Consider the following 55,796-nt stretch of genomic DNA (forward strand, 5'->3'; position numbering starts at 1 on the left):
GCGGCGATCGGGGTGAAGGCGGCCGACGTTCCGGCGCTGCCCGGCAACGCCCGCGCCAGCGAGGACGAGATCAAGATCGCCGTGCAACTCAAGGGCTCGGTGCTGCTCACCGAGGGCGAACTCGTCGATTATCTCGCCGAGCGGCTGCCGCGCTATATGGTGCCGCGCTTCGTCGAGTTCGTCGAGGAACTGCCGCGTACGCCGACGGGCAAGATCCGCAAGGCGGGGCTGCGCGAGGCGCCGGTCAACGACGCGACGTGGGACCGGCTCAGCCGATCCGTTCCCGCCGCAACCTGATCCCCGCCGCCTCGCGGTCCCAGGTGTCGTCGGTCACCCCGTCGTCGCGCAGCGCATATTTCTGAATCTTCTGCGTCGGGGTGCGTGGCAGGTCGGGCATCAGACGGAAATAGCGCGGCACCATATAGTGCGGCAGGCGGGTGGCGAGGAAATCGGTCAGCGCCTTGAGGTCGATCTCGGCGCCGTCCGAGGGCATGATGCACGCCATCACCTCATCCTCGGTCTTGTCGCTCGCGACCCCGATCACGGCCGCTTCCTTGACCCCGTCGAAGGCGCGGATTTCCTGTTCGACCTCATAGGCCGAGATATTCTCGCCGCGCCGGCGGATCGCGTCCTTGCGGCGGTCGACGAAGAAATAATCGCCGTCGGCATCGCGGCGCAGCAGGTCGCCGGTGTGCAGCCAGCCGTTGCGCCAGGTTTCGGCGGTCGCCTCGGGATTCTTGTAATATTCGGTGAACATCGTCCAGGGCTGGTCGCAGCGCAGGATCGCCTCGCCCACCGCGCCCTCGGGCACCTCGATGTCATGCTCGTCGACCAGCCGGATATGCTGCCCGGCGCGCAGCCGGCCGGCGACGCCAATCTTGTCGGGATTGAGTGGACTTTGCACCGGATTGGCGAGTTCGGTCATGCTGTAGGCCGCGAAGGCGCCGACCCCGAAGCGCGCGGTGAAGGCCTTGACGTCGGCGGTGTAGGGCACCGCGCTCACCGATTTCAGGCTGTGGTCGCGGTCATCGTCCGAGGGCGGCGCGCTGAGCAGGAAGGGGATCATCGCGCCGAGCAGCGTCGTGGTGTTCGCGCCATGCTCGCGGACGATCTGCCAGAACTGGTCGGTCTTGAACGATTCGACGAGCACGACCGATCCGGCGTTCGAGAGCTGGCCATAAAGGCAGCCGAAGCCGCCCGAGTGGAAGATCGGCAGATGCGCGAGATGACGGTACTCGCGGCCGATCATCGCCGGCATCGCGGCGTGATAGAAGGTCCACATATGCGCATAGGAGCACATCACCGCCTTCGACGGGCCGGTGGTGCCCGACGTGAAGATGATCGTCATATTGTCCCAGGGCGCGAGCGGCCTCGCGAGGTCGCCCGCACGTCCGGGCTCGTCGAGCATCGCCTCGCCGTGGAGGGTGAGGCCGTCGATCGGCTCCGCTTCGCCGCCGACGACGATGACCTTCTCGAGCATGCTGCGCTCGACCTCGGCGAGACGGGGCATGAGGTCGCGGTGGACCAGCCCGACCCTGGCATCGGCGAGCCACAGCACATGCCGGAGCAGGCTGCCGCGATAGGCAAGGTTCGCGGGCACGAACACCGCACCGAGCATATGCGTGCCGAGCCAGGCGCGCACCGCCGCCTTGCCGTTGGGTAACCAGTTGAAGACATGGTCGCCCTGTTCGACGCCCAGCTTCTTCAGGGCGGCCGCGGCGCGGTGCCCCTGTTCGAGCGCCTCGGCAAAGCTCCATTCACTGCCGTCCTGAAAGCGCATGTAGAGATCGTCCGGATGCTCGCGCGCCTGCCGTTCGAGCAGATGGCGCGTGATCGCCTGATCGGCAGTGGGGAAGGGCATGTCGGACATCGGCGTCATTCCTGCTGTGCACGGGTGAAGGGAAAAAGCGCGGCATCCTCGCGGCGGAGACCGGCGCGCGCGTTGGCGAGGCGGAGCGAGGTGGCGTAGCGTTCGGGCTGCGAGCCGAAGCAGGTTGCGGGCAACGGGCCCGACAGCGCGCCGTCGCGGCCATAATATTGGGTGATGTCCATGCGCTGGCCGCGCCCGACGAAGGTGCCGCGCTGGATCAGGAACAGGCGTTCGAATTCCTCCGCCGACAGCCGCTCGGCGGCCCAGCGCGCGAAGCCGTTCAGCAGGGGCGCCCCGGCATAGGCGGCGGGCGCGGTGATGCGGAAATCGGCGTCGATCGTGATTTCCAGCACAAGCGCGCCGTCCTGAAGGAGCTGCACCGGCTGTTTGTCGGCGTCGGCGTCTGGCAGGATGACGTCATGCCGCCGAGCGTCACGGTCCTGTGCGATATGCACCGCCGCGAGGCGCAGCGTGTCGAACATATGCGTGCAGTGCAGCGCCGGCTCGGCCTGCAACCAGCGGGTGCGGAGGTCGCCGATCAACGGCAGGCCCGCGAGACCAGCGAGCGCGCCGCCGGCGTCCGCGCAGCTCGTCAACGGATGGCGCTCCCAGCGGCCTTGGACGGCGGTCAGCATGCGGTCGTCGTGGCGGATCCGCAGCGCGAGCGCGTGGAACGGATCCTCCAGCACCGCTTCGATCCGGTCGGGAGCGAGGCGGCGGAAGCGTGTCGTCCGGACGAAATAGCCGTCGCCATAAGCGGGATTAGCGGGCCTTGGGTGCCCCGGATCGTCGGTCATCGCTCGATCGGGCCTCCCATGCTCTGTCGCGATTCCTGCGGCTATTTAATCGATTGATTAAATATCTGTGTCAGCTTGGGGAAGGGGCGTCAAGCCGCCTCTGGGGGCCTCAGCGGATTTCGCTGCCCGCGAGCAGGGGCTGGACGATGAAACGCCGGATAAAGCGGCGCTTTTCGGCGTCGTCGATCTGCGGCGAAGCGACCTGCAGCATCAGCATCGCTTGCGCCCGCGCGAGCCAGTAGATGCATTCGTCGATTTCGAGGTCGGTTGCGATGTCGCCGCGCGCGCGCGCCTGTTCGAACATGTTCGCCCACCAGGTGCGCTGCAATTGCTGCATCAGGCTGCTCGGCGAGATCACCGATTCCTGAAACTCGATGCTTTCGACCATGCGGCGAATATAGATATTCTCGTTCGCCAGCCGGATGACGAGCAGCAGCGTGTCGGACAGGAAATCGGCAAAATCGTCCGATCGGACCAGCCGCCGCCGGACCTCGCTGTTGACCCGCCACGTCTCACGCACCGAAATCTCGTCGAGGATCGCATCCTTGCTGGGATAATATTTATAGACGGTCGGACGCGACACCTTGGCACGGCTCGCGATATTCTCGATCGTCGTCTTGCCGATCCCATATTGCTCGAAACAATCATAGGCGGCGCGCAGGATGCGTTCCTCCGTCGAATTATCGTCCGTCCGGGCTGCCACCGGGCCGCTGTCCATCACCTGATCTCCTGCCCCGCGACGGGGAATGCTGCATCGCGACGTCGTTAGCAAGGCTGGCAGTGCGAACAAGTCGCAAATTCGTCATGCCGCCGCGGGCAGTTTCCGGATCGATACTTCCAGCCCGTCCATGATCGTCGTGCCCGAAATCGCCTCGACCGCCTGCTCGCCGACGGGGAGCAGCCAGTTGATGTTGCTGCCGCCCTGCGCATTGGCATGCTGCCAGCCGCCGTAGTGGCCCCAGCCGTGTGGATAGCTGACGGTGCCGGGACGCATATCCTCGGTGACCGCGATGCATACAGTGACCGTCGCGGCGCCGGTCGACAGGTCGACGGCCTCACCATCGGACAGATCCCGCCGCGCGGCGTCCTCGGGATGCATCAGCAATTCGGGATGCTGGCTGCGGACGAGGCGCGGGACATTGTGCAGCCAACTGTTGAGCGAGCGGATGTCGCGGTGCGTGATCAGACGCAGCGTATTGGTTTGCATGGGCGTCAGGCGCGCAAACTCGTCGGCGATCATATCGTGCCACAGCTTCGCGCGTTCGTCGGGCCAGGCGATGCGCGGCCATGGGTCATAGGGATCGGGCAGGTCCACCATCACGCCGTGCGGAACATCGCGGAGCTTGTCGAAGCTCCATCCGTCGCGCGCGCCCATCTCGTCGCCGGCGGGGCCGAGGCGAAAGGCCTGGTCGAGATCGTCCATCGGCCGACCGTGCGTCGGCTTGTCCATGCGCGCCAGCAGGCCGTTGAAAATCTCCCACTCCGATCTGGCTTCACCGACCGGCGGGATCACCGCATCGGTCACCTGTATGAAGGGGCGGATCATCGACCCCAGCCCCGCCATCGGATAATCGTCGCGTTCGAAAAAGGTCGGGACGGGCAGGATATAGTCGGCGTAGCGGTTGCTTTCGGTCTGGTAGAGGTCGAGCGCGACGATCAGGTCGAGTTGCTGCAGCGCGTCGACCAGCGCCTGCCCGCCGGGCGCCGACATCACCATATTGCCCCCGGTCAGGATCATCGCGCGCACCTGCCCCTCGCCGGGCTCCAATATGTCGGCAGGCAGCATCGCCGAGGCGAGGAACTGCGCGACGCTCGGGAAGTCGCCGACGCGGCTGCGTGTGTCGCCATAGCCGCCGGTCAGCACCTTCTGCGATCCGCCGAGGATCGTGCGGCTGAAGATCGCGCCGCCGGGGCGCCCCAGCTTGCCGCCGAGCAGGTTGAGCGCGATCAGCAGGAAATTCTCGAGCGTCGCATGCGGCCCGCGGCACACGCCGAGCCGGCCATAAGCCACGGCACGCGATGTTGCGGCGAAGCTGCGCGCGAGATCGCGGATCGTTTCGACATCGACGCCCGCACGCTCGGCACAGTCGGTGAGGTCGTGCCGGGCGACGGCGGCTGCCAAGTCGGTGAAACCCTCGGTATGCGCGGCGACATAGTCGGCATCGTAGAGCCGCTCATCGATCAGCACCCGGAGCAGCCCGAGCAGCAGCCAGACGTCGCCATTGGCGCGCACCGCGACATGCTGGTAGCGGCGCGCGGTCTCGGTGCGGCGGGGGTCGACGACAACGACGCGCCCGCGTTCGGCGATCGCATCGAGGTCGTGGCGCACGCGCGGCGACCAGACCATCGATCCGTTGGAAACCAGCGGATTGGCGCCGAACATCAGCAGCATATCGGTATGCGGCAGGTCGGGGATGTCATAGGTTACCGCCGAGCCGAAAGCGAGATAACAGGCGGTCAGCCGCGCATTGGTGTCCTGCGATCCCGCGCCATAATATTTGGTGATCCCCAGCGTCTTGAGAAAGGCTTTCAGGCTGAAAGATACGTCGATGCCGAAGGCGATCGGATTGCCCTTGTACGATGCCACCGCGTCGGGGCCGTGGGTTTCGATCACCTGGCCGAGCCGTACCGCGATATCGTCCAGCGCCTCATCCCAGCCGACCGCCGCGAACTCGCCCGGGCCGCCGACGCGCTTCATCGGGGTGAGGATGCGGTCGGGGTCGTAGGTGACATTGTGGAAGGTGATCCCCTTCAGGCAGACATGGCCCAACGAATGCGGATTTTGCTTGTCGGGCTGGACGTCGGTGATCCGTCCATCCTCGACCTTGGCGGCGAGGCCGCAATGCGCTTCGCAAAGGCGGCAGAAGGTGACATGCACCCCGTCCTCGCCGGGCTGGAGCCGCTTCGTCTGGCTCTCGGTCATCGCCTGCTCCTCATGAATCGCGTCCAATATCTAATATTATTTGATTATCGCCGCAAATGCTGCAAATCCGGGGACGAGAACCGGATTTCCGAACGAAATGGGCGAGGCTAAAATGGACTTCACCACCAACTACACGCTGACCATCGATGGCGCTACGGTCGACACTGCGGAGCGCGTCGACGTGATCAATCCCGCGACGGGCAAAGCCTTTGCTTCGGCGCCCGCGGCCGGGCAGGCCGAACTCGACCTCGCAGTCGCCGCGGCGAAGCGCGTGCTGCCCGCATGGAAGGCGCTCGGCTGGGAGGGACGGCGCGAACTGCTCGTCAAAGCGGCGAAAGCGATCGAACCGCACCTTGATCAGTTTGCCGCCTTGTTCGTCGCCGAACAGGGGCGACCGACCGCGCTTGCCAAGGGCGAGGTGCAGATGGGTGCCTGGTGGCTGAAGTCGGTCGCACGGCAGGATCTGCCCAACGAGGTGGTCGAGGACAGCGACACGCGGCAGGTGATCGTCAAGCACGAGCCGCTGGGCGTTGTCGCCGCGATCGTGCCGTGGAATTTCCCGTTCCTGCTCGCGATGTGGAAGATCGCGCCGGCGCTGCTCGCGGGCAACACGATGGTGCTGAAGCCGTCGCCCTACACCCCGCTCTGTTCGCTGAAGCTCGCCGAACTGTGGCGCGATATCCTGCCGCCGGGCGTCTACAACGTCATTTCGGGCGATGATGCGCTCGGTCCGCTGATGACCGCGCATCCGGGCTTTGCGAAGATAAGCTTCACGGGCTCGACCGCGACGGGCAAACGCGTGATGGAGGCGGCATCGCGCGACCTCAAGCGCATCACGCTCGAACTCGGCGGCAACGATGCCGCGATCGTGCTGCCCGACGTCGACGTGGCGGAGGTCGCCCCGAAGCTGTTCTTCGGCTCCTTCTACAACACCGCGCAGGTCTGCATCGCGACCAAACGCATGTATATCCACGACGATATCTATGACGAGATGCTCGGCGCCTTCCACCGGCTCGCGAAGGAAGCGGTGGTCGGCGACGGGGCGCAGCAGGGGGTGCAATATGGTCCGGTCCAGAACCGCGCCCAATATGACCGCGTCCGCAACCTGATCGACGGCGCGCGCGCCGAGGGGCTGAGCCTGCTGCAGGGCGCCGACGTGCCCGAGGGCGACGGCTATTTCATCCCGATCACGCTCGTCGACAATCCGCCCGAGGATGCGGCGGTGGTGACCGAGGAGGCGTTCGGCCCGGTGCTCCCCTTGCTGCGCTTCTCCGACATCGACGATGTCGTCGCGCGCGCGAACGACTGCGATTATGGCCTCGCGGGCGCGGTGTGGTCGAAGGATATCGATGCGGCGGTCGCGGTCGCCGACCGGATCGAGACGGGTACGGTCTGGATCAACGACAATTTCCAGAACGGTCCGCATATCCCCTTCGCGGGCGCGAAGCAGTCGGGCTTCGGGGTCGAGAATGGCGCCGATGGCCTGCGCGAATTCACCTTTCCCAAGGTGATCTTCGTACCGAAGAAACCGGTCTGACGGGCGAGGGCGCATGGGCGGTTCCGGCATGCGCGCCCGGCCTAGATCCCGGCGATCCGGGCGAGGTGCCAGTCGCTATCCGCCCACAGCACCTCGATCGCCATCGCGCGCTTCACATAATGGCCGACCGGCAGTTCGTCGGTCATGCCCATGCCGCCGTGAAGCTGGATCGCCTGCTGCCCGACAAAGCGGCAGGCGCGGGCGACATTGACCATCGCGCTCGACACCCCGCGCGCGCGTACGGGCGCCGCTTCATTGAGCGCCTCGCCCGCGAGCCACGCCGACGAGCGTGCCAGCTCGCATTCGAGATACATGTCGACCATACGGTGCTGGAGCGCCTGAAAGCCGGCGATCGGCTGGCCGAACTGGCGCCGCTGGCCGGTGTAGGCGATCGTCTGTTCGAGCAGGCTGTCGAGCAGGCCCACCGCCTCGGCTGCGAAGAGTGCAAGCGCGCGGTCGCGGGCTTCTTCGAGCAGGTCGAGCGCTCCGCCTTCGGGGCCGATCAGGGCTTCGGCGGGGAGGGCATGGTCCTCGAAAACCAGATCGGCGGCGGGGTGACGGTCGATCGTCCGATAGGGCGACAGCCGGAGGCCTTCGGTCCGGGCGGGTTCGATCCGGAAGAGCGACAGCGCGCCGGCGCCGGTGCGCGCGGCGACCAATAGGACATCGGCTTCGGCCGCCCAGCCGACGACTGCCTTGGTCCCGTCGAGGCGCCAGCAGTCGCCGTCGCGCCGCGCGTGTACCTCGATATCTGCAAAATCGTAACGCATAGCCGGCTCGGCCCAGGCGAGGGTCGCGATTGCCGTCGCGGGCAAGGCCGGGGCGTGGCAGCGATCGAGCAGCCACGCGGCCGTCGCCACGTCGGCGAAGGGCAGATGCGCGCGCGTGCGGCCGATCTCTTCGGCGATGATCGCACCCTGCCGCGTGTCGAGCAGCGCGGCGCCGATGCCGAGCCGTTCGGCAAAATCGGGCCAGCGAGGAGCTTCGTCCCTGCCCAGATACGCCCGCACTGCGTCCCGCAACATCGTCTGTTCGGTTTCGGATAGCGGCGCGTTCATCGTGCCATCCCCGCCAGCGAACGCCAGATGATATTCTTCTGCACCTCGGTCGAGCCGCCGTAGATCGTCTGGGCGCGCTCGAAGAGATAGGATTGCACCGCCACCGGGCCGAATGGCGAGGTCGCGGGTGCTGCGGCTGCCCAGTCGGCGCCGCCGCGATCGAGCATCGGCAGCCGGTTGCGGCCGGCGAGGTCGATGGCCAGCTCGGTGATCGCCTGCGCGCATTCGGTGCAGGCGATCTTGAGCGCCGCGGCGGTCGCCATCGAAATCTCGCTGCGCAGCGCGCGCAGGATCGAGGCCTCGATCGCCGCGAGCCGCGCCTCGACGCGGGCATGGGCGAGGCGGAAAGCGGGGTCGCGGTCCATCGTGCCGCCGCCGTTCGCGGGCAGCCGTCCCGCTTCTTCGAGCAGCTTGGCGAGATCGCGCTTTTTCGACCCGATATGCGCGTAGGAAAGGCGCTCGTTCTTGAGCAGGACATTGGCATAGTGCCAGGCCTGACCCTCGTCGCCGATGCGGTTGGTGACCGGCACGCGGACATTGTCGAATTCGATGCGATTGAGTTCGTCCGACCCGTCGATCAGCCGGATCGGGTGGACGCTGATCCCGGGCAGGTCCAGCGGCGCGCAGATCAGCGAAATGCCCTGCTGCTTGCGCTCCTCGCGGCTGGTGCGCGCAAGGCAGAAGATCCAGTCGGCCCACTGCGCGCCCGACGTCCAGATCTTGGTGCCGTTGAGGATATAATCGTCGCCGTCGCGCACCGCCGAAAAGCGCAACGAAGCGAGATCGGACCCGGCTTCGGGCTCCGAATAGCCCTGCGCCCAGAAACTGCGCGATTCGAGGATCGCGGGCAACCATTCGGCCTTCTGCTGGTCCGATCCGAACGCCGCGATGATCGGCCCGATATAGATCACCGCCATAGGAATGATCGCGGCGGCGTGCGCCAGTTCGAGCTCCTGATCGAAGATATAGCGTTCGGTCGGCGTCCAGCCGGTGCCGCCGACCTCGCGCGGCCAGCCGACGCCGAGCCAGCCGCGCGCGTTCAGCGCGCGCTGCGCGTCGATATGGTCCTGCTTGGTAAGCCGCTGCCCCGCCTCGTTCCTGGCGATGACGTGCGCGGGATAGTCGCGTGCGAAAAACGTCCGCGCGGCATCGCGAAATTCGGCTTCTTCGGCAGTCAGTTTGAGCACGTCGGGATCCTGTCGGCAGGGTGGGACAGCGGGTTATGGCCCCACCCTAGAACATGGTCAGGACGCGCGGAAGGTGACCGGCAGCGTTTTGAGCACCCGCGATTCCCCGACCGCGAAATCGGGCTGGAAATCGGAGCGGATCTTGAGGTCGGGCAGGCGCTCGAAGATCGAGCGGATCATCATTTCGAGCAACGCCTTGGCGAAATGCTGGCCGATACAGATATGCGCGCCGCCGCCGAAGCCCAGATGATCGTGCTCGCTGCGCACCGCACGGTCGAAGCGGACTTCGTTCGGATCGTCGAAATGGCCGGGGTCGTGGTTCGCGGCGCCGTTCATCGCCATGATATAGTCGCCGGCCTTGAGCGGGCAGCCCTCGAGCTCGGTATCGCGCGTGACGGTGCGCCGCAGGCCCTGGATCGGCGAGGCATAGCGCACGAATTCCTGCAGCGCGGTCGGGAAATCGATTTCGCCGTTTAGCAGCTTTGCGCGCTCCTCGGGATGCTCGATCAGGTACCAGAGCGACATGCCGGCGACGGCGCTGGTGGTGTCGAGCCCGCCGAACAGCACCAGCGTCGCGATGCCGACGATTTCGTCGTCGGTCAGCGCCTCATCGTTGATCCGGGCGTCGATCAGCGTCTGCATCAGGTCGTCCTCGGGCGGCGACTGGCGCCGCCGCGCGGCAAATTCATACAGATACTGGCTGAGTTCGAGGCCATATTGGCCGCAGGTTTCGGGATCCTCGACGCGCATGCGGGTGAGGAAGTCGATCTTGTGCGACAGCGTCTCCCAGTCCGCACGCGGCACGCCGAGGAAGGGCATGATCACCGTCGCGAGCGTCGGGCGGACGAGTTGTTCCTGCAATTCGGCCTCGCCGGCCGGGGCGATCGCGTCGAGCAACTCGGTGATGATCGCCTCGAAACGCGGGCGATATTTCTGGATCGCGTCGGGCAGGAAGATCGGATTGAGCAGCTTGCGCATCCGCGTCTGCTGCGGCGGGTCGAGGTCGATGGGATAAAGTGCCAGCGGCTGCTTGGGGAGAGCAGTGCCGTCGGCCGAGCTGAAGGTCCGGAAATCGTCATAGACGCGGCGCGTTGCGGCATAGTTGGTGGTGTACCAGAAGCCGCCGAGTTGTTCCGACCGGGCGACCGGACAGCCGCCGGCGCGGACCTTGTCATAGAAGTCATAGGGGCGCTGCATCAGCGTGCGGTCGTGCTGGCTGAATTCTTCCACCGCATAGTCTTTGACGTCCGCCATCGATCGATCCTCTCGCCTGTGCCACCCGCGGGCCTTTTCGCGATGCAATTTCGATCAAATGGCTAGCCGTGTCAACCAATCGATTAATTGTTTTCTGGGTGCGCTAACAGAAAAACGGCACTTTTCGGTGGTTTCATCGATCTGTGGCGACTTTACATTTCGAAGAATATGGACAGTCGGCGAAAAGGATGAGAGGTTCTAACCGATCAACTAACTGGAGCGAATCATGCGACCAGCGACGGGCGAGGACGGCGACCATATAACCTTCTGCCGCATCTGCACGGCGGTGTGCGGGCTGGTGGCGACGGTCGAGGACGGCAAGGTGGTGCGCGCGCGGCCCGACCCCGACAATCCGTCGTCGCAGGGCCATGCCTGTGTGAAAGGCATCGCCTATCATGGCGTGACCCACGATCCCGATCGCGTGACGCGGCCGATGAAGCGTGTCGCGCCGGGGCGTTTCGAGCCGGTGAGCTGGGACGAGGCGCTCAACGATATCGCCGCGCGGCTGTCGGCGATCATCGCCGAACATGGTCCCGATGCGGTGGCGAGCTATCAGGGCAATCCGCCCGCCTATGCGACCGACGGCATGACGGGGTTCCGCATGTTCCTGAAGGCGCTGGGAACGACGAAGATTTATGGCGCGGGGTCGCAGGACACCAACGCTCGCTTCACCGCGAACTGGATTCTTTACGGCAGTCCGCTGACGATCGACGTGCCCGACGTCAACAATGCCGACTTCATGCTGATCTTCGGCGCCAACCCGCTGATCTCGCACGGCTCGCTTATCTTCACCCCGCGCGTTCGGCACCAGCTCGACGCGGTCGCGGCGCGCGGCGGGGTCGTCGTCGTCGATCCGCGGCGCAGCGAGACCGCGGCGCGCTACGAACATGTCGCGATCGAGCCCAATTCGGATTGCTGGCTGATGCTGGCGATGCTCAAGACGCTCGCCGACGAGGGGCTGGCCGATGAGGCGTTCCTCGCCGAGCGTTGCGCGGGTTGGGGCGAGTTGCAGGTGGCGCTCGCGGGCATCGATTATGACGATGCCGCGCAGCGCACGGGGATCGATGTCGAAACGATCAAGACCCTCGCGCGGCGGCTGACCGCCAGCCCGAAGTCGGTGTGCTACGGCCGCGTCGGCATCTGCCGCGGGCCGCATGCGACGCTCGCGAATTTCCTGCTGTCGGCGCTCAACATGGTCGGCGGAACCTTCGGACACGAAGGGGGCAGCACGTTCGCGACGCCGGTGCTTGCGGGCAGCGACCGTGCTACCACAGGCGGCTATGACGAGGTGCGCAGCCGCGTCGGCAATTTCCCCAGCGTCACGCAATTCCTGCCCTCGGCGGTGATGCCCGACGACATCCTCGAACCCGGACCGGGCAAGGTCCGCGCCTTGCTCTCGCTCGGCGGCAATGTGCTGCTCGCGGCGCCGGGCGGTGACCGGTTGCGGCGCGGGCTCGAACAGCTCGAGCTATCGGTGTCCTTCGACCTCTATATCAACGAGGCGGGGTCTTACGCCGATTATGTGCTGCCCGGCCTGACCTTCTACGAGCGCGCCGACCTGCCGATGGTGCCGTTCATGAGCATGGTGCAACCCTTCCTGCAATATGCCGAGCCGGTGATCGCGCCGGTCGGTGAGGCGCGGAGCGAGTTCGACACCTTCTGCGATATATTGGCACGCATGGGACTGCGCATGCCGGCGTCGTCGCCGGGCGAGATTGCGGCGCAAGCTGCGGGCGGGCAGATGCGTCCGCTCGAAGTGCTCGACGGCGCGATCCGGCAGGGGCCAGCGGGTGTCCACGGCGACTGGTCGATCGACAAGTTGCGCGAGCATCCGCACGGCGTGATGCTCGATATCCCGATCCCCTGGGGCAATCAGGAGAAGATCGCGCACGCCGACGGCCGCATCCATCTGTGGGACGATATGGTCGCCGCCGAACTCGGCCGCCTGTTCGCGGCGGCGCCGGTCGAGGGGTTGAAGCTGCTGTCGCGGCGCGACATGCGTTCACACAATGGCTGGCTTCACAATGTCGACCGGCTGATCCGCTCGCAGAAGCCGACCCTGCATATCCATCCCGACGATGCCGCCGAGCGCGGCCTCGCCGACGGCGACCGCGCGACCTTGTCGAACCGCTTCGGCGCAATCGAGGTCGAGGTCGAACTCAATGACGATCACCGGCGGGGCACCGTCTCCTACCCGCATTGCTTCGGACACGACACGGGTGGCTGGCAGCGCGCGAACCGGGCCGGCGGCGCGAACGTCAACATCCTGCTCGGTCACGGCCCCGATGTCGTCGAGGCGGTGTCGGGGACGACGCTGATGGACGGGATCGCGGTCGAGGTGACCGCGCTACAGCCGGCGTGAATGCGGTGGCGTCAGGGCGCGAGGCCGCGCAGGTAGATGTCGCAGACCATCTCGGCATATTTCTGCTTGATGCCGTCGTCGAGCTTCGCGACCCCCAGCGTCGACGGCACAGAATAGCCGGCGTGGAAGATATGGTCGGCCGCGCCGACGAGGCAATAATAGAGCAGCCCGGGATCGACGTCCTTAAGCACGCCCTCGCGCACGCCCTGCGCGACGATGTCGCGATAGACCTCGATCATCGGCTCGATGAAGATTTGCGCGACGCGCTTGCTCGCCGCGGGACTGCCGGACTCGACCATATAATGGATCAGCCGGTTGATGTAGGGCGAGCGATAATAGGCGTTGATGATGCCGTTGATGTGGATCTTCAGTTTCTTTTGCGCCGGAATTTCCATTTCGCTCAGCGCCTTGAGCGCGGTCATCGCGGTTTCGGCATCGCGTTCGAGCACCGCGAGCAGCAGCCCTTCCTTGTTACCAAAATAATATTTGATCATCGCGCTGTTCACCGACGCGCGCTGCGAAATCTCGTTCAGCGACACATCGATCGTCGTCGCCTCGGACAGAAGCTGCGCGGTGGCGTTCAAAAGCGCCTCGGCCGATGCCGAACGTTCCTCGCGCCGGGCTGCCTTGATCGTCAAGCCGCTGTCTTTGTCCATGCTGATGTCCGTTATCTTCGCCCGGCCTACCGTTGGGACTCGGGAAGGAAGACTGTCAAGCCCTCCAGATCGTCAGTCATCGCGATCTGGCACGACAGGCGGCTGTTCGGGCGCGGGTCGTTGACGCAGTCGAGCATCTCGCTTTCGTCGGCGCCGGCGGGGCCGATGCGCTCCAGCCATTCGGGGGCGATATAGATGTGGCAGGTCGCACAGGCGCAGACGCCGCCGCAATCGGCCTCGATACCATCGACCATATTGTCACGCGCGCCGCGCATGACGGAATCGCCGACCTCGATCTCGATCGTCTCGACACTCCCGTCCGCTGCATGGAAATTCACGCTCGGCATATGCTTTTCCCCGTCCCGGTCATGGTGGATCAATCCACTTTCAATCGATCAATTAATATTGCATGGTGACGGTGTCAACGAAGCTGCTTATGCGGTGAGAAATTAATTAGTCGATTGATGGAGAAGTCATGTCGGGCGAGGAAGCGGACTATATCGTCGTGGGCGGAGGCAGCGCGGGTTGCGTGCTGGCGGCGCGGCTGAGCGAAAATCCGGGCGTCCGCGTCGCGCTGGTCGAGGCAGGCGGCGAATCGACCGGCCTGATGGTCCAGATGCCTGTCGGTTTCGCCAAGATGCTCGTCGACGACCGTTACGACTGGAAATATTGGCAACAGCCCGACGAATCGATCAACGGGCGGCGCTTCATCTGGTCGGGCGGGCGCATGCTCGGCGGCGGCAGCGCGATCAACGGCCAAGTCTATATCCGCGGGACGCGCGCCGACTTCGACGCGTGGGAACGGCTGGGCGCCACCGGCTGGAATTTCGACAGCGTCTTTCCCTATTTCCTGCGCAGCGAGAGCTGGAGCGGGGCGCCGAACCAGAGCCACGGATCGCAGGGGCCGTTGTCGGTGTCGCCGATGCGCGACCCGCATCCGCTATGCGATCTCTTCCTCCGCGCCTGCGAGCAATATGGGCTGGCGCGGCTCGACGATTATAACGGCGGGCAGATGGAGGGGGCTTATCTCACGCAGGCGACGCAGCGCGACGGCTGGCGCTGCAGCACCGAAAAAGCCTATCTTCGCGACGCGCGGAAGCGTCCCAATCTGATGACGATCACCCATGCGCATGTCGAAACGATCATCGTCGAAAACGGCGAGGCGGTCGGTATCCGCTACCGGCAGGGCGGCGATGCCAAGGTGCTGCGCGCGCGGCGCGAGGTGGTCGTCTCGTCGGGATCGATGGGATCGCCGGCGCTGCTGCTGCGCTCGGGGATCGGCGCGGGCGAATATCTGCAATCGCGCGGTATTGCGGTGCAGGCCGACCGTCCGGAGGTCGGCCACAACCTACAGGAACATCCGGGGATCACCCAGAACAAGTTCGTCAGCGTGCCGACGCTGAACAGCCAGGTCGGCCCGCTCGACATGATCCGCCACCTCACCAAATTCTTCTGGAACAAGACGGGGCCGATGGGCGCCCCCGCAGTGCAGGCGATGGGCCTCGCGCGGACGCGCGACGGGCTCGATGAACCCGACGTCCAGCTCCATTTCATGCCGCTCGCCTATAATGTCGAGCCCGAGACGGTGTCGTCGGCGGAGGCGGTGATGCCGAAGGAGCCATGCATCAGCATCAACGTCTCGCTGACGCGGCCCAAGTCGCGCGGCCGCGTCGAACTCGGCGACGCGCTCGAGCCGGTGATCCATCACAAATTGCTCGGCGAGCGCGCCGACGTCGACACGCTGATCGGCGCGATGAAGCTGGTCGACCGGCTGTTCGCGATGCCGGCGCTCAGCGCGATCACGCTCGGCGACCGCTCGCCCGATCCGGTGCCGACCGACGATGCCGGCTGGGAGGACTATGTCCGCGCCAAGACGATGATCACCTATCACCCCGTCGGCAGCTGCCGCATGGGATCGGACGCCGCATCGGTGGTGGATCCCGAGTGCCGTGTCCGCGGGGTCGGGCGGCTGCGCGTCGCCGACGCCTCTATCATGCCGCAGATCACCAGCGGCAACACCAATGCCGCGACGATCATGATCGGTGAAAAGGCTGCCGAACTGATCCGCACCGCCGCATGAGTACGGCGGCCGCCTATGATTTCGAGCATATCGCGGTTGAGCGGCCGGCGCCCGGCATCGTCCTGCTGACGCTGAACCGGCCCGAGCGGATGAATGCGACCAACGATGTGCTGCACAGCGAACTTGTCCGCTTGCCCGCCGCAATCGATGCCGATCCCGAAGCGCGTGCGGCCGTCGTGACCGGGGCGGGGCGCGCCTTTTGCGTCGGCGGCGACTGGGCCGACATTGCGGGCGACGGCAATGATTACGCCAACAAGATCCGGATGATGCGCGAAACGTCGCAGATCCTGACCGCGCTGATCGAGATGCGCAAACCGCTCGTCTCGGCGATCAACGGCCCTGCCGCCGGGATCGGCCTCGCGCTCGGGCTGCTCGCCGATATTTCGGTGGTCAACGAAGAGGCGAACCTCTCCGACGGCCATTTGCGCATCGGGCTCGCCGCCGGCGACCATGCTGCGATGGTCTGGCCGTTGCTCTGCTCGATGGCAAAGGCGAAGCGCTATTTGCTCACCGGCGACAAGCTCACTGGCCGCGAGGCCGAGCGCATCGGTCTCGTTTCCGATGCGGTGCCCGCGGCCGACGTGCTGCCGCTCGCGCTCCGCTATGCCGCGACGCTCGCCGAGCGCTCGCCGCTCGCGGTCGAGCTCAGCAAGCGCGCGCTCAACCACTGGTTTCGCAGCGCGATGCCGATTTTCGAAGCGTCGCTGGGTTACGAGATGGTGACCGCCTTCGACCCCGACCAGACGGCGCATGTGCCGTCCAGGAACTGAGGATATAGTGATGACCACCGAACCGACGCTGATCGTCGCGACCCCCGCGCCGGGGGTGCTGCACCTGATTTTCAACCGGCCCAACGTGCACAACGCATACGACACGCCGACCTTTACGGCCTTCGCCGACCAGCTCGACCGCGCCGCGAGCGACCCCGATATCCGCGCCATTGTGATCAGCGCGCGCGGGGGCAAGGCGTTCAGCGCCGGCTTCGATATCCACGAGATGGCCGGCTTCGATGCCGCGACGATGCGCCGCGCGTTCGAGACGCGCGATCCGGTGTTCGGGCGTGTTGCCGTGCATCCTGTGCCGATCATCGCCGCGATCGACGGCATCTGCTTCGGCGCGGGCGCGCTGCTCGCGCTCGCCTGCGACATGCGCATCGCGACGCCGGGTTTTCGCTTCAAGGTGACCGCCGTCGGCTATGGCTGCGCCAACGCAACCTGGTCGCTGCCGCGCGCGGTGGGCGCGCCGCGCGCCAAGGCGATATTAATGACCGGGCAGGTCGTCGAAGCCGAGGAGGCAGAGCGCATCGGGCTGGTCAATGCGGTCGTCGAGGCGTCCGAACTCGACGCGCACGCCATCGCGCTTGCCTCGGCCATCGCCGCGCATCCGCCGCAGGGGATCAAGGGCATCAAGACGCTCGTCGACGGCAGCCTGACGCGCTCGCCGATCGAGGGCTGGCAGGCCGAATATGACTGGATGATCGCCAGCATGGCGGGCGCCCCGGCGGGCGGCGAGACTTTCGGCAAATTCCTGTCCGAGCACGACGACCACAAACGCTGAACAGACACATCAGGAGAAGACCATGATCGGCCAAGCCCAGGCGCAGGTGGCGCATCCCGACAAATTGTTCATCGGCGGGCGCTGGATTCCCGTCGAGGGCAGCGGCCGCTTTACGGTGACCAATCCCGCGACCGAAGAGGCGTTCGGCGAGGTCGTCGCGGCGGGGGTGCCCGAGGTCGAGCGCGCGGTCGCGGCGGCACGCAAGGCGTTCGACGAGGGCCCCTGGCCGCGCATGTCCGCCGCCGAGCGCGCAACCTACATGCGCGCCTTGTCGGAGGCGCTGCAGCGCCGCGGCGCCGCGCTCGACAGCGCGTGGATATCGCAGGTCGGGGTGCCGATCTGGATGGCGCAGGGTTCGGGTGCAGGCACCGCGGGACTGCTCGATTATTATGCCGGCCTCGCCGAGGCATATCCGTTCGAGGATGTGCGCCCGTCGAACGGCATGATGTCGAAGGTTGCGGTAGTGGTGCGCGAACCCGTCGGCGTCGTCGCGGCGATCGCGCCGTGGAACGGGCCGCTCGCTTCGTTGCTGATCAAGCTGGCGCCCGCGCTCGCGACCGGATGCACCGTCATCCTGAAACCCGCGCCCGAAACCCCGCTCGAAGCGTTCATGCTCGCCGAAGCTGCCGAGGAGGCGGGTTTCCCTGAGGGGGTAATCAACCTGCTGCCCGCCGACCGCGAGGCATCGGACCTGCTCGTCCGCCATCCCGGCGTCGACAAGGTCGCCTTCACCGGTTCGACCGAGGTCGGGCTGCATATCGCGCAGGTCTGCGCTGGGCGCATGGCGCGCTTTACGATGGAACTGGGCGGCAAGTCGGCCGCGATCGTGCTCGACGATTTCGAGCCTGAGGCGATGGGGCCCGCGCTCGCTCCGATGATCACCCTGCTCTGCGGCCAGGTGTGCATCAATTTCAGCCGGGTGCTCGTCCCGCGCGCGCGCAAGGACGCCTATGTCGAAAGCCTCGCCGCGGCGATGGCGGCGACCAGCATCGGCGATCCGCTGGATGCGAACACGATGATGGGCCCGCTCGCGATGGCGCGGCATCATGCCAAGGTGTCGAGCTATTTCGACAAGGGCGTCGCCGAGGGCGCGCGCATCGCGACCGGTGGCCGCCGTCCGCCGTCGCTGAACAGCGGCTATTATGTCGAGCCCACGGTGTTCGCCGACGCGACCAACGATATGGCTATCGCGCAGGAGGAAATCTTTGGCCCCGTCACTGCGGTCATTCCCTATGACAGCGTCGAGGAAGCGATCGCGATCGCCAACGACAGTCCGTTCGGTCTGTCGGGGGGCGTCTATACGCACGACACCGATCGCGCCTATGGCGTCGCGCGGCGTATCCGCACCGGCCATTTCACCCAGAACGGGCGCGATTTCGACCTGACCAATCCCTTCGGCGGCTTCAAGAAATCGGGCGTCGGGCGCGAGGGCGGACCCGAAGGCATCGAGCCCTTCACCGAGGTCAAGACCGTGTTCCTGCCGCAAGCTCCCGGCGCGCTCGCATGAGCGCGGACTACACCGCCGGTCTGTTCGACGTCGCGGGCAAGCGCGCGCTGGTAACCGGCGCGACCTCGGGCATCGGCCGGATGATCGCGCGCGGGCTGGCGCAGGCGGGCGTGGAAGTCTGGGTAGTCGCGCGCGGCGCCGACGACATCGATGCGATTGTCGCGGAATTGGGCGGTAAGGCGCAGGGTGTCGTGGCGGATGTCGCGATCGAGGACGGCATCGCGCGGATCGCCGAGGCGCTCGGCGACCGGCCGCTGCATATCCTCGTCAACAATGCGGGGACCGATCGCCCGACCCCGCTCGACGCCGAGGGGCGCGAGGATTTCGACGCGGTGCTCGGGCTCAACCTGACTGCGCCCTTCCTGCTGACGCGTAAATTGCTGCCGCAGCTCGAAGGCGCGGCGACGCCGGGCGATCCGGCGCGGGTCATCAACATCGCGTCGATTGCTGCGCTCAATCCCGGCCATCTCGAAAACTTCGCTTATGCGTCGAGCAAGTCCGGGGTCGCCATGATGTCGCGCCATCTCGGCCGCCATCTCGCCAAGCGCAACATCAGCTGCAACGCGATCGCGCCGGGCCTGTTCCCCTCGCGCCTGACCGAGCAATTTCTTGGTATGGGGGAGGCGGACGAGGTCCCCAAGGCGTTCGTTTCGCCGCTCGGTGCACGGGCGGGCGAGATGGACGATATCGCGGGCGCGGTGATCTATCTTTCGTCGCGCGCGGGCGCCTGGGTGACCGGCGTGCTGCTCCCGGTCAGTGGCGGCATCTCGACCGTCAGTTAATCGACCCCGAAGATTGCCGAACTGATCGTCGGCGCGCCGGGTCCGCCGGCGAGCAGACAGGTCCGCGCGTTCGGCACCGGGTTCGGGCTTTCGCCGCGCAGGCAGCGCACCGCTTCGACCGCGGTGACAAAGCCGTGGACGAAGCCATGCGCGAGGTTCCCGCCCGAGGTGTTGACAGGCAGCTTGCCCGACGGCGCGATCAGATTCTCGAAGCGCACGACCTCGGCGACATTCTCATAGGTGCAGAAACCGTGATCGATCAGCGACGCGATGCCCTGCGCGCTGAAATTCTCATAAAGCTGGACGACGTCGATATCGGCAGGGGTCAGCCCGGCGGTGCCGTACAGCCGGTCGCGGATGGCGCGGAAACCCGCAGTCGGGTAGAGGTCGGTCGCGTCGTTTTCGAGCAGGTCGCCATAACCTGCTTCGGTGCCCTGCGCGACCGACAGCAATTTGACCGGCTTCTTCTTCAGGTCGCGCGCCATCTCGGTCGACACGAGCAGGATCGCCCCGGCGCCGTCGTTCTCGCGGCTGCAATCGAAGAGGTGGAAGGGTTCGGCGATGATCCGCGAGCCGCGATATTCTTGCGTGTCGAACTCTTTGCCATAGGCGACCGCTTCGGGATTGCGGCTGCCGTGGTAGTAAGAGGCGCGGACCAACTCCTCACACAGCTCGTACGGCACGCCGTGATATTCGAACATCCGCTGCGCGCGCATCGCGCAGACCTGCGCGGGCGCGAGGATGCCCGACGACACCATATGGTCGTTGAGGTGATGCGCCATGACGGCCGCCGACAGCCGCCCGCTATTGCCCTCGACCAGTGCGCGGAACACGACGACGGCGCGCGCCTGGCCGGTCAGGATCGCCGACGCAGCGATGCCGAAGGCGCCCGCGATGCCGCCGCCGCCACCGCCCCACACCTGCGCCGACCAGTTGATCGCCTTGGTGCCGAGATCGGGCATCAGCCGCACCGGCTCGTTCTTGTCGTCGCCATAGGAGACGAAGCCGTCGACGTCGGCGGGATCGAAGCCCGCATCCTCGCACGCATCGACGATCGCGCGGACGAGCACGCCGCGCTCGGGCAGGGGCGCGGTGCCGCGCTTGTACTGGCGATAGCCGACGCCGGCGGCCGCCGTCAGGCCGGACAGATTGGGGGTCATGCAAGTCTCCAGCGCAGCGCAGGGATTTCTGCGTCACCGAAGGCGGTGCGCGCGATGGTGCCGGTGACGGGGGCACCGATCTTCAGGCCCGCCTCGTCGCCTTCGAGCACGCCGACCAGGCGCACCGGCACGGCATCGAGGGTGACGACGAGCGTCGCAAAGGGTTTGGCAAAGGCTTCGGTGCCGCCGAAGGGGTGGTGGGTGCGGGTGTAGGTGAAGACCGTGCCGGTCAGCGGCTGCTTTACCCATTCATGGTCCCAGCCGCCGCACGCGCTGCAACGCCAGACCGCGGGCCAATGCCAGTATCCGCATCCCGCGCAGCGCGGCAGTTCGAGCCGCCCTTCCAGAAGCGCATCCCAATAGCGCCCTTCGGCGCCGATCGGGCCCGTTGCCGAATGATAGGTCATTCGCCCCGCATCCTTTCCCGCCGCTCTCCAGCGGCCATTGCATCATTTATCTACACTATATAGATTCGATGCCGACGTGCAATGGTGAAGTGCGCGGGACGGGATAAAGCCCCCGCGGATGGGAGAGACGATGATGCTGCGAGTGACCTTCTGCCTGAAGCGGCTGCCGGGGCTGACGCGCGCGCAATTTCAGGATTATTGGCGGAACCGCCATGCCCCGCTGGTCCGGGAACATGCGGCGGCGCTCGGCATTCGCAAATATGTCCAGTCGCACAGCCTGACCCTGCCCGGTGCCTTTCCGCTGGCCGATGTGAGGGGCTCATCGGGCCTCGATTTCGACGGCGTCGCGCAGCTCTGGTGGGACGATATGGCAAGCTTTTCTGCGGCCGGGACGACAGAGGCGGGGCGCGTTGCGGGTGCGTTGCTGCTCGCCGACGAGCAAAAGTTCATCGACCTGCCCAATTCGCCGATCTTCCTGTCGGACGATTATCACGTCATCGGCTAGACGCGACGGGGAGCCCTATTTGGGACGCCCCGTCGCGGTCACGGGTTCGCGGCTAGCCATATGCGCCTCCGCCTGTTGCCGGGTCAGTTCGGCGAGCGGCTCGAGGACGGCATTATCCTTGAGTGCGTCGATGCCCGCTGCATCGACACCCAGCCAGTCGGCGATGACCTCCGCGCTCTGCTCGCCGCTCAGCGGCGCGGGCCGCAGGGGCGGCGCGGGCAGGTCGCTGGTTCGCGCGATATAGGCATCGCCGAACACGTCTTCCTGCAACCAAGGGTGACCTTCGATCCGGTAGAAGCCGCGTTCGCGATAATAGGGAAAATCGGGAAGTTCGGAGAGGCGCAGCATCGGGGCGGCGGCGATGCCCGCCGCCTGCAGTATCTCCGCTGCCTCATATGGCGTGCGGTCGGCCAGCCATGCCTCGATCCGCTCATCGATCGCGGCGCGCGCGGCAAGCCGCTTGGCCGCCGTATCGAACACCGTTCCCTCAACATAGCCGATGGTGTCGCACAATCGCGCCCAATCGGCGCCGGACTCGACGGTGATCACGCACCATTCGTCGTCGCCCGCAGTGCGATAGGCGGCCCACGGCCAGTCGGTCGGGGCACCGCCCGCCGGCGTGCCGCGTACGACGTCGGCGGCGAAATGGCCGATCATCACCTCGGACTGCGCGACCTTGGCGACCCCGCCCAGCCCGGTGCGAAGCCGCCGGATCAATAGCGCCGCAACGCCGATCGCGCAGATGCGGCCCGCGACATGGTCGGGATAAACGGTGATCGAATCGCTGAAGCTCTGCGGGTCGTCGGGGTAGCGCCAGGCAAGCGTCAGCCCGGTCGACGCACGGACGAGCGGGCCATAGCCCATGCGCCCGCTCCACGGCCCGGTGTCGCCGAAGGCCGAGCTTTCGGAAACGACGATCCGCGGGTTGATCGCGCGCAGTTCGGCTTCGCCGAGGCCCAGCTTCTCCATCGTGCCGGGTTTGAAATTCGAGCAGACGACGTCGGCCTGTTTCACGAGGTCGAGGAACAATCTACGGCCCTCGGCGCTGCGCAGGTCGATACCCAGGCTGCGCTTGTTGCGGTGGCCGGCGGCGAAGCTGACCGACATGCCGTGCTCCAGATAGGATTGGCGGCTGCCGTCGGGAAACGCCTGACTCTCGATCTTGATCACATCGGCGCCGAAATCGCCGAGCAGACGCGCGCCTTCGGCGCCGACGACGATGACACCAAGGTCGAGGACCTTGAGGTCGCCGAAGGGGGCGAGGGGAAGAGCTGCGCTCGCCGAGGGAAATGCGACGTCTTCCGGGGCAGGGAGCGGCCCCATACGCTCGCCGTCGACCGTCAGGAATCCGTTGGGGAGCCGCGTTCCATCGCCAAGCGTCGCCACCGCCTCGCGCGCGGCGGCATGATCGCTGTCGAGAAACTCGCCGAGCGTCAGCACCGACGCGATCGGCACGCCATGCTCCTGTCCCTCGCGCTCGAGATCGACGCGATGCTTGTCGGCGAAAAAGCCTGCAATATAGGGGAGGAGGTCGGCCGACGCATAACGGTGCGACGTCCGGTCGAAATCGGGCGAGGCGAACTGCTCGGGCTCGCCCATCCAGCGGAACATGCCGCGCCACTGCCGTTTGGCGAGCAAGCAGATTCGCACATAGCCGTCGGCGCAGCGCATGATCGGATATTGGAAACCGGCACGCGGCCGGTCGCGGAGCAGCAGCCCGACCGGCTTGCCCATCGTCGCGCTGCCGTTGATCCCGAAGCCCGGATCGAGGCCCTGCACCGCGCCGTCGAGTGCCGCGAAGTCGAAATGCGCGCCTGCGCCGCCGCTTAAGCTCCGATAGAGCGCGCCGAGCAGCGCAAAAACGGCCTGCGGGGCGGCGCACTGGTAAGCAAGATCGCCGGGCGGGATCAGCGGCTCGCGGCCTCGGATGCCCGAACGTGACAGCACGGCGGACAGTGCGTGAAGGACCGGCCCGGTCGCGCGCCATTTCGCCAACGGGCCGTTTTCGCCGAAGTCGCTGACGGACATGGTGACAAGCGCGGGTCGGTCGCGGCGCAGCGCAGCGAGGTCGATGCCCGCCGAACGATCGGCGATGGCGATATGCGCTCGTTCGATGAGGGCGGAGGTCTCGGTCAGCGCTTCGGCGTGAATCCGCTTGCCTGCTTGCGCGACGATTGTTTCGGCACCGCGATCCGGATCGGGCGCGAAGCTGTCGACCTGCGCGCCGAGATCGGCAAGATAGCGTCCGATCATCGCCAGCGGACCGCGCACGCTTTCGACGATGCGAACGCCGGAAAGCGGTCGGTTGGACATGGACTTACCTTTCTGTTCGGCGCTCGGCCGGACGCAAAACCGTCCGACTGGGATCACGGGCGCTTGCCATATCCGGGCCGCGAAGAAAAGTTAATTAATCGACTAATTCGTTTTGCGGGCTCGGGCCTTCTATGTTAGCGGCCCTGTCACGGAGAGCTGATGATGGACTTCACTTTCACCGACGACCAGCGTCAGTTGCGCGACGCGTTGCGCGGTTATCTGGCGCGCAACAATGGATTTCCGGCGCGTACGGCGAGCGCCCGGAGTGCGTCGGGCTGGAGCGAATCGCTGTGGCGCGGGCTCGCCGACAATCTCGGCATCCTCGGCGTGCTCGTCGCCGATGCCGCGGGCGGGGCAGGGGGCGATGCTGTCGACATGATGGTGGTGATGGAGGAGTTGGGCGCCAACCTGCTCGTCGAGCCCTATCTTGAAACCGCAGTTATCGGCGCGTTGGCGCTGGGGGCTGTCGAAGGGCGCAATGCCGATCTGAAAGCGATCGTGAGCGGCGGCATGCGCGTCGCCTTTGCCTGGGCCGAGGCCGAAACGCGCTTCGACCGCATGCCGCACGATAGCGTCGCGTCGCGCACGGCGACCGGATGGCGCCTCGACGGCGCCAAGGCGGTGGTGATCGCGGCACCGATCGCGACGCACTTTCTCGTCACGGCGCGTGTCGACGAGGATCCGGCGCTTTTTCTCGTCGAAGCCGGTACTGTTGGCATCTCGCTCACCGCTTTCCCGACTATCGACGGGCGCCGTGCGGCCGATATGAGCTTCGACGCCGTGGCGATACCCGAGCGCGCGCTCGTTGCGCGGGGCGCGGAAGCGATCGAGCGGTTATGCGATGTCGCGACCGCGATGCTCGGCGCCGAAGCGCTGGGGGTGATGCGCGTGATGCTCGACGACACCATCGCCTTCACCCGCGAGCGCCGCCAGTTCGGGCAGGCGATCGCAACCTTTCAGGTCCTCCAGCACCGCATGGTCGACATGTATATGCAGATCGAGCTCGCCACTTCGGCGGTGTATCGTGCGGTGCTCAGTCTCGATGCCGCACCCGTCGAACGTGCGCGTGCGGTGTCGGCGATGAAGGTAACGGTAGCGGGCGCCTGTCGTTTCATCGGCCAGAATGCAATCCAGCTCCACGGCGGCATGGGCATGACCGACGAGGTCGCGGTGACCCATTATTTCCGCCGCGCGACCGTTATCGAAAGCGAATTCGGATCGGCCGACTGGCATCGCCGCCGCTTCGCCGGCCTGTCGCGCGCGGCCTGAGGAGGGATAGATGGATATCGCCTGGAGCGCCGACGAAATCGCCTTTCGCGACGAAGTGCGCATCTTTCTCGCCGACAAGCTGACCGATGACCTCCGCGCCAGCGGCGCGTATATGACAAGCGTTTATGCCGACCCCGATCATGCGCGGGCGTGGCAGGCGATCCTGCACGACAAGGGCTGGGTCGCGCCGTCTTGGCCGGTCGAGCATGGCGGCACCGGGTGGAGCCTCGCGCAGCGCTGCATCTGGCAGCGCGAACGCATCGCCGCCGGCGCGCCGCCGGTCTCGCCGATGGGCGTGCAGATGTGCGGCCCGGCAATCATCGGCCATGGCAGCGCGGAGCAGCAGGCGTTTTTCCTGCCGCGCATGCTGTCGGGCGAGCATTTCTGGTGTCAGGGCTATTCGGAAACCGGCTCGGGCTCCGACCTCGCCAGCCTGCAATGCCGTGCCGAAGAGGATGGCGATCATCTGGTCGTCACCGGCCAGAAATTGTGGAGCACGCACGCCCATGCCGCGAACTGGGGCTTCTTCCTTGTCCGGACCGCGACGCTCGACCGGCCGCAGAAGGGGATCAGCTTTCTGCTGATCGACATGACCAGCCCCGGGATCACCGTGGTGCCGACGATCTCGCCCGCCGGCGAGAATATCCAGAACGAGATTTTCCTCGATAATGTGCGCGTGCCCAAGTCCAACGTCGTCGGCGCGATCGGCGACGGCTGGACCGTCGCCAAATATCTGCTCGAGTTCGAACGCGGCGGCGCGGCCTATGCGCCGGGGCTGCAGATCGATCTCGACGAAATCGAGCAATTCGCCAGCGCGGCGCGCGGCGACGATGGCGGGCGGCTGATCGACGACACCGCCTTCGCCGACGCCATGGCGCAGGCGCGGATCGACGTATTGGCGCTCGAAATCTTCGAATTTCGCGCGATGAGCGATGCCGGGGCGGGCCGTTATCCGCACGCGATCCCCTCGCTGATGAAGATCCGCGGGACCGAATTGCAGCAGCGGATCACCGAACTGCGCCTGCTCGCCGCAGGACGCTATGGCATGGCTTATCAGCCGCAGGCCGGCGTGTCGGCCGGCCCCGTCCATTTTCCCCATGCGGAGGGCGGGTTTGCCGGGCCGCGCGAGGCGGCTATCGCGCCGATGCGCTACGTCAGCGAACGCGCCGCGTCGATCTATGCCGGGACCAATGAGATCCAGCGCAACATCATCGCCAAGATCATGGGCCTCTAACCCCTTTCGGAGAAACAAGATGACCGAAGTGCTCGCCGAACGTCGCGGCCATGTCCTGATCCTGACGATCAACCGGCCCGAGGCCCGCAACGCGGTGAACGCCGCGGTCCATGTCGGCCTTGGCGAAGGCCTTGAACTGGCCGAGGCGGATCCCGAAATTCGCGCGGTGATCGTCACCGGTGCCGGCGATCAGGCCTTTTGTGCGGGCGCCGACCTCAAGGCACTGTCGCGCGGCGAATGGCTGGAGCCAGAGGACAAGGCGCAGCGCGCGTGGGGTTTTGCGGGCTTCGTACGGCACCCGATCGGCAAGCCGATCATCGCCGCGGTCAACGGCTTCGCGCTCGGCGGCGGCACCGAGCTCGCGCTCGCCTCCGACATCGTCATCGCCGCCGATCATGCGCAATTCGGTCTGCCCGAGGTCAAGCGCGGCATCATTGCCGCGGCGGGCGGTGCTTTCCGTATCGTCCAGCAGCTCCCGCAAAAGGTCGCGATGCAGATATTGCTGACCGGAGAGCCGATTTCGGCGCAGCGCGCGCTCGACCTCGGCCTCGCCAACGAGGTCGTGCCGCTCGACCGGCTGATGGAAACCGCGCTCGACTTCGCCGATCGCATTGCGGTCAACGCCCCGCTCGCGGTGCAGGCGAGCAAGCGGATCGCGATGGGCATCGCCGAGGGACGGATCGCCAGCGACGAGGATTTCTGGGAAGCGAACAAGCGCGAAACACGCCTTGTCTTCACGTCCGAGGATTCGCGCGAAGGCCCGCGGGCCTTTGCCGAAAAGCGTCAGCCCGTCTGGCAGGCTCGCTGAGGAAGCAGGTATGTCGGACGAGAATATCCCCATCATCGTCGGCGTCGGCCAGATCAACGATCGACCGGAAAACCCCGTTGACGGACACAGCCCGGTCGGCTTGATGGCCGAGGCTCTCAGGATCGCCGAAAAGGACGCCGGAGGAGCGTTACTTGCCGACGCCGATTATCTCGGCATCGTCCAGCAGATATCGTTCCGCGACATCCCCGACGCGCGCGAACCACTGGCCCGAGAGCTCGGCATCGCACCCGCGACGATGGTGCAAAGCGAGGGGCCGAATGGTGACAGTCCGGTCATGCTGCTCAACGAGGCGGCGAACCGGATCGGGGCCGGCGAGTCCCGGATCGCGCTGCTCTGCGGCGCCGAGGCGCTGCGAACCGCAGCGGCGAGAGCCGCCGCGCAAGAGTCCGGCCGCCGCGTCGACGCGACGCGCGAAGCAGCGCAGCGGCGCGAGCCGAGCTATGCCCAGCAATATGGGCTGGTGGCGCCGGTCGATGTGTATCCGCTTTACGAAAATGCGCTCCGCGCATCGCTCGGGCAAAGTTTCGCCGAGGCGCAGGCCGAGAGCGGGATGATCTGGTCGCTTTTTTCCAACGTTGCGGCCGCCAATCCGAACGCATGGCTTCGCAAGCCGGTCAGCGCCGACGCGGTGATCGCACCGTCCGAAAGCAACCGGCCGATCGCCTTTCCTTATAACAAGCTGATGGTCGCCAACGCTTCGGTCAACCAGGGCGCGGCTTTCATCGTGACGAGTGTTGCGGAGGCGCGCCGGCGCGGTATCGCGGAGGATCGCTGGATCTATGTCGGCAACGGGGCAGCAGCTCACGAACCGAACAGCCCCCTGCAGCGCGACCGTTACGACCATAGCGCGAGCATGGAGGTCTCGATCCGCCGGACCTTGGCCCTGAATGATGTCGACCCGTCGGGGCTGGACATGGTCGAACTCTATAGCTGCTTTCCCTGCATCCCGAAGCTCGCCCGCCGGATCATCGATTGGCCCGCCGAACGGCCCGCGACGGTCTTTGGCGGCCTGACCTTCGGGGGTGGGCCGATCGGCAACTATATGGGCCACGCCATTGCGAGCATGACCGATCGGTTGCGGATGGATGGCGGCACGGGGCTGCTCTTCGCAAATGGCGGTTACGCGACGCACAATCACAGCATCGTGATCAGCAGCGAGCCGATCGCCGCGGCCTCCTTTCCCCGCAGTTACGACTATCAGGAGGAGGCTGACGCGATGCGCGATGCAATTCCGGCGCTGGCGCGCGACTATCTGGGCGACGCGACGATCGAAAGCTACACGATCCTCTATCGGCGCGACGGATTGCCAAAGGCCGGCGTGGTCGTCGCCAGGACCCCGGCGGGCGAGCGGACGCTCGCCCATGTCCCACCCGGCGATGAGGCCGTGCTGCGCCGGCTGGCCGATGCGGAGGCGGATCCTGTCGGTGCCAGCGGCCGGATCGTGGAAGGCGCGGCGCTTCGCGAATGGCGCTTTGCGTGATCGCGAGCGGCAGGATTGAAGGGGAAGCGACGCATCGGAGCCTCCTGACTGTTCAAAGCCGGGCAATGGTGGCATCTGTCGGCCTAATGCCGATAGGGAAAGGGATAAGTTTGCCCGCCAGCCAAGCCAGGAAGAAAAAGGGTCCGGGACGCCCGCTGACGCCGCTGATCACGCGCGAAACGGCGATCCTTGTGTCGATTGACCTGCTCGATCGCAAGGGGCTCGACGCGTTGACCGTGCAGGCGGTGGCGCGTGAACTGAACGTCCAGGCGCCGTCGCTCTATTATCATTTCAAGAATCGCGACGAGCTTCTCCACATGATCGCGAGGACCTTGCTGGTCGAGGTGGGGCAGGGCGAAAAGCCGGGTTCGTCGTGGGAGGAGCGGGTGATTGATCTCGCGGTCGCGACGCGGCGCGTGATGTTGAACCACGCGCATGCCGGGCCGTTGATGCTGCGCTTCTTCCCGCGCGAACTGATGCTCGGTGCCTATGAACGCGGACTGTCGGACTGCCCTTATCCGCCCGAGCATCACCTTGCGGTTCTCGAGGCGCTCGAAAAGCTGACCTATGGCAAGTCGCTTTTCGACGCGGCGGCCAAGGCGCACGACCATGCCGCGATGCCGCCGGTGGATGCGACGCGCTATCCGCTGCTGGCCGCGGCAATTGCCAAATCGCCGGTGTCGGACGAGGCGCTGTTCGTCGAAACATTGCAGGTGCTGCTCGACGGTTTCAGATTTCGATACGGACAGAGAGGCGAAACGATATGATCGAGGGCGGATGCAATTGCGGCGCGGTGCGCTACCGGGCCGAAGGCGACCCGATCGTGGTGGCGCAATGCCATTGCATCAACTGCCGCCGGCAATCGGGCAGCGCCTTCTCGGTCAACCTGCTCTTCAAGGGGGCGGCCGTCAGCCATGACGGCGAACTGTCGGTCTATGAAGACAAGGATACATTCTCCGGCAACGCGGTGCTGCGGAAATTCTGCGGTCGCTGCGGGTCGCCGATCTTTTCGGAGCCCACCGACGGAAAGGGGCTGTTGATCGTCAAGGTCGGAACGCTCGACGATCCGGCTCCCTTCGTTCCGACGGTCAGCGTCTGGACGTCGACCGCGCTGCCTTGGGTCGTGCTACCCGAAGGGCAATATGCGTTCGAAAAGAACGCCTGACGCGACCTGACTCTTTCTGGCGGCTCAGGCTGTGTAGCCGCCGTCGACGACGACCTGCGTACCCGTCACGAAGCTGCTTTCGTCCGAAAGCAGGAACAGGACCGCACCGACGCTCTCCTCCGGTTGTGCGACCCGCCCGAGCGGCGTCAACTGCGCCCCGCGGACGAGGGCCTCGCTGTTCGTCGTCTCGGTCAGCAGGCGCGTTGCGAAAAAGCCCGGGATCAGGACATTGACGCGAATGCCGCGGGGCGCGAGCTCCTTGGCGGCTGCCCGCGACATCCCGATCACCGCTGCTTTTGCGGCCGAATAAGCGACGAGATTCGCATGGGCTTTCGTGCCCGCAGGCGATGCGACATTGACGATCGAGCCGCCGCCCGATTCCAGCATCGCGCGCGCGCCCTCGCGCATGCCCCAGAATACGCCATTCTGGTTGACCGCGATGATGCCGGCCCACTCCTCGTCGCCGATGTCGATCAGCGGACGTGTCGCGCCGACCCCCGCATTGTTCACAAGCCCGTCGATCCGGCCGAACCGCTCCACCGTGAAGCCGACTGCGGCCTTCCATTCCTCGGGCTTGGTGACGTCGAGCGGCACAAAATGGGCTTTGCCGTCGAGCGATGCCGCGATCGCCGTTCCCGCGTCCCGGTCCCGCCCGCCGAAAACGACCTGTGCGCCTTCGCGTACCATTCCGCGAACCTGCGCTTCGCCCATCCCCCGGGTCCCGCCCGACAGAAGAATGATTTTCCCCGACAACCGGCCTTCCATGGAAGCTTCTCCCGCAAGATCTGCGGCGCCGCAGCCCTCATGGGCCACCGGAGCCTATTATCTATAGGGTATAAATATATTCCCCCGGGTGCAATGGGGCGTTCGCCGCGAAGGTCCCGGCAGGAGATTGTCAGGTATTGGCGAGCGCAAAGTCGATGGCAGCGCACACCGCCGCGACCTGCGCCTCGATGCACTCCTCCGGCGATGTCCGCGGGCTGTCCGGATAGACTTCGGTGGTCGTCGTATACCGCGCTCCCGTAATCGCGCCGCAGAGACCGAGGTCCTTCAGGGGATATTCGATCACGCCATGGGCCACGACCGGTGAGCCGATGATTTCGCCATTGTCGTCGGGGGGAGCGATGTGGGTTACGCGCTCGACCGCGGCGATAATCGCCTGCTGGAACGCCGGCTGCCGATTCGCGCTATCATCGACGACATAAAAGCCGTCGGGGATCAGTTCCAGATCGTTGATCTTGCCGTCGCGCGCCGCGCGCGCGGGTCCGAATTCACTGGCGTCGGTGTCGGTCGTTTCATGAAGGTCGATATGCATCAGAAATGGCGACTGTACCGACGCGATCAGCTCGATGAGCGCCGTCGCTTCGCGCGCCGGCCCGTCGGGACGAAAGTTGCGGTTCGGATCGACAGCGTCGTAATTCCACCGGGTGATGCGCTCATAGGCCCACGGGCTGACGCAGGGGATCGCGAGAAGATTGGCCTTGCCGGCATAGTCCGATGCGGCGGTTTCCATAAACGTCAGCGCGCCGAGGACGCCGCTTGTCTCGTAACCATGTACGCCTCCGGTCACGAGGACGGTCGGAAGATGGGGCGCGAACGAGTGATCGCGAAGCGCGAGCAGCGGGTATGTTTCCCCGGCATAGTCGAGTTCGCCATAAACCACCCGATCATAGCGTCCGGCCAATGCGTCGATACGGGGTATGATATCGACATCGTAGCACCGCTGGCGCGATTGCCGGTTCCGCCACGCTTCGATTTCGGCGGCGCCCCAAGGCTCGCCCGGGGTACCGATCGGATAAATGCTCGACTTGGTCATGATGCTCATCCTCTCGCGACCCGTCACTCCCACTCGATCGTGCCCGGCGGCTTCGAGGTATAATCATAGACCACGCGGTTGATGCCCTGGACCTCGTTGATGATGCGCGTTGCGCAGCGGCTGAGGAAACTCGCGTCGAACGGATAGATGTCGGCTGTCATGCCGTCGGTCGAGGTGACGGCGCGCAGGGCACAGACATGGTCGTAGGTGCGCCCGTCGCCCATTACGCCGACTGTCTTGACGGGCAGCAGCACCGCGAACGCCTGCCAGATCGCATCGTAGAGCCCGGCATTGCGGATTTCCTCCAGATACACCGCGTCGGCCTTGCGAAGAATGTCGCAGCGTTCCTTCGACACTTCGCCCGGAATGCGGATCGCGAGGCCGGGGCCGGGGAAGGGATGGCGGCCGACGAAGATGTCGGGAAGGCCGAGTTCCTTGCCGAGCAGGCGGACCTCGTCCTTGAACAGTTCGCGCAGCGGTTCGACGAGCTTCATGTTCATGCGCTCGGGGAGGCCGCCGACATTGTGGTGGCTCTTGATCGTGACGCTCGGTCCGCCGGTGAACGAAACGCTCTCGATCACGTCGGGATAGAGCGTCCCCTGCGCAAGGAAGTCGGCGCCGCCGATCTTCTTCGCTTCTTCCTCGAACACGTTGATGAACTCGGCGCCGATGAACTTGCGCTTCTTTTCGGGGTCGGTGACCCCCGCGAGGCCGCTCATGAAGCGTTCCTCTGCGTCCACCACGACAAGCGGGATGTTGTAATGGTCGCGGAACAGACGCTCGACCTGCTCGCGCTCGTTCATGCGAAGCAGGCCATGGTCGACGAAGACGCAGGTGAGCTGTTCGCCGATCGCCTCGTGGATCAGCACCGCGGCGACCGCGCTGTCGACGCCGCCCGACAGGCCGCAGAGCACGCGCTGGTCGCCGACCTGTTCGCGGATTTCGGCGATCTTGGTGGCGCGGAACTCGGCCATCGTCCAGTCGCCCGAACAGCCGCAGACATGGCGGACAAAATTGGCGATCAGCTTTGCGCCGTCGGGCGTATGGACGACCTCGGGGTGGAATTGCGTGCCGTAATAGCGGCGCTCGTCATCGGCGATTAGCGCGAAGGGGGCGCCGTCGCTGATCGCGACGATGCGGAAGCCGGGCGCGAATTGCGTGACGCGGTCGCCATGGCTCATCCAGACCTGATGGCGCTCGCCGACCTCCCACAGGCCGTCGAACAGGACGCAAGGCTCGGTGACAGTCAGGAAGGCGCGGCCGAACTCGCCGTCGCGTTCGCCATCGGCACCGCCGGGCTCGACCTGTCCGCCGAGCTGCTGGCTCATCACCTGCTGGCCGTAGCAGATACCGAGGATCGGCAGGCCGCTGTCGAAGACGGATTGCGGGGCGCGGGGGCTGCCGGATGCAGGAACCGAGGCGGGTGAGCCCGAGAGGATCACACCCTTCGGTTGCATACGTTCGAGCGCCGCTTCGGCCGCACTGAATGGCACGATTTCGCTGTAGACGCCTGCTTCGCGGACGCGGCGAGCGATGAGCTGGGTGACCTGGCTACCGAAATCGATAATCAGGATCGATTCAGGGGCGGCGGGGGAGTCGGGAGTCGGCATGGCTGGCCGATAAAGAGGCGCGGCGTCGCTGTCCAGCCGCCAAGGCGATGCATCGGTCGACCTTTTGCCGCGCTGCCACACTGTTGCGACAAATGCGACATAGCTGAACCGCAGGAACAAACCGGTGTCATGACCGGTTCAGCCGCCGACGATAAGAAATAACAAAGACAAAAAGACAGAAGGCATCTCTCCCGATGAATAATAATCGCCTCTCGCTTTCGATCCGCGCCGCGTTGCTGGCAGCGACCGCGATCGCATCGACGCCTGTATTGGCGGCCGACGAGCAAGTCGCCGACCCGGCCCTCTCGACCGCCAATATCGACGATGGCGAAGAGGATATCGACGGCGAGGAAATCGTCGTCACCGCCCCCCGCCTTGCCGGGCAACTCGATACCGACTTCGCGGCGGAGGCCGAACTCGATGAAGCGGCAATCGCCAGTTACGGCGCATCGTCGATCGAGGAACTGCTCGACGCCCTCGAACCGCAGACGCGGTCGGGCCGCGGCCGCGGCGGCGGGCGCCCGGTGATCCTCGTCAACGGCCGCCGCACATCCGGTTTCGGCGCGGTGCGCAATATCCCGCCCGAGGCGATCGCCAAGGTCGAAATCTTTCCCGAAGAGGTCGCGCTGCAATATGGCTATGCGGCGACCGAGCGCGTCGTCAATTTCGTGCTCAAGCCCAATTTCCGGCAGGTGTCGGCCGAGGCTGAGGCGGGCATCCCGACGCAGGGCGGACAGTTCAAGAGCGAGTTCGAACCGGCCTTCATCGCCATCGGTCAGAACGGCCGGCTCAATCTCAACGGGAGCTGGGAGCATCAAACGATGCTGCGCGAGGACGAGCGGAACCTCGTCTATGACGACCCGGTCCTCGCGGCCGGCGCCCCGGCGCGCAGCCTGTCGCCGGCGAGCGACACCTATGTCATCGACGGCACGCTGGTCCGCAACATCGGCAAGGTGACCGAGGCGTCGGTCAGCCTGCGCTTCGACCAGACCGACAGCCTCAGCCTGCTCGGCCCCGGTCCGGGCGGCGCGACCGATCCGCTCCGCCGCGACAGCCGCAGCCAGAACTGGACCAGTTCGGCCAGCGTCAACGGCATGCTCGGCGACTGGCGCTGGTCGGTTACCGGCAATTATGCCGACGCCGACACGCGCACCTTCACCGACCGCGACAGCGGCACGCGCGACCGCTTCGACAGCAGCCAGCAGAGCTTCGGCGCCAATACCAATTTCTCGGGCAGCCTTGGCGACGGCTGGGCGGGACCGATCCGCGTGTCGGCGACGGCGGGTTATTCGGGGCTGCGCTTCGACAGCCGGTCGCAGCGCGGCGCGACGATTACGACGACCGACCTCGCCCGCGACGTCCCGAGCGCCTTCGGCTCGCTCAACATCCCGCTGCTCGATCCCGACTATAATGTCGGGCCGTTCCGGGTGTCGGCGACGCTGAGCGGGCAGATCCAGAAGCCGAGCGATTTCCAGACGCTCAAGAATTGGGGCGCCAATCTCAATTTCAACTTCACCGACAATCTGTCGCTGGTTGCGAGCTTCAACAGCGACGAGGAAGCGCCGACGGTGACCCAGCTCGGCGCTGCGCCGCAGGTGACCGATGGCGTCACCTATTATGATTTCCGTACCGGGCAGACGGTGCTGATCTCGACGATCAGCGGCGGCAATCCCGACCTGCTTGCCGAGCGCCGGCGCGATTTCAAGCTGGGGCTCAATTGGGCGCTGCCGATGGTCGACGGTCTCAATTTCTCGATCAATTACAACAGCAACAAAAGCTATGACACGGCGAACAGCCTGCCGGTGCTCACCCCCGAGATCGAAGCGGCTTTCCCCGGCCGCGTCATCCGCGACGACGATGGCAATCTGCTGTCGATCGACCAGCGCCCGATCAATTTCGACCGCGCCAGCAATTCGCAGATCCGCTGGGGCTTCAACTTCGGCAAGAGCTTCGGGCAGAAGGACGAAGCGGGCGGCCGTGGTCGGGGCGGCGCGGGCGAAGGGCGCGGAGCAGGCGGCCCGCCGCCGGCAGCCGGCGACGGACAGGCGGCACCCACGGGCGAAGGCCGGCCTCGGGCAGACGGCGAGCGTCGGCGCGGTGGGGGTGGCGGTGGGGGCGGTTTCCGCGGCATGGGTGGTCCGCGCGGCATGCTCGGCGGACAGCAGCAGCAGGGTGGCCGCTGGCAGGTGTCGCTCTATCACACCATCAAACTGACCGACAAAGTGCTGATCGGACCCGGCGTCCCCGAACTCGATCTGCTGAACGGGTCGGCGACCGGCAGCGGCGGTGGCAGCAACCGTCACCTCGTCGAACTCGACGGCGGGCTGTTCTACAAGGGCTTCGGGACGCGCGTCAGCGCGAAATACGATAGCGGCAGCACCATCGTCGGCGGCGCCAACGGCGACCTGAAGTTCCACGACCTCGCGACCTTCAACCTGCGCTTCTTCGCGGATTTCAACCAGATGCCGAAGCTGACCGAGGATCTGCCCTTCCTCAAGGGTTCGCGCCTGCGCCTGTCGATCGACAATCTGTTCGACGCGCAGCGCAAGGTAACCGACGGCAGCGGCGTCGTGCCGCTGAACTATCAGCCGGGGTATACCGATCCGCTCGGCCGCTATGTCGAGCTGGAGTGGCGCAAGGCCTTTTAGGCCCTAGACGGTGGCCGGCGCTGCGGCGGCGTGGCGGGGCATCGGTTCGACGGGGATGAATGTGAGCGCCTTCAGGAACTGCTGGGTGCAGTTCGGCCAGTTGTAGCGTGCGCCTAGCGCCGCTGCGTCGGCCTGGTCGCACGCCAGTGCGGCGGCGATTGCGGTATCGAGATTATCGTCGAGCGCGCCCGCGCCATCGCGGACTATGTCGCCGGGGCCCGGGACCGGATAGGCCGCGACCGGCGTCCCGCACGAGAGCGCCTCGATGACCACCAGACCGAAAGTGTCGGTACGGCTGGGAAAGACAAAGACATCGGCGCCGGCATAAGCGCTGGCCAGAGCCTCGCCGCCGAGCTTGCCGAGGAAGAGCGCGTCCGGATGAAGCGCCTTGAGCTCGGCGAGCGCGGGACCGTCGCCGACGATCACCTTGGTGCCGGGCTGCGTGGTATCGAGGAAGGCTTCGATATTCTTTTCGACCGCGACGCGTCCGACATAGAGCTGGATCGGCCGCGCCAGCCCTTGATAGGCCGGATATGGAGCGCGATCGGAGCGGAACAGCGCATGATCGACACCGCGTTCCCACATCATCGTCTGCCCCAGTCCCTGCTCGGCGAGTTCGCGCGCGAGGCTGCGGGTCGCGACCATGATGTGGCGCGCGGGGCGGTGGAACCAGCGGATGAAGCGCCAGACCAAGGCAGGCGAAACGGGCAGGCGCGCCGCGACATATTCGGGGAAGCGCGTGTGATAGGCGGTGGTGAAGGGAAAGCCGTTGGTCAGGCACCAGCGCCGCGCCGCGAGGCCGAGCGGCCCTTCGGTCGAAATATGGATCGCCTGCGGGGCGAACCGCTCGATCAGCCGCCCGACCCTGCGCGCGCCCGCAAAAGCGAGGCGGATCTCGCCATAGCTGGGGCATGGGATCGACCGGAACAGGTCGGGCGATATTACCTCGACCTCATGCCCGCCCTTGCGCAATTCGCCGATCGTCGCTTGCAGCGTGCGGACGACGCCATTGACTTGCGGCTCCCATGCGTCGGTGACGATCAGTATCTTCATGCCCGATTCCTCAAGCTGCGCGCGCCGGTGCGGAAAGTTCGAGCGTTGCGGGTACCGAACGCGCCGCAACCTCTTCGGCCCAGTGCAATATCTCCATCGTGCCGTCGTGATGTTCGACCAGCGCGGTGCAGCCTTCGACCCAGTCGCCGTCGTTATAATATTCGGTGCCTTCGATCTCGCGCATCTCGGCGCTGTGGATATGGCCGCAGACGACACCGTCGACTCCGCGCGAGCGTGCGGCGTGTGCGACGACTTCTTCGTAGCGGCCGATGAACTGCACCGCGTTCTTGACCTTGTGCTTGGCGACCATCGACAGCGACCAATAGGGAAGGCCGAGCTTGCTGCGCACCGCGTTCACCACCACGTTGCACTTCATCAGCGCTGTGTAGGCGGCATCGCCGACGAAGGCGAGCCAGCGGTGCGCCAGCATCACCGCGTCGAATTCGTCGCCATGGACGACGAGTAGCTTCCTGCCGTCGGCGGTTTCGTGGACCGCCTCGCGGCGGATTTCGACGCCGCCGAAGTCGAAACCATCGAACGGCTTGACCATTTCGTCATGGTTGCCGGGGACATAGACGACGCGCGTGCCGCGCTTGGCGCGCTTGAGCACCCGCCAGACGACGTCATTGTGCTCGGGGGGCCAGAAGTGCCGCTTCTTGAGCCGCCAGCCGTCGATGATGTCGCCGACGAGGTAGAGCGTCTCGCAGTCGACATGGTCGAAAAAGTCGATCAGCATCGCGGCGTTGCAGCCGCGCGTGCCGAGGTGGATGTCGCTGACCCACACGGTGCGATAGCTTCGCCGCTTGCCGATCACGCGTTCGGGAATATGCGGGTCGGTCGTGAACGGGTCGGGAAAGCGGGCGGGGATCGGCAGGGTCGAAATCGTGGCCATGTCGCACTCCGGAAGCAGCCTTTGCTGCCCCCGGCCTAGACAGGAGATTTGTTACATGGTGCGATTCAAAGCCGCGACAGTTTGAAGAAAGTCTGGCGTCGCTTTTGTGACGCGCTAGACCCGCCGGATCACCAGATTGCGGATCTCGCTCATATCCTCCATCGCAAAGCGTACGCCCTCGCGGCCGAGCCCGCTGTCCTTGACGCCGCCATAGGGCATATTGTCGACGCGATAGCTCGACACGTCATTGACGACGACCCCGCCGACGTCGAGCGTATCCCACGCGTCGAGAACCTGATGGATGTCGCGGGTGAAGATGCCCGCCTGCAACCCGAACTTGCTGTCGTTGACTTCCGCCATCGCCTTGTCGAACTTCTTGAACTTCGACAGGATGGCGAGCGGGCCGAACGCTTCCTCGCGATAGGCCTTCGACTTGCGGTCGACATTTTCGAGCAGCGTCGCTTCGAGCATCGCGCCGTCGCGCTTGCCGCCGGTGAGCAGCTTGGCGCCGCCCGCGACCGCTTCCTGGATCCAGCCGTCGAGCCGCGCGGCTTCTTTCTCCGAAATCATCGGGCCGATGAAGGTGTCGCGCTTCTTCGGATCGCCGGAGATCAGCGTCTTCGTCCGCTTGACCAGCATGGCGCGGAACTTGTCGTAGATATCCTCGTGGATGATGATCCGCTGCACCCCGATGCACGACTGCCCCGACTGGTAGAAAGCGCCGAAGATGATGCGTTCGAGCGCATGCTTGAGGTCGGCGTCCTTGTCGACGATCACCGCGGCGTTGCCGCCGAGTTCGAGGACGATCTTTTTCTTCCCCGCCTTTGCCTTGAGATCCCAGCCGACGCCGGGCGATCCGGTGAAGGAGAGGAGTTTGAGCCGCTCGTCGGTGGTGAACAGGTCGGCGCCGTCGCGGCTCGCGGGCAGGATGCTGAAAGCGCCCTCGGGCAGGATGTCGCACTCGGCAAGCACTTCGCCCATGATGATCGCGCCCAAAGGCGTCATCGACGCGGGCTTCATCACGAAGGGGCAGCCCATCGCGATTGCCGGGGCGATCTTGTGCGCGGCGAGGTTGAGGGGGAAGTTGAACGGCGAGATGAAGCTGCACGGGCCGATCGGCACGCGTTTCCACATTCCCATATAGCCCTTGGCGCGGGCGCTGATATCGAGCGGCTGGACCTCGCCATAATTGCGCACCGCTTCCTCGGCCGCGATGCGGAACGTGTCGATCAGCCGCGTGACCTCGCCCTCGGCATCGTTGATCGGTTTCCCGGCCTCGACGCATAACGCATAGGCAAGTTCGTCGAACCGCTCCCGAAAGCGCGCAACGCAATGGTTGAGCACCGCCTGCTTCTCGAAGCTCGCCAGTCGCGCCATCGGTTCGGCGGCGCGCACGGCGCCCGCGATGGCTTCGTCGATCACGTCGGGGGTAGCGAGCGCGGTGCGAAAGGCCGGCTTGCCGGTGTATTTATCCGTGACGACCAGATCGGTGTTCGGCTGCGCCGCCTTGTTGTTGAGGTAGAGCGGGTAGACGGGTTTCAGTTTCACAATCATTCTCCAACGCTGTCATCCCCGCGAAAGCGGGGACCCAGGGGCGGTACAATCAAACGTTAAGCCGGTCGTACAGGTCGAGCCATTGCGGATTGTCTCTTTCGATCAGTTCCAGCTTCCACGCCCGGCGCCATTTCTTGATCGCCTTTTCACGCGCAATAGCTTCGCTGACGTCAGCGAAGGCTTCCGCATGCACCAAGCGGTGAACGCCGTAACGTTCGGTAAACTGCGACCCTTGCCCATTACGATGCTGGCTGCAACGCGCTGCGAGATCTCCCGTCACGCCCGTGTAGAGCGTACCGTTGCGTCTACTGGCAAGGATATAAACGTGATAGGTCTGATCCATCTCGCTCCTGGGTCCCCGCTTTCGCGGGGATGACAAGAAAACGGGCGGTGGCGAAGGCTTACAATTCCTTCGACAGCTTCTTGATGTCGATGTTCAAAATCTGGTCGTTCTCCGAATAATCGACCGGGCAGTCGATCAGGTGCACGCCCGGCGTGTCGCGGGTGTGCGCGAGCAGTTCCTTCAAATGCGCCGCGCTTTCGACGCGGTGGCCCTTGGCGCCATAGCTTTCGGCATATTTGACGAAATCGGGGTTGCCATAGGTGAGGCCCCAGTCCTTGAAGCCCATGTTCGCCTGTTTCCAGCGGATCATGCCATAGCTGTTGTCATTGAGGATCAGCACCGTGATGTTCAGGCCGAGGCGCACCGCGGTCTCCATCTCCTGGCTGTTCATCATGAAGCCGCCGTCGCCGCAGATCGCCATGACCTTGCGCCCCGGATAGACCATCGCCGACATCATCGCGCTGGGCAGCCCCGCGCCCATCGTCGCGAGCGCATTGTCGAGCAGCACGGTGTTGGGGCGGTAGGCGGTGTAGCCGCGCGCGAACCAGATTTTGTAGACGCCATTGTCGAGGCAGATGATCCCGTCGTCGGGCATCGCGTCGCGGATCGACTGCACCAGATGCGGCGGGAAGATCGGGAAGCGTGCATCCTCGGCGAGCGGCGCGGTATGTTCGACCTCGGCCTTGCGATAGGCGAGCAGATGGTCGAACTTCCAGCCGCCGTTGGGGACGATATCCTCCTTCATCTGCCACACCGCATTGGCGATGTCGCCGATCACCTCGATGTCGGGGAAATAGACGGGGTCGACTTCGGCGGTCTTGGTCGAGATGTGGATGACCTTCGGCCCGCCCTGCTTCATGAAGAAGGGAGGCTTTTCGATCACGTCATGCCCCAGGTTGACGATGCAGTCCGACGCCTCGACCGCGCGATGGACGAAATCGCCGGCGCTGAGCGCGGCGCAGCCAAGGAATTTCGGGTGCCGCTCGTCGATCACGCCCTTACCGAGCTGGGTGGTGAGGAAGGGAATACCGGTCTTCTCGATGAATTGCAGCAGCATGCGGCTGGTCATCGTCCGGTTCGCGCCGGCGCCGATGACGAGGACGGGCGAGGTCGCTTCCTCGAGTGCCTTCACCGCTTCGCGGATCGACTTGACATCGGCGGTCGGGCGGCGGCTGTGGCTGCGCTTCAGCGGCAGGCTGTCGGTATGCTCGTCGGCGATATCCTCGGGCAGCTCGATATGCACTGCGCCCGGCTTTTCCTCCTCGGCAAGGCGGAAGGCCTCGCGTACCCGGCTCGGGATATTGTCCGACGAGGCCATCTGGTGGGTATATTTGGTGATCGGTCCCATCATCGCGACGACGTCGAGGATCTGGAAGCGGCCCTGCTTCGATTTCTTGATCGGCTTTTGCCCGGTGATCATCATCATCGGCATGCCGCCGAGCTGCGCATAGGCCGCGGCGGTGACGAAATTGGTCGCGCCGGGCCCGAGCGTCGCGAGGCAGACGCCGGTCTTGCCCGTATGGCGGCCATAGGTCGCGGCCATGAACCCCGCGCCTTGTTCGTGGCGGGTCAGGATCAGCTTGATCTTGGTCGACCGCGACAGGCTGTCGAGAAAGTCGAGATTCTCCTCGCCCGGAACGCCGAAGATATATTCGACGCCTTCTTCTTCCAGGCACTCGATGAACAGGTCGGATGCTTTTTTCATATGCCAGTCGCCCCCTCAGCCACGCACCACCCCGGTGCGGCCCCAAGTCATGCTGGCGACCCCTCAGCACATATGTCGTTGCAGCGGCTCTCGTCGTAGGCCGCGAGTCCCTGCTGCACCGGGAAGCGGTTGTAACGAGGGGGAAAGGGGTTGTCACCCTGTGCGCGAAATGGCCCCGCGCCGGAGCGCGGGGCCATATGAAGCGGTTGGGCGATCAGGGCGCCGAGGCGCCTTTTTCCTTCTTCGGTCCGATGTCATCGGCGTCGACATATTCCAGCTTGTGGCTGAGAGCATCGAAGTCGGCCTGCGTCGAGGGCGCGATGTTGGGCCTGCCGACCATGATGCCCATCTTGATCTTGCACTTCACATAATAGGTTTCGCCCGGTTCGACCTCCAGCGTCAAAAGATCGGTGGCTTCGCTCTTGACGGTATAGCTGTGCGAGCCCGGATCGGCGGGCAGGACGACATATTTTCCGGCGCCGAGCGCACTCAGCCGTTCGCCGTTTTCATTGACGCCGCACCCGAGTGCAAAGCCCATTCCGCCGGGGCGATAGAAGACGACCTGTCCCTTATCCTCTGCGGGTGTGGGGATGACCTTCTTGACGCCCTTGGCCTCGTCGGACTTTTCTTCCTTCGCGATTGCCGGAGCGGCTGCGCCCATCTGGGCGACGCCGACCGTGGCGATCAGCGCGGCTGCGATCAATTTTCTCATGACTTCGGTTCCCCCGTCTCGGTTGTTGAACTGGTATCGGCGACCGGCGTCGCCGCCGGCTGCGCTTCATCGGCTAATGTTCCGGCGTCGCTTGCCGTTGCTTCGACTGCGGCTTTCGCCGGCAGAGCTTCGGCGAGCTTGGCGGTCGCCAGCATGCCCGCCGGAATGTCCGCATTTTTTCCGTTGAGGGCGAAGACGAGGGGCATCGCGACTAACCCCCCGGCGACGGTTGCGCCGAATGCAAGGCCCTCGTTATTTCCGCCAACGCCGCCGAGCTTCATTCCTCGCAACGGAATGCGATGGCCTTCGAATTCCAGGTAGCGTGCGGCGAGAATCAGTTCGCCGGCCTTGCCGCCCCAGCCCGATTTGGCCGAATGAACGACTTGCCCGCGCCCTGCGGTGCCCGCCGGCACGATTATTTGCTCGCCGAGCATAATCGGCCGCGACAGCGAGATCGCATACCAGTCGCCGGTCTTGTGCGTCTTGCTGTTGACCGCTTCGTCGATGCGGATTTCGACCGGCGTTCCGGCAGTCACTTCGGCGATAGCGGGCTGTGCGGCGGCGCCATCTGAAGACGCCTCGGTCACCGCATCCGTCGCGCCGGCGGACGTCGCATCGATCCCCTCTCCGCTGCTCGCGGAGTACGACATGTCCTGTGCCGCACCGGGCGCTCCCAAAGCGAGCGCGGCGACGGCCACGCCGACGATGCGGCGCGGAAATTCCCCAACGGTCATGATGTGCGACCCTCCCCCCAACGCGGAGGATTATCGCCGGATTTTTAGTTGGCAAGCAGGATTTTAGCGGGCGCCCAGCCTCAATCGATGTCGAACAATCCTGCCAGTTGCTCGACCATCGTCCCGCCCAATTGTTCGGCGTCCATGATCGTCACCGCGCGGCTGTAATAGCGCGTGACGTCGTGGCCGATGCCGATCGCGCATAGCTCGACCGGGGAGCGGTTCTCGATCCATTCGATCACTTGGCGCAGATGCTGGTCGAGATAGGCGCCGTGGTTGACCGACAGCGTCGAATCGTCGACCGGCGCGCCGTCCGAAATCACCATCAGGATGCGGCGTTCCTCGGGGCGATTGACGATTCGGTGATGCGCCCACATCAGCGCCTCGCCGTCGATATTTTCCTTGAGCAGCCCCTCGCGCATCATCAGACCGAGCGACTTGCGGGCGCGGCGATAGGGCTCGTCGGCGGGCTTGTAGATGATATGGCGCAGGTCGTTGAGGCGGCCGGGATGGGCGGGGCGCCCTGCGGCGAGCCAGTCCTCGCGGCTCTGTCCGCCCTTCCATGTGCGGGTGGTGAAGCCGAGGATTTCGGTCTTCACGCCGCAGCGTTCGAGCGTACGCGCGAGAATGTCGGCGCTGATCGCGGCGATGCTGATCGGCCGCCCGCGCATCGAGCCACTATTGTCGATGAGCAGCGTGACGACGGTATCGCGGAAATCGGTATCGCGCTCGATCTTGTAGCTGAGCGAATGGCCGGGCGAGACGATGACGCGCGCCAGCCGCGCCGCGTCGAGCTGGCCTTCCTCCTGATCGAAATCCCACGCCCGGTTCTGCTGCGCCATCAGGCGGCGCTGGAGGCGGTTGGCGAGCTTGGTCACCGCGCCCTGCAGATGCGCCATCTGCTGGTCGAGATAGGCGCGGAGCCGCGTCAGTTCGTCGGCGTCGCACAGTTCGGTGGCGAGGATGATCTCGTCATGCTTCTCGGTGAAGCGGACATAGTTGAAATCGGGAACGTCGGTCGGCAGCCGGTTGGGGCGGACGGGCAGCATGCCCTCGTCGCCTTCGCCGCCCATTTCGGGTTCGCCGTCGGCTTCCATTTCCTGCGCGTCGGGATCGGTGTCGCCGTCATCGGCCTGATCGCCCGCCATTTCGGCGCGCGCATCGACCTGGCTTTCCCCGGCGCCGCCCTCTTCGCTTTCCTGTTCCTCGGGCGATTCCTCGGCTTCGGACTGATCCTCGTCACCGCCGTCCTCGGCGCCCTCTTCCATGGGCTCGTCGCCGTAGATGAGGTCGAGGTGGCGGAGAGCGAGCTTTGCGGTCTCGGCGAACGCGGCCTGATCGTCGAGCAGCATCGACAGGGCGGTAATATCTGCGCCGGCGTCCTTGGCGATCCATTCGCGGACCAGCGACAGGCCGGTTTCGGTGCCCTGCGGCGCCTGTTCGCCGGTCAGCGCCTCGCGCAGCATCAGTTCGAGCGCGCTCGACACCGGTACTTCGTCGCGGTTTTGCGCGCGGCTGATCGGGTCCGAGCGCATCCGCATCGTCAGCGCGGCCGACAGATTGCCGCGCATCCCGTCCATGTGGCGCGCGCCCAGGGCCTCGATCCGCGCGCGTTCCATCGCGTCGAAAGCGGCGGCGGCAAGCGGTTCGGCCGGCCGTGCGGCGGCGTGCAGCTTCTCGCTGTGATGCTTCATCCGCAAGGCATAGCTGTCGGCAAAGCCGCGCGCTTCGGCGACCTGTTCGGCGGGCAGGGTGCGCGACGGCGTCGGCACCTTGATCGCCTTGCCGATCTGTGCGGGCGCGTCGGCGGTAAACCCGACCTCGACCTCGGCATCGCGGGTAACCGCACGCGCGACGCTCGACAGCGCGGCTTTCAGATCGTCGAGGGGTGAGGAGGCAGACATCGAGTCGGCTCTAACCAGCTTTGCGGCGCGAAGGAAGAGGATGAGGCAGCGCTTGTTACAATCGTCACCCGGGACTTGATCCAAGGTTCACAGCTTCACCGGTGAAATGGACCCGGATCAAGTCCGGGGTGACGAAGTGGGTGTAGCTCGGGCGATAGCTATGCTCGCTTGACCCGACGTCGCAAGGGTTGCATCCGGCAACCTATGGTCTCCCCCACCGTCTCTCCCATGAAAAAGCCGTGGATCGTCATCCTCTGCGCCGCCTTCATCGTCACGCTGGCGATGGGCGTGCGGCAGAGCTTCGGCCTGTTCCTGCCGCAGATGAGCGTCGATATCGGCATCAGCCGCTCCGACTTCGGCCTCGCGATGGCGCTTCAGAATCTGCTCTTCGGTCTTGTCCAGCCGTTCGTCGGCGCACTCGCCGACAAGCATGGCGCCGGGCGCGTCGTGCTCGCCGGGGCGCTGCTCTATGCGCTCGGGCTGGTCGGGGCGGCCTTTGCGACCGATGCGATCGGGCTGCATATCAGCTTCGGGATTCTCATCGGCATGGCGCAGTCGGCAACGACCTTCGTCGTGGTGCTCGGCGCGGTCGGGCGGGTGGTCAGCCCCGAAAAACGCAGCAGCGCTTTCGGTATGGTCACCGCAGGCGGTTCGCTCGGGCAGTTCCTTGTCGTGCCGCTCGCCTCGATGTTGCTCGGTGATCTCGGCTATCACCAGACGCTGTGGATCATGGCGGGGCTGGTGGCGCTTTGCGGCCTGCTCGCCATCGGCGTTGCGGGCCGGACCGACAGCAATCCGGGCGTCAGCGCTGCCGTCGAACAGACGGCGCGCGAGGCACTCCGCGAAGCTGCGGTTCACCGTGGTTATTGGCTGCTCAACGCGGGCTTCTTCGTCTGCGGTTTCCATATCGCCTTTATCGCGACGCATCTGCCCGCCTATCTCGACGACAAGGGGCTCGGCATCGAAATCGGGGCGCAGGTGCTTGCGCTCGTCGGCCTGTTCAATATCCTCGGCTCCTATGTGTTCGGGCGCGCGGGCGACTTCATGCGCCAGAAATATGTGCTCTCGGCGCTGTATGTCGCGCGCTCGGCGGTTATCGCCGTCTTCCTCTTCCTGCCGCTGACCCATTGGACCGCGCTCGCTTTTGCGGGCGCGATGGGGTTCCTGTGGCTCGGCACCGTTCCGCTGACCAGCGGTATCGTCGGGCGCATCTTCGGGGTGCGCTATCTGTCGATGCTCTACGGGATCGTGTTCCTCAGCCACCAGGTCGGCAGCTTCTTCGGCGCGTGGATGGCGGGGCTGATCTTCGACGCCACCGGCAGCTACGATATCGCATGGGGCTTTGCGATCGCGCTCGGCCTGTTCGCCGGGATCGTCCACCTGCCGATCGCCGACGCGCCGGTCAAACGGCTGCAACCGGCATGAAGCTCGCTCGGCAGGACTGGGTGGCGCTCGGCCTGTTTGCCCTGATCGCCGTTGGCGGGCTGTGGCTGTGGACCGGCGAGGGGCCAGTGGTCTGGCTCGCCGATTTCGCGGTCCTCTGCGGTTTCGGCTGACCGCGCCTATTCGCTTTCGGAGCCGCCGGCGATGCGGTTGCAGATCAGATCGTCTTCGGGCTTGGGGTTCGCTGGGTCGGGCAGCAACCGGAAGACGTGGCCAAGCTGCGTCGCCACCCGTTCGGGTCGAGTCCGCTTGCCCGCAACGACGTCGATGAAATCGCGGCATGCGACCGCGCTGCGCAGGAAATTGCTGTGCCCCGTCGAGCCGCGCGATACGTCGGTCGTGTCGACGACGGTCATTCCCGAAATCGCGACCGGATAGCAGCGTTCGGGCAATCCCTTGGTTTTCAGGTCGGCCGCCTCGAACGGGTCGAAGCAATAGGGCGAGCCGAGGCGCGGATAGCCGTGCAGCGCGCGCGACGCCGCAAGCGCCTTGTCGGCGCGCGAGACGTAGACGGTGATCCGCCGGTCGCGCGCGACGCGTCGCGCCGACAACACCTCTTCCTCGATATCGCGCTCGAACGTTTCGCGGTCGATGTCGGGCGAGGCGAGAATGATGTTCGAGATATTGCTGCTGTCGGCGCTGCTCGACGTCCGGTCGACATAGGAGATCGCGGGGATCACCAGCCGCGCGCCGAGCGAGTGCGAGACGATGACGATTTCCTTCACCCAGCTTTGTTCGGCGAGCGATTTCAGGAAGACGCGGAAATTGCGCACGTCGTGGTACATGTTGGTTTCGTCGACGACATAGCCGAGCACCTTGTGCTGCGACGGCCAGCTATAGGCGATCACCGGACCGTCGAAGCCGGTCATTCGAGCGATCTGTGCGGCATCCTTCGTCGTCGTCTCGAAATTCTCGCGATAGCCGTGGACGTAGAGCAGGACACGGCCCTGCCGCCGGTCGGTCTCGGCGCGCAGCGCCGCCCACCAGTCGGCGTCGGCCTGAAAGGCGAGCGGGGTCAGGAACAGCTTCTTCTTGTCGATCTCGACATCGCGCGGCGGTGCGAAGCGGCCGTAACGGACCCGGTCACCGCGATATTGCAGCAGGCGGATATCGGCAGTGCGGCAGTCGGGCAGGCGGCTCGTCGCGAAGAACAAAGGCAGCGCTTCGCCATCGACTGCGGCGCCGGGCTGCGCGGTGCAGCGCGGATCGGCGACATAATCGGCGTGGCGAACCTTGCCATAGTCGACCGGAGTGATGCAGCCGCCGAGCAGCAGCGCGGTCAGGATCGCAAGAAAGGGCGTCGTTCGCATGGCGGCTTCCATCTTCGGTCCGGCGCGTCGCGCGATGCTGGCAGGAGAATATCGCCTTTGGAAGGCGAAAATTGCGGCGTCAAGGAGTATTGATCGAATAACACACTTCGCTTATCGAGAGACGGCAGGCGCCGCGCAGACGCCGGTTTGGGGGAGATGTCCATGTCGCTGTTCGCCGCCCTGCTGCTGGTCACCGCCGCCAGCCCGCCGCCGCCCTATGAACCGGCTTTCGATCCTCGCGACCTCAAGGCGGGGGTGGCGGGCGACGTCGGCGAAGCGCTCGTCCTCGGCACGCCGCATCTTTCGGGCCTGCCCGACAGTTTCGCTCCCGAAAGCCTCGAGCCGCTGCTGGAGCGGCTTGCGGCGTGGAAGCCGGAGATCATCGCGATCGAGGGATTGTCGGGCCGCGATTGCGAGCTGCTCATGCGCTACAAGCCGCTCTATCCGGGCGCTGCGGATTATTGCTGGGATCCCGCGCCCGCGCAGCAGGTGATCGGTCTCGATATGGTGGCAGCAACGGTCGAGGCCGAGCGTCTGCTGGCCGCCTGGCCCGTGCAGCCCGCGCCGGGCGATCGCCGCCGCCTTGCGGGACTGTTCCTCGCCGGCGGTGAACCTGCCTCTGCGCTTGTCCAGTGGCTGCGGCTTCCCGCAGACGAACGCCGCGCCGGCGATGGCCTCGACGACACGCTCGTCGCGGCGCTCGAAAAGCTGCGGACGCGTCGCAACGAGAATTTCCTCATCGGGTCGGTGCTCGCCGCGCGATTGGGCCTCGAACGCGTCTATGCGACCGACGACCACAGCGCCGATGCGACCACCGCCTCGCTCGACAAGGATCCGGGCTATGGCGCGGCGATGCAGCGGATATGGGAAACACCGCAGCTCAAGGACCGGATCGCCGCCGAAAAGGCGCTGGAGGCAAAGCTCGATGGCGACGGGGTGATGGCGCTCTATCGCTTCTATAATCGCCCTTCGACGATGCGCCTCGCCTTCGACACCGATTTCGGTCCCGCGCTCGCCGATGCCACCCCGCAAAATTACGGACGCCGCTACACGGGCTGGTGGGAAGTGCGAAACCTGCGCATGGTCGCCAATGTCCGCGCCGCGATGGCGGAGCGGCCCGGGACGCGCACGCTCGCAATCGTCGGCGCGTCGCACAAGGGCTATTTCGAGGCCTATCTCGCCATGATGCACGACGTCCGGCTGGTCGACGCCGAGACAATATTGAAGTAACCGGTTATTTGCCGATCACGCTTTCGGGCAGGTCTTCGCCGAACACGCGCTGATAATATTCGGCGACGATCATCCGCTCGGCCTCGTCGCACTTGTTGAGGAAGGTGAGGCGGAAGGCGAAGCCGAGATTGTTGAAGATCGCGGCATTCTGCGCCCAGCTGATCACCGTGCGCGGCGACATGACGGTCGAGATGTCGCCGTTGATGAAGCCCTGGCGGGTCAGATCGGCGACCTTCACCATATTGGCGACGGTCGTCTCGTCGGTGTTCGGCACCTTGGCGAGAATGATCGCGCTTTCGGTCGCCGCGGGCAGATAGTTGAGCGTGACGACGATGTTCCAGCGGTCCATCTGACCCTGGTTGATCTGCTGCGTCCCGTGATAGAGCCCGCTCGTGTCGCCGAGCCCGACGGTGTTCGCGGTCGAGAACAGGCGGAAATGCGGGTTCGGGCGAATGACCCGGTTCTGGTCGAGCAGGGTCAGCTTGCCCTCGGTCTCGAGCACCCGCTGGATGACGAACATCACGTCGGGACGGCCGGCGTCATATTCGTCGAAGACGAGCGCGGTCGGGGTCTGTAGCGCCCAAGGGAGCAGGCCTTCGCGGAATTCGGTAACCTGCTGACCGTCCTTCAGCACGATCGCATCGCGGCCGACGAGGTCGATACGGCTGATATGCGCGTCGAGGTTGACGCGGATGCACGGCCATTTGAGCCGCGCTGCGACCTGTTCGATGTGGGTCGACTTGCCGGTGCCATGATAGCCCTGCACCATCACGCGGCGGTTGTATTTGAAGCCCGCGAGGATCGCGAGCGTCGTATCGCCGTCGAAGACATAGGCGGGATCGAGGTCGGGGACGCGCTCGTCGGCCTCGCTGAACGCCGGGACCTTCATGTCGATATCGACACCGAACACCTCGCGCGCATCGACCTCGGTGTCGGGCGCCGAAAGGAGCGTCGAGCCGTGGTGGTCGGGAAGGCTGTTCGGAATATCGGTCATGGCAAAGGTCCAGCGAGTGCGTACGGGAGAGAGTCGCCGCCGGGCGGCGCTTCGGCTGTCGCGGTATCGCCATGGGTTGCGGCTTGCAACGCCTTTCGTGGCGATTTCCTACAGGAGACCCAGCGCCTTCATCACTGCCGACTGGTCGTAATAGGGACGTTCGCAGACGATCTTGTCGCTGCCGGGTGCGAACTGGAAGCTCGCCGCCATGCGGATACGGAACGCCTTGCCGGTCGGCTCGATCGTCCGCACGCCGAGGCGCAGCGGGCCGAGGTGGGTGCCGGTCAGCCAGAATTCGACCAGCACCGTGTCGGTATCGGCATCGGCGGCGATCGCGATGACTTCGTTCGCCTGATCGGGAAATGGCTCGCGCGACGAAGCGAAATAGGACCGGACTGCCGTCTCGCCGTCGAAGACGGTGCCCGGGCCCATCAGTTCGTAGCGCGGATGCTCGAAGGTCGCGAGAACGCCGTCCCAGTCGTGCGTGATCTCGAGCGCCATGTGCCGGCGCACCACTTCGATCCTTGCCTCATCGAGATCGGTCATCGTTCCTCTCCTATGCAAAGGCCTTCGTCTTGCGCAGCAATTGATACGCCTGGACCACCTCGCCCAGCCGCATTTCGAAACTGCGATCGCCGCCATTCCGGTCGGGATGATATTTGCGAACGAGTTCGCTGTAGCGACGGCGGAGGGCGGCGCGGTCGGCGTCGGCAGGCAGGCCAAGGAGCTGCATCGCGTCATGTTCTTCGCGCGACAGGCCGGGATTGGCGGCCTCGCGCCGTGCCTCGTCCATGCGCTGGCGGAAACGCGCGCCCAATGCGTCCAGCGGGTCCCTGAAATCGGCCCAGCGGGGCGGCAGGTCGGCGCTGCCCGCGGCGCGAAAGGCGCGGCTTTCGGTTTCCCAGCCGGCGGTCGGCGACTGCGCCGCCATGATCTGGTCGGCGGTCATGCCGTCGAAATAATTATAGCCCGCATTATGCTCGCGCACATGGTCGAGGCACAGCCAGCGGTACGGCGGCGGCCCATCGGGCGAGCGGTGCGGCGAGGCGGGGGCGCGAAATTCGCCGGGCTCGTCGCAGCCGGGAACGGCGCAAGCGGCTTCGCGCGGGACGCGGCCGTGGAATCGGTTGGACCTGGGGCTTGTCATGCGGTTCTTTCCTCCCCAACATGGGGGCATGAGCGAAAAAGGTCCAGTGCAACGCGAGATGGAGGAGCTGCTGACGGCGGCTTTTCCCGAAGCGAAATTCATCCTCAGCAACGACAGCGCCAGCCATCACGGCCATTCCGGCGATGACGGATCGGGCGAATCGCATTTCAGCCTCGCCATCGAATGGCCGGGATTCGCAGGGCAGAATCGCGTCGCACGCCAGCGCGCGGTGAACAAGGCGCTCGGTGACCTCCCGGGGCAGCGCGTCCATGCGCTCGCGATCAAGGCGACGGCGCCGGGCGAGTAGGAGGAGCGCACGTGGACGAGCATCGTGTCTATAAATACAGCTTTGCGAGCGTCTATCCGCACTATGTGACCAAGGCCGAGCGCAAGGGGCGCACCAAGGCTGAGGTCGACGAGATCATCCGCTGGCTCACCGGATACAGCCAGCAGCAACTCGAAGATCAGATTGCCGCCAAGACCGATCTCAGGGGCTTTTTCGACGACGCGCCGGCGATGAATGCGGCGCGCGACCAGATCAGGGGCGTTATCTGCGGCATTCGCGTCGAAGAGATCGCCGAACCGCTGATGCGCGAGATCCGTTATCTCGACAAGCTGATCGATGAACTCGCAAAGGGCAAAGCGATGGAGAAAATCCTGCGCGCCGCCGATCCCGGCAAGCCCTGAGCAACCATTTCAGAAGGATAGCCGATGTTCGATATCATCACCCCCTCGACCCACGATCTCGGCGCCTTCGAGGTGCGGCGGACACTGCCCAACAAGGCGCGGACGATGGTCGGGCCGTTCATTTTCGTCGACCAGTTCGGCCCGGCGCATTTCGACATCGGCAAGGGTATGGACGTGCGCCCGCATCCGCATATCAACCTCGCGACGGTGACCTATCTGTTCGAGGGTGCGATCGATCATCGTGACAACCTCGGCACCTATGCGACGATCCGCCCCGGCGCGTGCAATCTGATGACCGCGGGCAGCGGTATCGTCCATTCGGAACGCACGCCCGCCGCCGAGCGTGCGACCGGATCGCCGATCTCGGGAATGCAGACCTGGCTTGCGCTGCCCGACGGCAAGGAAGAGATCGACGCCGCATTCGAGCATGTCGCGAAGGACGATTTGCCGCTGATCGAGGATGGCGGCCTCTCGGCGCGTGTCATCATGGGCAGCCTGTGGGGTGCGACCTCGCCGATCACCCAGCATGCGGCGACCATCTATGCCGATATATTGATGAATGCCGGCGCGTCGATCCCGATCGAGGCCGAAGCCGACGAGCGCGCCGTGCTCGTCGCGCTCGGCGACGCCAGCCTCGATGGCGAGGCGCTCGACCGTTACAGCCTCTATATATTGAAACCGGGGCAGGCGATGACGCTGCGCGCCGACAGCGATGCGCGGGTGATGCTGCTCGGCGGCGAGGCTTTCGCGACGCCGCGGCATGTCTGGTGGAATTTCGTCAGCTCGTCGCGCGACCGGATCAATCAGGCGAAGCACGACTGGAAGGAAGGCAAATTCCCGCTCGTCCCCGGTGACAGCGAGGAGTTCATCCCGCTTCCCGAAGTGCCGAAGACCGTGAGCTATCCATGAGCCTGCTGCTCGCGCTGGCGATGACGCCGCCGCCGCCCGAGCCGATATTTGCGTGCAGTTTCGGGGCGAAGCAGTTGGTTGTTGCCGAAGCCGGCAATGCACTGATCTATCAATACGGCACCGCGACGAAGACCGAACTCCGCCTCGTCGCCAACGCCGCGAGCAACCGCGTTTTCTATCACCGCACGCTCTATCCGCGCGCCGAGGATCAGACGCTTCGCTTCGTGAACGGCGAATATAATTATGTCGTCTACGCCCACTGGTCCGCGCCGAGCGCGGGGATGACCGAGGAGGCTTCGACGCCCGAAAGCCATTATGGCGGGCTGATCGTGATGCGCGGCGAGAGGGAGCTGGCATCGTATCGCTGCAGCCGCGGCGGCGATATGCGCGAATGGCCGATCTTCAAGACGCTGCCGACCGACGAAACGAACATGACACCGCCCGAATAGCGGTCGCTTCGGCGTTGCGGCTTGCCAGCCGGAGCGATCGTCGCCAGATTGGTTTTGAAACGAAACCAAAAGGAGCGGAATATGATCGGCGATTTCGAACAGCGGCGGGTGGCGCTTTCGACCGGGATCGAACTCGACGTCGTCGATATGGGGCCAAAGGACGCCCCCGCGCTGATCTTCCTCCACGGCTTTCCCGAATCGCACCGCACCTGGCGTTACCAGCTCCCGCATTTTGCCGGTCACTTCCGCTGTATCGCGCCCGATCAGCGTGGCTATCGCGGCTCGTCGAAGCCGCAGGATGCTGCTTCCTATTCCGGCGACAAGCTGATCGCCGACATCTTTGCGCTCGCCGATGCGCTGGGCGTCGGGACATTCACGATCGTCGGCCACGACTGGGGCGGCGCGATCGCGTGGGGCGTTGCGCTCGGCGGCCAGCCGGACGGACTGTTTCCGGCATGGTCGGGCCGCGTGACGCGCGCGGTGATCGCCAACGCCCCGCACCCGGCGATCTTCCAGAAATTACTGTTGACCAACCCCGACCAGCGCGCTGCGAGCCAGTATATCCGCACCTTTCGCGATCCCGCGAGCGACGCGATCATCGAGGCGCACGGCATCGCCGGCCTCCTCGCGCACGCCTTCGCCGACAAGGTGCCGAGCGGTGGCATCCAGCCGCCCGACGAGATCGCCCGGTCGCTCAAGGATTGGAAAGATCGCGACACGTGCCGCGCGATGATCAACTGGTATCGCGGGTCGGCAGTCACGGTCCCGGCGATGGACGAACCCTATGCCGAGCCGCCTGTGACGCCCTTCCCGAAGCTTGCCATCCCGACGCTGGTCATCTGGGCGCTCGACGACGTGGCTTTGCCGCCATGCAACCTCGACGGCATCGAAGAACTGGTTCCCGATGCCACGATCGTCGAGGTCGCCGGATGCGGCCATTTCGTGCCGTGGGAGGCGCCGGACGCCGTCAATGCCGCGATGGATGACTTTCTCGCGCGAAACTGACGCGGCACCGGCGCCCGGCCGGCGCCGTCATTTCGTCGTGTAACCGCCGTTCACGAGGACGGTCTGACCGGTCATCCACCAGCCGTCGGTAACGAGGAAGCGGATCCACGGCACGATGTCTTCGATGTCGGTCAGGCCGGTCTTCGAAAAGGGTGAAAGCGCCGCCGCGGTCTTGTGATAGGCGACGGCATCTTCGCCTTCGGCCGGGTAGAAGAAGGGCGTGTCCATCGGCCCCGGTCCGATCGCGGTTACCGAAATGCCCCGCTCACCGAATTCCTTCGATGCCGCGCGCGTATAATGTTCGACTGGTGCCTTGGTGCCGGCATAGCTGGAGTAGAAAGGCGTATAGGCACCGAGCAGCGACGTCACGAGCGTGCAGATTTTGCCATTGTCGCTGACATGCTTTCCGGCCTCCTTCAGGAAGAAAAAGGCCGATTTCGAATTGACCGCGCTCATCGCGTCGAACTCAGCTTCGCTGATATCGACCATCGGCTTTTTCAGCACCTTGCCGACCGTGTTGATCGCGATGTCGATGCCGCCCATCGCGCCCTTCGCGTTGGCGAACAGTTTTTCCATGGCGCTCGCCGAGGTCAGATCGGCTTGCATGGCGTGGCCCTTCGCGCCCGCCGCTTCGACTGCGGCGACCGTTTCCTCGGCCTCCGCGCGCGACGCTTCGCTGTTGTAGTGGACGTAGACGGCACGCGCGCCCTGCAAGGCGAAGTCGCGCGCAATCAACCCGCCGAGGTTCTTGCCGCCGCCGGCGATGAGAACCGCTTTTCCTGCGATATTATGGTCAGCCATGATCATCTTCCCGAACATCAGGAAAGGAGAACTTTCCTTGCGATTGACCCGGACCGCGAGCGTAGCCAGGCAGGCGGCTCCTGCGAGGATATGGCAAAACGGTGACCGGAAAAAGTGGCGGGCAACGGGGTTGGCGCTGCCCGCCGGGAGGGGTCGGTTTCCGGTGGACGGGGTCCACCAAATCCTTGCCTCAATTCCCTAGTCCACGTCGGGAATTGAAGGCGCGAGTTAACCATAAAAGCCACCAATATTGCAGGCTTTCAGATTCTCCCACACTTGCCATAGTCGCGCGATGGAAGTGGGCGGACTGAGGGTGGCATCGATCGTCAAGCGGATCGAGGGCCCTGCCAGCTGGACGATCGAACGCGACGTTCATGCGCTGATCCTGCACGAGGCGGGAAGCTATCACTGGCTGGAAACCTGGCTCGATGGCCGCCGCACGTCGCTCGGCGATCCATTGCCGGGCGAGATATGGCTGGCGCCCGCCGGGCACAGCTATCGCGCGACGGCACAGGGCGGTGGCGTGCGTTATATCGAGGTCGAAATTCCGTCCGAACGATTGGCCGTTCCGCCAACCGCGCGGGCGCTCGCCGGACATCATGCTCCCGCGATGGCTGCGCTCGTTCGCGCACTGGCGGCGGGCGACGCCGAAGCTGCCGATGCGCTGGTCGCGATGCTTGCCGAAACCTTGGGCGGCATGACGTCGCCGGCCGAGCCGCGCGCCATCGCACGGCGGATCGATGATCTGCTGGCGTTCATTCAGACGCGACTCGAAGCGCCGCTGACGTCGCTCGAGATGGCGGCGCGTGCGGGCATGTCGGTGAATAGCCTGATCGTCCATTTCACGCGGGCGACAGGGCGTACGCCGGCGCAATATGTGCTGCACCAGCGGCTCCGTCGGGCATGCTGGTTCCTGAT

At 65.3% G+C, this 55,796-nt stretch carries 53 protein-coding genes (2 of these 53 running past the window's edge); 25 read left to right on the forward strand and 28 right to left on the reverse strand.

Features of this window, described 5'->3' with window-relative positions:
- Positions 1–297: the end of an AMP-binding protein gene (locus V6U71_RS02835; RefSeq protein WP_411340908.1), read on the forward strand. It extends 1,311 nt beyond the left edge of the window; only the last 297 of its 1,608 coding nucleotides appear in the window; its start codon lies off the left edge, out of view; the stop codon is at positions 295–297.
- On the opposite strand, the gene V6U71_RS02840 is transcribed toward V6U71_RS02835, so the two are convergent.
- From V6U71_RS02840 to V6U71_RS02855, 4 genes are all read right to left on the reverse strand, one after another.
- On the reverse strand, positions 269–1,870 hold the full coding sequence (locus tag V6U71_RS02840; RefSeq protein ID WP_411340909.1) for an AMP-binding protein: 1,602 nt from the start codon (positions 1,868–1,870) through the stop codon (positions 269–271). The genes V6U71_RS02835 and V6U71_RS02840 overlap by 29 nt on opposite strands.
- A 5-nt stretch (positions 1,871–1,875) precedes the next feature.
- Positions 1,876–2,667 carry a hypothetical protein gene (locus V6U71_RS02845; protein WP_411340910.1) on the reverse strand — a complete coding sequence of 264 codons (792 nt, stop codon included), beginning with the start codon at positions 2,665–2,667 and terminating at the stop codon, positions 1,876–1,878.
- A 109-nt stretch (positions 2,668–2,776) separates the two neighbouring features.
- Positions 2,777–3,385 (reverse strand): TetR/AcrR family transcriptional regulator, encoded by a 609-nt coding sequence (locus V6U71_RS02850; RefSeq protein ID WP_411340911.1) that lies wholly within the window; start codon positions 3,383–3,385, stop codon positions 2,777–2,779.
- An 84-nt stretch (positions 3,386–3,469) separates the two neighbouring features.
- On the reverse strand, positions 3,470–5,590 hold the full coding sequence (locus V6U71_RS02855; protein WP_411340912.1) for a molybdopterin-containing oxidoreductase family protein: 2,121 nt from the start codon (positions 5,588–5,590) through the stop codon (positions 3,470–3,472).
- A gap of 97 nt (positions 5,591–5,687) precedes the next feature.
- On the opposite strand from V6U71_RS02855, the gene V6U71_RS02860 reads away from it, so the two are divergent.
- Entirely contained in the window at positions 5,688–7,127 is a 1,440-nt protein-coding gene (locus V6U71_RS02860) for an aldehyde dehydrogenase family protein (RefSeq protein ID WP_411340913.1), read from the forward strand.
- 41 nt (positions 7,128–7,168) lie between these two features.
- Here V6U71_RS02860 and V6U71_RS02865 read toward each other — a convergent pair whose 3' ends face one another.
- The 3 genes from V6U71_RS02865 to V6U71_RS02875 are packed head-to-tail and all read right to left on the reverse strand — an operon-like array spanning position 7,169 to position 10,626.
- The gene (locus tag V6U71_RS02865) at positions 7,169–8,185 is read right to left on the reverse strand and encodes an acyl-CoA dehydrogenase family protein (protein ID WP_411340914.1); all 1,017 of its coding nucleotides are present in this window, start codon (positions 8,183–8,185) and stop codon (positions 7,169–7,171) included.
- Positions 8,182–9,372 (reverse strand): acyl-CoA dehydrogenase family protein, encoded by a 1,191-nt coding sequence (locus V6U71_RS02870; RefSeq protein ID WP_411340915.1) that lies wholly within the window; start codon positions 9,370–9,372, stop codon positions 8,182–8,184. Before V6U71_RS02870 ends, V6U71_RS02865 begins: the two co-directional genes overlap by 4 nt.
- 57 nt (positions 9,373–9,429) lie before the next feature.
- Positions 9,430–10,626: a cytochrome P450 gene (locus tag V6U71_RS02875; RefSeq protein WP_411340916.1), complete on the reverse strand. Its 1,197-nt coding sequence runs from the start codon at positions 10,624–10,626 to the stop codon at positions 9,430–9,432.
- 226 nt (positions 10,627–10,852) lie between these two features.
- On the opposite strand from V6U71_RS02875, the gene V6U71_RS02880 reads away from it, so the two are divergent.
- A complete protein-coding gene (locus V6U71_RS02880; RefSeq protein ID WP_411340917.1) occupies positions 10,853–12,988 on the forward strand; it encodes a molybdopterin-containing oxidoreductase family protein in 2,136 nt (711 codons plus the stop codon).
- A gap of 11 nt (positions 12,989–12,999) precedes the next feature.
- Here the strand turns inward: V6U71_RS02880 and V6U71_RS02885 are convergent, their stop codons facing one another.
- Complete coding sequence (locus V6U71_RS02885) at positions 13,000–13,644, reverse strand: TetR family transcriptional regulator (protein WP_411340918.1); 645 nt, start codon at positions 13,642–13,644, stop codon at positions 13,000–13,002.
- A 26-nt stretch (positions 13,645–13,670) separates the two neighbouring features.
- Positions 13,671–13,991, reverse strand: a complete 321-nt coding sequence (locus V6U71_RS02890; RefSeq protein WP_411340919.1) for a (2Fe-2S)-binding protein — start codon at positions 13,989–13,991, stop codon at positions 13,671–13,673.
- Positions 13,992–14,119: 128 nt separating this feature from the next.
- Here V6U71_RS02890 and V6U71_RS02895 point away from each other — a divergent pair, with 128 nt between their 5' ends.
- Genes V6U71_RS02895 through V6U71_RS02915 form a run of 5 tightly spaced genes read left to right on the forward strand, consistent with a single transcriptional unit; the run spans position 14,120 to position 19,570 of the window.
- Positions 14,120–15,724 (forward strand): GMC family oxidoreductase, encoded by a 1,605-nt coding sequence (locus V6U71_RS02895; RefSeq protein ID WP_411340920.1) that lies wholly within the window; start codon positions 14,120–14,122, stop codon positions 15,722–15,724.
- Positions 15,721–16,494, forward strand: coding sequence for an enoyl-CoA hydratase-related protein (locus tag V6U71_RS02900; RefSeq protein ID WP_411340921.1), 774 nt, complete (start codon positions 15,721–15,723; stop codon positions 16,492–16,494). The genes V6U71_RS02895 and V6U71_RS02900 overlap by 4 nt, the downstream gene beginning before the upstream one ends.
- 10 nt (positions 16,495–16,504) lie before the next feature.
- Positions 16,505–17,281: an enoyl-CoA hydratase/isomerase family protein gene (locus V6U71_RS02905; protein WP_411340922.1), complete on the forward strand. Its 777-nt coding sequence runs from the start codon at positions 16,505–16,507 to the stop codon at positions 17,279–17,281.
- A gap of 22 nt (positions 17,282–17,303) precedes the next feature.
- The gene (locus V6U71_RS02910) at positions 17,304–18,788 is read left to right on the forward strand and encodes an aldehyde dehydrogenase (RefSeq protein WP_411340923.1); all 1,485 of its coding nucleotides are present in this window, start codon (positions 17,304–17,306) and stop codon (positions 18,786–18,788) included.
- Positions 18,785–19,570: an SDR family NAD(P)-dependent oxidoreductase gene (locus tag V6U71_RS02915; protein ID WP_411340924.1), complete on the forward strand. Its 786-nt coding sequence runs from the start codon at positions 18,785–18,787 to the stop codon at positions 19,568–19,570. The genes V6U71_RS02910 and V6U71_RS02915 overlap by 4 nt, the downstream gene beginning before the upstream one ends.
- Here the strand turns inward: V6U71_RS02915 and V6U71_RS02920 are convergent.
- A complete protein-coding gene (locus tag V6U71_RS02920) occupies positions 19,567–20,730 on the reverse strand; it encodes a thiolase C-terminal domain-containing protein (protein ID WP_411340925.1) in 1,164 nt (387 codons plus the stop codon). The two genes, V6U71_RS02915 and V6U71_RS02920, sit on opposite strands and share 4 nt — an antisense overlap.
- A complete protein-coding gene (locus tag V6U71_RS02925) occupies positions 20,727–21,137 on the reverse strand; it encodes a Zn-ribbon domain-containing OB-fold protein (protein ID WP_411340926.1) in 411 nt (136 codons plus the stop codon). Before V6U71_RS02925 ends, V6U71_RS02920 begins: the two co-directional genes overlap by 4 nt.
- Before the next feature lie 130 nt (positions 21,138–21,267).
- Here V6U71_RS02925 and V6U71_RS02930 point away from each other — a divergent pair, with 130 nt between their 5' ends.
- On the forward strand, positions 21,268–21,642 hold the full coding sequence (locus V6U71_RS02930; protein WP_411340927.1) for an EthD domain-containing protein: 375 nt from the start codon (positions 21,268–21,270) through the stop codon (positions 21,640–21,642).
- Positions 21,643–21,657: 15 nt separating this feature from the next.
- Here V6U71_RS02930 and V6U71_RS02935 read toward each other — a convergent pair whose 3' ends face one another.
- On the reverse strand, positions 21,658–23,955 hold the full coding sequence (locus tag V6U71_RS02935) for a CaiB/BaiF CoA-transferase family protein (protein ID WP_411340928.1): 2,298 nt from the start codon (positions 23,953–23,955) through the stop codon (positions 21,658–21,660).
- A 159-nt stretch (positions 23,956–24,114) separates the two neighbouring features.
- On the opposite strand from V6U71_RS02935, the gene V6U71_RS02940 reads away from it, so the two are divergent.
- The 6 genes from V6U71_RS02940 to V6U71_RS02965 all read left to right on the forward strand — a co-directional run bounded on the left by V6U71_RS02940 (position 24,115) and on the right by V6U71_RS02965 (position 29,932).
- Positions 24,115–25,224 carry an acyl-CoA dehydrogenase family protein gene (locus tag V6U71_RS02940; RefSeq protein ID WP_411340929.1) on the forward strand — a complete coding sequence of 370 codons (1,110 nt, stop codon included), beginning with the start codon at positions 24,115–24,117 and terminating at the stop codon, positions 25,222–25,224.
- Positions 25,225–25,234: 10 nt separating this feature from the next.
- Positions 25,235–26,458, forward strand: a complete 1,224-nt coding sequence (locus tag V6U71_RS02945) for an acyl-CoA dehydrogenase family protein (RefSeq protein ID WP_411340930.1) — start codon at positions 25,235–25,237, stop codon at positions 26,456–26,458.
- A 19-nt stretch (positions 26,459–26,477) separates the two neighbouring features.
- Complete coding sequence (locus tag V6U71_RS02950) at positions 26,478–27,266, forward strand: crotonase/enoyl-CoA hydratase family protein (RefSeq protein ID WP_411340931.1); 789 nt, start codon at positions 26,478–26,480, stop codon at positions 27,264–27,266.
- Between the two features lie 10 nt (positions 27,267–27,276).
- Complete coding sequence (locus V6U71_RS02955) at positions 27,277–28,767, forward strand: acetyl-CoA acetyltransferase (protein WP_411340932.1); 1,491 nt, start codon at positions 27,277–27,279, stop codon at positions 28,765–28,767.
- A gap of 110 nt (positions 28,768–28,877) precedes the next feature.
- Positions 28,878–29,534 carry a TetR family transcriptional regulator gene (locus tag V6U71_RS02960; RefSeq protein WP_411340933.1) on the forward strand — a complete coding sequence of 219 codons (657 nt, stop codon included), beginning with the start codon at positions 28,878–28,880 and terminating at the stop codon, positions 29,532–29,534.
- Entirely contained in the window at positions 29,531–29,932 is a 402-nt protein-coding gene (locus V6U71_RS02965; RefSeq protein WP_411340934.1) for a GFA family protein, read from the forward strand. The genes V6U71_RS02960 and V6U71_RS02965 overlap by 4 nt, the downstream gene beginning before the upstream one ends.
- Before the next feature lie 24 nt (positions 29,933–29,956).
- On the opposite strand, the gene V6U71_RS02970 is transcribed toward V6U71_RS02965, so the two are convergent.
- The 3 genes from V6U71_RS02970 to guaA all read right to left on the reverse strand — a co-directional run bounded on the left by V6U71_RS02970 (position 29,957) and on the right by guaA (position 33,358).
- Positions 29,957–30,697: an SDR family NAD(P)-dependent oxidoreductase gene (locus tag V6U71_RS02970; RefSeq protein WP_411340935.1), complete on the reverse strand. Its 741-nt coding sequence runs from the start codon at positions 30,695–30,697 to the stop codon at positions 29,957–29,959.
- A gap of 130 nt (positions 30,698–30,827) precedes the next feature.
- Positions 30,828–31,748, reverse strand: a complete 921-nt coding sequence (locus tag V6U71_RS02975; protein WP_411340936.1) for a M14 family metallopeptidase — start codon at positions 31,746–31,748, stop codon at positions 30,828–30,830.
- Positions 31,749–31,771: 23 nt separating this feature from the next.
- Entirely contained in the window at positions 31,772–33,358 is a 1,587-nt protein-coding gene (gene guaA / locus V6U71_RS02980) for a glutamine-hydrolyzing GMP synthase (RefSeq protein WP_411340937.1), read from the reverse strand.
- Positions 33,359–33,552: 194 nt separating this feature from the next.
- On the opposite strand from guaA, the gene V6U71_RS02985 reads away from it, so the two are divergent.
- Positions 33,553–36,006 (forward strand): TonB-dependent receptor plug domain-containing protein, encoded by a 2,454-nt coding sequence (locus tag V6U71_RS02985; RefSeq protein WP_411340938.1) that lies wholly within the window; start codon positions 33,553–33,555, stop codon positions 36,004–36,006.
- A gap of 3 nt (positions 36,007–36,009) precedes the next feature.
- On the opposite strand, the gene V6U71_RS02990 is transcribed toward V6U71_RS02985, so the two are convergent.
- The 8 genes from V6U71_RS02990 to cobT form a co-directional block, all read right to left on the reverse strand.
- Positions 36,010–37,059, reverse strand: a complete 1,050-nt coding sequence (locus tag V6U71_RS02990; RefSeq protein WP_411340939.1) for a glycosyltransferase family 4 protein — start codon at positions 37,057–37,059, stop codon at positions 36,010–36,012.
- Between the two features lie 10 nt (positions 37,060–37,069).
- Positions 37,070–37,951, reverse strand: coding sequence for a UDP-2,3-diacylglucosamine diphosphatase (locus V6U71_RS02995; protein WP_411340940.1), 882 nt, complete (start codon positions 37,949–37,951; stop codon positions 37,070–37,072).
- Between the two features lie 114 nt (positions 37,952–38,065).
- Entirely contained in the window at positions 38,066–39,505 is a 1,440-nt protein-coding gene (locus tag V6U71_RS03000; RefSeq protein ID WP_411340941.1) for an aldehyde dehydrogenase family protein, read from the reverse strand.
- 49 nt (positions 39,506–39,554) lie between these two features.
- Positions 39,555–39,848 carry a GIY-YIG nuclease family protein gene (locus tag V6U71_RS03005; RefSeq protein ID WP_411340942.1) on the reverse strand — a complete coding sequence of 98 codons (294 nt, stop codon included), beginning with the start codon at positions 39,846–39,848 and terminating at the stop codon, positions 39,555–39,557.
- Positions 39,849–39,906: 58 nt separating this feature from the next.
- Positions 39,907–41,553, reverse strand: coding sequence for an acetolactate synthase large subunit (locus V6U71_RS03010; RefSeq protein ID WP_411340943.1), 1,647 nt, complete (start codon positions 41,551–41,553; stop codon positions 39,907–39,909).
- Positions 41,554–41,767: 214 nt separating this feature from the next.
- Positions 41,768–42,265 (reverse strand): DUF2846 domain-containing protein, encoded by a 498-nt coding sequence (locus V6U71_RS03015; protein ID WP_411340944.1) that lies wholly within the window; start codon positions 42,263–42,265, stop codon positions 41,768–41,770.
- Positions 42,262–42,999, reverse strand: coding sequence for a hypothetical protein (locus V6U71_RS03020; protein ID WP_411340945.1), 738 nt, complete (start codon positions 42,997–42,999; stop codon positions 42,262–42,264). The genes V6U71_RS03015 and V6U71_RS03020 overlap by 4 nt, the downstream gene beginning before the upstream one ends.
- A gap of 80 nt (positions 43,000–43,079) precedes the next feature.
- Entirely contained in the window at positions 43,080–44,903 is a 1,824-nt protein-coding gene (gene cobT / locus V6U71_RS03025; protein WP_411340946.1) for a cobaltochelatase subunit CobT, read from the reverse strand.
- Positions 44,904–45,131: 228 nt separating this feature from the next.
- Here cobT and V6U71_RS03030 point away from each other — a divergent pair, with 228 nt between their 5' ends.
- The gene (locus V6U71_RS03030) at positions 45,132–46,328 is read left to right on the forward strand and encodes an MFS transporter (RefSeq protein WP_411340947.1); all 1,197 of its coding nucleotides are present in this window, start codon (positions 45,132–45,134) and stop codon (positions 46,326–46,328) included.
- On the forward strand, positions 46,325–46,459 hold the full coding sequence (locus tag V6U71_RS03035; protein ID WP_257719781.1) for a hypothetical protein: 135 nt from the start codon (positions 46,325–46,327) through the stop codon (positions 46,457–46,459). The genes V6U71_RS03030 and V6U71_RS03035 overlap by 4 nt, the downstream gene beginning before the upstream one ends.
- 6 nt (positions 46,460–46,465) lie before the next feature.
- On the opposite strand, the gene V6U71_RS03040 is transcribed toward V6U71_RS03035, so the two are convergent.
- On the reverse strand, positions 46,466–47,656 hold the full coding sequence (locus tag V6U71_RS03040; RefSeq protein WP_411340948.1) for an alpha/beta hydrolase: 1,191 nt from the start codon (positions 47,654–47,656) through the stop codon (positions 46,466–46,468).
- Between the two features lie 162 nt (positions 47,657–47,818).
- On the opposite strand from V6U71_RS03040, the gene V6U71_RS03045 reads away from it, so the two are divergent.
- Positions 47,819–48,886: a DUF5694 domain-containing protein gene (locus V6U71_RS03045; protein WP_411340949.1), complete on the forward strand. Its 1,068-nt coding sequence runs from the start codon at positions 47,819–47,821 to the stop codon at positions 48,884–48,886.
- A gap of 4 nt (positions 48,887–48,890) precedes the next feature.
- Here V6U71_RS03045 and cobS read toward each other — a convergent pair whose 3' ends face one another.
- The 3 genes from cobS to V6U71_RS03060 form a co-directional block, all read right to left on the reverse strand.
- Complete coding sequence (cobS, locus tag V6U71_RS03050) at positions 48,891–49,880, reverse strand: cobaltochelatase subunit CobS (protein WP_054724858.1); 990 nt, start codon at positions 49,878–49,880, stop codon at positions 48,891–48,893.
- A gap of 108 nt (positions 49,881–49,988) precedes the next feature.
- Complete coding sequence (locus tag V6U71_RS03055) at positions 49,989–50,426, reverse strand: ester cyclase (RefSeq protein ID WP_411340950.1); 438 nt, start codon at positions 50,424–50,426, stop codon at positions 49,989–49,991.
- A gap of 10 nt (positions 50,427–50,436) precedes the next feature.
- Complete coding sequence (locus V6U71_RS03060) at positions 50,437–51,027, reverse strand: J domain-containing protein (protein ID WP_411340951.1); 591 nt, start codon at positions 51,025–51,027, stop codon at positions 50,437–50,439.
- A 28-nt stretch (positions 51,028–51,055) separates the two neighbouring features.
- Here V6U71_RS03060 and V6U71_RS03065 point away from each other — a divergent pair, with 28 nt between their 5' ends.
- The 5 genes from V6U71_RS03065 to V6U71_RS03085 all read left to right on the forward strand — a co-directional run bounded on the left by V6U71_RS03065 (position 51,056) and on the right by V6U71_RS03085 (position 54,077).
- Positions 51,056–51,334: a BolA family protein gene (locus V6U71_RS03065; protein ID WP_411340952.1), complete on the forward strand. Its 279-nt coding sequence runs from the start codon at positions 51,056–51,058 to the stop codon at positions 51,332–51,334.
- An 11-nt stretch (positions 51,335–51,345) separates the two neighbouring features.
- On the forward strand, positions 51,346–51,714 hold the full coding sequence (locus tag V6U71_RS03070; protein ID WP_411340953.1) for a DUF2200 domain-containing protein: 369 nt from the start codon (positions 51,346–51,348) through the stop codon (positions 51,712–51,714).
- Between the two features lie 24 nt (positions 51,715–51,738).
- Positions 51,739–52,623: a pirin family protein gene (locus tag V6U71_RS03075; protein WP_411340954.1), complete on the forward strand. Its 885-nt coding sequence runs from the start codon at positions 51,739–51,741 to the stop codon at positions 52,621–52,623.
- Positions 52,620–53,072, forward strand: a complete 453-nt coding sequence (locus V6U71_RS03080; RefSeq protein WP_411340955.1) for a hypothetical protein — start codon at positions 52,620–52,622, stop codon at positions 53,070–53,072. Before V6U71_RS03075 ends, V6U71_RS03080 begins: the two co-directional genes overlap by 4 nt.
- A gap of 81 nt (positions 53,073–53,153) precedes the next feature.
- Entirely contained in the window at positions 53,154–54,077 is a 924-nt protein-coding gene (locus tag V6U71_RS03085; RefSeq protein WP_411340956.1) for an alpha/beta fold hydrolase, read from the forward strand.
- Between the two features lie 27 nt (positions 54,078–54,104).
- On the opposite strand, the gene V6U71_RS03090 is transcribed toward V6U71_RS03085, so the two are convergent.
- Complete coding sequence (locus V6U71_RS03090; protein WP_411340957.1) at positions 54,105–54,878, reverse strand: SDR family oxidoreductase; 774 nt, start codon at positions 54,876–54,878, stop codon at positions 54,105–54,107.
- A 313-nt stretch (positions 54,879–55,191) separates the two neighbouring features.
- Between V6U71_RS03090 and V6U71_RS03095 the strand changes: the two genes are divergently transcribed.
- On the forward strand, positions 55,192–55,796 hold the 5' portion of the coding sequence (locus V6U71_RS03095) for an AraC family transcriptional regulator (protein WP_411340958.1). It continues 154 nt past the right edge of the window; only the first 605 of its 759 coding nucleotides appear in the window; the start codon lies at positions 55,192–55,194; its stop codon lies off the right edge, out of view.

The sequence above is a fragment of the Sphingopyxis sp. J-6 genome, assembly GCF_046603995.1.
Lineage (GTDB): Bacteria > Pseudomonadota > Alphaproteobacteria > Sphingomonadales > Sphingomonadaceae > Sphingopyxis.

What these genes read in the sequence shown, in the direction of transcription:
- V6U71_RS02840 (WP_411340909.1), bottom strand. Translation starts at nt 1,870, where the DNA reads ATGTCCGACATGCCCTTCCCCACTGCCGATCAGGCGATCACGCGCCAT.
- V6U71_RS02845 (WP_411340910.1), bottom strand. Translation starts at nt 2,667, where the DNA reads ATGACCGACGATCCGGGGCACCCAAGGCCCGCTAATCCCGCTTATGGC.
- V6U71_RS02850 (WP_411340911.1), bottom strand. Translation starts at nt 3,385, where the DNA reads ATGGACAGCGGCCCGGTGGCAGCCCGGACGGACGATAATTCGACGGAG.
- V6U71_RS02855 (WP_411340912.1), bottom strand. Translation starts at nt 5,590, where the DNA reads ATGACCGAGAGCCAGACGAAGCGGCTCCAGCCCGGCGAGGACGGGGTG.
- V6U71_RS02860 (WP_411340913.1), top strand. Translation starts at nt 5,688, where the DNA reads ATGGGCGAGGCTAAAATGGACTTCACCACCAACTACACGCTGACCATC.
- V6U71_RS02865 (WP_411340914.1), bottom strand. Translation starts at nt 8,185, where the DNA reads ATGAACGCGCCGCTATCCGAAACCGAACAGACGATGTTGCGGGACGCA.
- V6U71_RS02875 (WP_411340916.1), bottom strand. Translation starts at nt 10,626, where the DNA reads ATGGCGGACGTCAAAGACTATGCGGTGGAAGAATTCAGCCAGCACGAC.
- V6U71_RS02880 (WP_411340917.1), top strand. Translation starts at nt 10,853, where the DNA reads ATGCGACCAGCGACGGGCGAGGACGGCGACCATATAACCTTCTGCCGC.
- V6U71_RS02885 (WP_411340918.1), bottom strand. Translation starts at nt 13,644, where the DNA reads ATGGACAAAGACAGCGGCTTGACGATCAAGGCAGCCCGGCGCGAGGAA.
- V6U71_RS02890 (WP_411340919.1), bottom strand. Translation starts at nt 13,991, where the DNA reads ATGCCGAGCGTGAATTTCCATGCAGCGGACGGGAGTGTCGAGACGATC.
- V6U71_RS02895 (WP_411340920.1), top strand. Translation starts at nt 14,120, where the DNA reads ATGTCGGGCGAGGAAGCGGACTATATCGTCGTGGGCGGAGGCAGCGCG.
- V6U71_RS02900 (WP_411340921.1), top strand. Translation starts at nt 15,721, where the DNA reads ATGAGTACGGCGGCCGCCTATGATTTCGAGCATATCGCGGTTGAGCGG.
- V6U71_RS02905 (WP_411340922.1), top strand. Translation starts at nt 16,505, where the DNA reads ATGACCACCGAACCGACGCTGATCGTCGCGACCCCCGCGCCGGGGGTG.
- V6U71_RS02910 (WP_411340923.1), top strand. Translation starts at nt 17,304, where the DNA reads ATGATCGGCCAAGCCCAGGCGCAGGTGGCGCATCCCGACAAATTGTTC.
- V6U71_RS02915 (WP_411340924.1), top strand. Translation starts at nt 18,785, where the DNA reads ATGAGCGCGGACTACACCGCCGGTCTGTTCGACGTCGCGGGCAAGCGC.
- V6U71_RS02920 (WP_411340925.1), bottom strand. Translation starts at nt 20,730, where the DNA reads ATGACCCCCAATCTGTCCGGCCTGACGGCGGCCGCCGGCGTCGGCTAT.
- V6U71_RS02925 (WP_411340926.1), bottom strand. Translation starts at nt 21,137, where the DNA reads ATGACCTATCATTCGGCAACGGGCCCGATCGGCGCCGAAGGGCGCTAT.
- V6U71_RS02930 (WP_411340927.1), top strand. Translation starts at nt 21,268, where the DNA reads ATGATGCTGCGAGTGACCTTCTGCCTGAAGCGGCTGCCGGGGCTGACG.
- V6U71_RS02935 (WP_411340928.1), bottom strand. Translation starts at nt 23,955, where the DNA reads ATGTCCAACCGACCGCTTTCCGGCGTTCGCATCGTCGAAAGCGTGCGC.
- V6U71_RS02940 (WP_411340929.1), top strand. Translation starts at nt 24,115, where the DNA reads ATGATGGACTTCACTTTCACCGACGACCAGCGTCAGTTGCGCGACGCG.
- V6U71_RS02945 (WP_411340930.1), top strand. Translation starts at nt 25,235, where the DNA reads ATGGATATCGCCTGGAGCGCCGACGAAATCGCCTTTCGCGACGAAGTG.
- V6U71_RS02950 (WP_411340931.1), top strand. Translation starts at nt 26,478, where the DNA reads ATGACCGAAGTGCTCGCCGAACGTCGCGGCCATGTCCTGATCCTGACG.
- V6U71_RS02955 (WP_411340932.1), top strand. Translation starts at nt 27,277, where the DNA reads ATGTCGGACGAGAATATCCCCATCATCGTCGGCGTCGGCCAGATCAAC.
- V6U71_RS02965 (WP_411340934.1), top strand. Translation starts at nt 29,531, where the DNA reads ATGATCGAGGGCGGATGCAATTGCGGCGCGGTGCGCTACCGGGCCGAA.
- V6U71_RS02970 (WP_411340935.1), bottom strand. Translation starts at nt 30,697, where the DNA reads ATGGAAGGCCGGTTGTCGGGGAAAATCATTCTTCTGTCGGGCGGGACC.
- V6U71_RS02975 (WP_411340936.1), bottom strand. Translation starts at nt 31,748, where the DNA reads ATGACCAAGTCGAGCATTTATCCGATCGGTACCCCGGGCGAGCCTTGG.
- guaA (WP_411340937.1), bottom strand. Translation starts at nt 33,358, where the DNA reads ATGCCGACTCCCGACTCCCCCGCCGCCCCTGAATCGATCCTGATTATC.
- V6U71_RS02985 (WP_411340938.1), top strand. Translation starts at nt 33,553, where the DNA reads ATGAATAATAATCGCCTCTCGCTTTCGATCCGCGCCGCGTTGCTGGCA.
- V6U71_RS02990 (WP_411340939.1), bottom strand. Translation starts at nt 37,059, where the DNA reads ATGAAGATACTGATCGTCACCGACGCATGGGAGCCGCAAGTCAATGGC.
- V6U71_RS02995 (WP_411340940.1), bottom strand. Translation starts at nt 37,951, where the DNA reads ATGGCCACGATTTCGACCCTGCCGATCCCCGCCCGCTTTCCCGACCCG.
- V6U71_RS03000 (WP_411340941.1), bottom strand. Translation starts at nt 39,505, where the DNA reads ATGATTGTGAAACTGAAACCCGTCTACCCGCTCTACCTCAACAACAAG.
- V6U71_RS03005 (WP_411340942.1), bottom strand. Translation starts at nt 39,848, where the DNA reads ATGGATCAGACCTATCACGTTTATATCCTTGCCAGTAGACGCAACGGT.
- V6U71_RS03010 (WP_411340943.1), bottom strand. Translation starts at nt 41,553, where the DNA reads ATGAAAAAAGCATCCGACCTGTTCATCGAGTGCCTGGAAGAAGAAGGC.
- V6U71_RS03015 (WP_411340944.1), bottom strand. Translation starts at nt 42,265, where the DNA reads ATGAGAAAATTGATCGCAGCCGCGCTGATCGCCACGGTCGGCGTCGCC.
- V6U71_RS03020 (WP_411340945.1), bottom strand. Translation starts at nt 42,999, where the DNA reads ATGACCGTTGGGGAATTTCCGCGCCGCATCGTCGGCGTGGCCGTCGCC.
- cobT (WP_411340946.1), bottom strand. Translation starts at nt 44,903, where the DNA reads ATGTCTGCCTCCTCACCCCTCGACGATCTGAAAGCCGCGCTGTCGAGC.
- V6U71_RS03030 (WP_411340947.1), top strand. Translation starts at nt 45,132, where the DNA reads ATGAAAAAGCCGTGGATCGTCATCCTCTGCGCCGCCTTCATCGTCACG.
- V6U71_RS03035 (WP_257719781.1), top strand. Translation starts at nt 46,325, where the DNA reads ATGAAGCTCGCTCGGCAGGACTGGGTGGCGCTCGGCCTGTTTGCCCTG.
- V6U71_RS03040 (WP_411340948.1), bottom strand. Translation starts at nt 47,656, where the DNA reads ATGCGAACGACGCCCTTTCTTGCGATCCTGACCGCGCTGCTGCTCGGC.
- V6U71_RS03045 (WP_411340949.1), top strand. Translation starts at nt 47,819, where the DNA reads ATGTCGCTGTTCGCCGCCCTGCTGCTGGTCACCGCCGCCAGCCCGCCG.
- cobS (WP_054724858.1), bottom strand. Translation starts at nt 49,880, where the DNA reads ATGACCGATATTCCGAACAGCCTTCCCGACCACCACGGCTCGACGCTC.
- V6U71_RS03055 (WP_411340950.1), bottom strand. Translation starts at nt 50,426, where the DNA reads ATGACCGATCTCGATGAGGCAAGGATCGAAGTGGTGCGCCGGCACATG.
- V6U71_RS03060 (WP_411340951.1), bottom strand. Translation starts at nt 51,027, where the DNA reads ATGACAAGCCCCAGGTCCAACCGATTCCACGGCCGCGTCCCGCGCGAA.
- V6U71_RS03065 (WP_411340952.1), top strand. Translation starts at nt 51,056, where the DNA reads ATGAGCGAAAAAGGTCCAGTGCAACGCGAGATGGAGGAGCTGCTGACG.
- V6U71_RS03075 (WP_411340954.1), top strand. Translation starts at nt 51,739, where the DNA reads ATGTTCGATATCATCACCCCCTCGACCCACGATCTCGGCGCCTTCGAG.
- V6U71_RS03080 (WP_411340955.1), top strand. Translation starts at nt 52,620, where the DNA reads ATGAGCCTGCTGCTCGCGCTGGCGATGACGCCGCCGCCGCCCGAGCCG.
- V6U71_RS03085 (WP_411340956.1), top strand. Translation starts at nt 53,154, where the DNA reads ATGATCGGCGATTTCGAACAGCGGCGGGTGGCGCTTTCGACCGGGATC.
- V6U71_RS03090 (WP_411340957.1), bottom strand. Translation starts at nt 54,878, where the DNA reads ATGGCTGACCATAATATCGCAGGAAAAGCGGTTCTCATCGCCGGCGGC.